Genomic DNA, 57,671 nt, shown 5'->3' on the forward strand with positions numbered 1-57,671 from the left:
TCTGCTCCGCAGACACGACGCGCCGCCGCTACGCGGCGGGCCGCGCTCCGCGCGGCAACTCGGCGACTCCGTCGCCTCGGGCTCCGCGCTCCGCCCGGAGCCGGGTCCGGCGCGCTCCGCGCTCCGGACCCGGTGCGACGCTCCGCGCCGCACCGAACCCCGCTGGCAGCCAGCGGAGTTCAGACGGGGGCGGTCCCAGACGTTCGCGTCCCCGAACGTGGCGACCCGGGTTTCACCATATTACGCATCAGATAACACTGCACAGTATAAAGCTGGGGATATTAGCAATAATCTTTCTAAGCCCATACCTTTTTTCTGACTTACTTTCAGCACCTCTTGATTGATGGAGATTTAAAATTCGGGATGCGGCTCATTTGTGTGAGAATATTTACTGCCTGACTCCTAAATTCCGCTGTGGAAACATCGGGTAGAGCTTGTATCGGCCTCCAGGAATGAGTGCGGATACCACCGTGGCCCGTGCTCCCCGCTATGTGCGGGGAGCACGGGCCACGGTGGTATCCGCTACGTGCAGAGGAAAGACGATCAGCCTGGCTCCTGCGACCATGGAGCTTTCCCTCGGGGCAGATTCTCACGATGGTGCCGACGCTGGATCTACTGGTTCCCGCTTCGCCGAGCGGCCTTCTCACCGTGCGGGGAGCTGAGGGGAAGGCTCGGTCTGATCTGGCTCGGGTTGAGCGCGACAGGCTTTCCCATTAGCACCGCGCCGGCGTTGGGAACCTCTTCGTAGTACTGAGCGTCTCTCTCACTACACTGTGAAAGGGGTTGAGATGGACCCGGAATTACGCGCTACGCGCGCCCCGCAACCGCCGCCCCATCCCCCACGGCGCCCACCCGTCCCGCCGCGACCCTACGTGCCGCTGTGGCGGGTGGTGCGTGAGGAGGAGTGGCCACGTCTGGCCGAGCTGCTCCCGGGTCCGCGCCCCGGGAGCGTGCGTCCTTCCGTCCTGGTGCTCTTGGTGCCGTGCATGTGGTGGCTCACGGTGCCGCTGATGCTCTTCTACCAAGTGGCCAGGTCCGCGCGCCGGGTTGCCCGCCGCTCATTTCCCCGTCATCCGCAAGGGCGGATCACGGACGGCGCGGTGCTGAAAGCGCAGCGGATACGTGCCTGGGTTGCCGTCGCCGCCTCGGGTGGACTGCTGGCCATCTACGGCGGAGTGTCCGACGCGTTCAACCAGTTCCTGCAACGGCTGTATCTGGCACCATGGTTGGCGCTGGCAAGTGCGGTGCTGGTAGCTGCCGCACTGTACGGGATCGCCACACGGCAGCGGCGGCTGCTGATGAGGACGCACTTCAGGAACGGGGGCCTGACCGTCCTGAAGTATGTGGGCGCCTGGCTGCTTCTCCCGGCCTTGTTCGTCGGGTCTCTGATGGCTCTGTCGTCTGTCATGCCGCAGACCGTGACCGAAGACAACCTGCTTTTCGTCTGCTTGGCAGCAATAGCCATCTGGGCGCCGTTCTGGTGGATCGTCTACTTCCTGTGCTTCGCCTCGGGACCGGCAGTCCGCAATGCTTTCAGCCTTTCCGCCCTTCATCCCGCGCTGCCGGCCCTGACGACCAGTATCGCGGTCTGGGTATTTGCGCTCGTCAGTCAATCAGCGGGCGGTTTACCGCCGTTTCCGCGGCCGGTAGCGATCAGTGCCGTCCTCGGCGGACCGGTCACAGTATCGATCCTGGCGTGGTGGGAGATTTATCGCCTTCGCCACCGCCACGGCATGCGGTGGCGCCGCTGAGTCACTGACCACACGTACCTCAGCAGCGTGCCCCGCTGCGATAAATTGGCCATTCCCGAAAGCGACTCCCATGAGTTTCATTTTCCTGGTAGCAAGCTTCATCCCCATCCTTTTCGCATTCCGTGAGGTGCGGGTGCAGCGCCATCTGAAACATCACGGTACGCACGCCAGGGGTCGCGTGGTTTCGCACAACGCGGCCCACGACACCGTCTTCGCGATCATTGGCTTCACCGACGCGTACGGCACTCGGTACACGTTCCAATCCCAGTCCTCAGGGGTCAGGAAACTCCCCCTGGGCCGGGAAGTTCCGGTGCGCTATGAGGCGCACAATCCGAATATTGCGCGAATCGACCTGCCGGGAAGGAAGATCGTCAACATCGGAATCCCCGCGCTGATCGGAGCCTGGCTCCTAGGTGCCGCAATATTTCTCGCCCTGCACCATGAGACGTACTCGGGCCCCACGCACGGCCGCTGACGCTCCCCGCCCCATCTCGATGGTGGCTGAGCACCGAAGGAGGGACCGCCCTCATAGGGACGGGAAGGCCGGTGGCGCCCGTGGGGGGACTGCCGGGCCGGGCTCTTTCAGCCCGGTGGGGGCGGTTGCCTGGAGATCGTCCAGATGCTCGTCGGCGCGGACGCCGTATGGGGCGTCACACGGTGATCACCCGCTAGACGCTCCCGTGTGGCCTCAGCAGCGGGGGACTTTGGCTCAACTCGGTTGTCGGCAGGGGGATATGCGGTGGCGCGGGCATTGACAGTTCTGGTGGGTGGCCGTCACGCTCGATTGTGCTGACAACGTTGTCCGAGAGCGATCGTCGTCGTCTCGTGGTGAGGCCGTGAGGCCAGGAAGTGGGTGGGGGCACGTGTTCGGGAGATCCGGCCGTGGACTCGCGGTGGTCCTCGCCGCGCTAATGCTGATCCCATTCGGCGGGGAGCCCGTCGCGGCCGCGACCGGCGGTCCGTCGAACGACCTGCCACGGGTGGGAGGTTACTGGTCCGCCTCGTACGAGCCCGGCACGTCGCGGCCCGCCGGTTTCCCGGCGGCAGGTGCGACGCGCAACCTGCGAGGCGAGAAGGCGATTCCCACCGCTCAGGTGGCCAAGGCGCGTTCGGACCACGCCAACGCCACCAGCGTCGACGAGAACGTCGACAGTCTCTTCGATCAGGACAGTTCGACCAAGTGGTACGCGAGCGGCAGCGGCCGGCCGACGGATGGCCAGCCGGTGCACGTGATCTATGCCCTGCGCTCGGCGCGGGCGCTCTCGGGGTACTCCCTCACCTCCGCCAACGACGCTCCGCCTCGCGATCCCGCCGCCTGGACCCTCCTGGGCAGCAACAGCGCTTCCGCCGCCGAGGACGCCGACGACAGTTCGTGGAGCGCGCTCGGCGAGGAGAAGGGCCAGCGGTTCGCCGCTCGGGGGCAGAGCAACTTCTACGCGCTGGAGGCCCCGCGTGAGTACCGCTACTACCAGCTGCGGCTGACGGACACCTGCGCCGACCGGTGCGAGGGCGCGGCAGGCGACCGTACCAAGCTCCAGCTCGCCGACTGGACCTTGCGCGGCCTGCCGGACGCCGGGACCTCGCCGCTCGGCGTCTCGGTCGAGAACGCCGACTCGGGCGGAGCGGCCGATGGTTCGTATGCGCTGCGGTACGCGGGCCGTGTCCCGAAGTCGGGCCCGGCGCGGTCCTCGGTGGTGCTGCGGTCCGGTCTCGACGTGCCTGTCGGCGAGGATGCGACTCTGAGCTGGGCGGTCCGGCCGCAGGACGCCGCCTCCTCCCACGTGAGCGTCGACCTCGTCCACACCGACGCGGCGGGACGTCATACCCGTGTCCTCCGCTCCCGCCCGGCGGGGGAGCGCAGTGGACCGGCGGCGGCCCCCGACGGGTGGCGCACCGTTTCCGTCGGCCTCGGCGCCCTCGCCGGGAGGCGGATCACCGAGGTCCGGCTGCGCTATGACGATCCCGCGGCGGAGGCCGGTGCCCGGATCTCCGGCTGGATCGACGACATCAAGCTGGGGAAAGCCCTCCTCGACGCGTCCGCCAGCTGGGACTACCTGGATGCGCCGGGCGTCGACCCGGCGGGCGGGAACGTGGACCGTACGGCCTGGACCCGGCCCGGTCCCCCGCCGGAGGGCGTCCCTTGGAAGACGGCCGCTGGTCCCTTCGGCGTCAAGAACCAGGGCACCGACCTCGGACCGGACTTTCCCGTGCGCACCCGGCTGAACCTGCACAAGGACGGTTCCACGGGCGACACCGTCGAGGCGTACTTCTTCCGCACCGACTTCACCATGGACCGGGCGACGATCGACGCGAGCGGCGGACTCGTCGGCACCGTCGTCCACGACGACACGGTGACGGTCTACCTCAACGGCCGGCGCCTGGCGGGCCGCAACGACGGGGCGATCACGAAGAACCTCCAGTACCAGACCCCGGAGGGCACCTCCGGGCAGGGCGACCCCCTGCGCACCGCCTTCGTCCTCCCGGCCTCCGCCCTGCGCGCGGGCACCAACACGCTCGCCGTGGAGGTGCACCAGTGCGATCGCACCAGCTCGGACGCCTACTTCCGCCTCGAATCGCTGGTCCCGGCCCAGGGCTCGCTGCCCTTCACCGACGCGCAGCTCAGTACCGTCCACGACTCGGACCGGCTGCCCGCCGCTCCGGACGGCGGCGACTACTTCACGTGGCTCCTGCGCTCGTTCACCGAGGCGCGCGACACCCCGACCCTCATGGGGGAGAACCAGGCCCTGCCCGCGGGCACGCGCTACGACGAGCTGACCGCGCTGAACGACCGGACGGTCGTCGACATCAACAACGCGCCAGCCGACGCCACCGACCCCGAGGTGCACGAGGCACTGATCGATGGCAGGAGCAGCCCCTACCGGACGATGGCCGACGGTCTGGGGGCCCGGCTCGGAGCGCTGTACTCACAGGCGCTGAAGAACGGTGAACTGCCGCGCACCGAAGCGCTGTTGTCCGGACGCGTCGAACACACACCGGGCTCCTCGGCGGACTGGTACCAGACGGCCAAGAACACCTACCAGTACAAACGCCCCTTCGTCCGTATGGGCTTCACCGACCAGGACGGCCTCATCAAGCCGTGGGACAGCCGGAGCGGGTACGACGGTCTTGCGAGGGACGGTTCTTTCCCCAGCGGACATACGAGCCACGGGTACGCGCAGGGCATCGTGCTGGCGACGCTGCTGCCCGAACTGGCGCCGCAGATCCTGGCCCGCGCCTCCGAGTACGGAGAGCACCGCATCCTGCTGGCCTTCCATTACCCGACCGACATCATGGGCGGCCGGATCGTGGGGGAACGGACCGCGCAGGGTCGTTGGTCCGACCCCGGGTTCCGTGCCCTGCTGGAACAGGCTCAGGACGAGCTGCGGGCCGTACTCGCGCAGAAGTGCCGCGAGTCGGGAGCGGGTGACACCCTCACGCAGTGCATCGCGCACGACCGGCCCTACCTGCCCACGGGCGAGGCGGTGGACGTCTACACCCGCCGGCTGACCTACGGCTTCCCCCGCATCGGGCCGCAGGACCAGCCGCCGGCCGTGCCCGCGGGGGCCGAGGACCTCCTGCGCACCACCCTGCCGAAGCTGTCCGCCACGCAGCGCCGCACCGTCCTGGCCGCGACCCAGCTCCCGTCGGGGTACGCCCTCGACGAGGACGGCGCCCCGGGCAGCTGGCAGCGGCTGAACCTCGCGGCGGCGATGACCGCGAAGGTGACCGCGCACCGGGACGGGACGCTCACCGTCAACGGCGTCCACGTCGACCGGGAGGGCGTGCCGGTACGCGGATGAGCGGTGGGGCGAGCGGCCGGTCCCGCGCGCGGGTGACGCCCGGGTCGGCTGCGCGCGTCTCTCGCGCGGCGGCGCCCGCGAGAGACGCGCGCAGCCAAGCGGGCGCGGCGCCCGATTCCCGGCAGGTGGTGGGAGGCGGCGCGGGTCGTCCTGCTCCGCCTTCCTGCGGGCCGCCGAGGGCCCGGGGGCGACAGCGGCGTCGGTGACGTACCGGCCGCCCCCGCCGGTGTCGGCCGCTCGTCCCCGTCCCGGCCGTTCGTCCCCGTGTCGGGAAGGCCTTACTTCCTCTTGTGGCGCGGCCGTTGACTCCCGTCCCGGGGAGTGTCAAGAATGCCCGTTGACAACGTTGTCCGAACGGAAGGCCCCGCCGTGTCGCACCACCCCGCCCAGGTCGGCCGCCGACGTTTCCTCCAACTCCTCGCAGCGAGTGGTGCGTTGGCCGCTCTGCCCGCCGGTGTCGGGGCGGCGCAGGCGGCGGCCGCCGCGCCCGTCGCGGGCGCCGCCACGGCCCCCGACGACATCGCCGCCACCTACCTCCGCGTCCTAGCTCAGCACACCCGGTGGTCGGAGACCCAGTGGGACGCGGCGCGCGGCTATTACACGGACAAGGACTTCGGCTTCGCCGTCGTCCTCGGCAATGCCGTGCTGCTCACCCAGGGCACCTACGACAGCGCTCTGACCGGCGTCGATCGCGACACGCTGCGGACACGCACCCTCGCCACCATCCGCCACTTCGCCGCCTCCAACCGCCTCACCGGCGGCGACCAGTGGGGCCGCACGCTCTTCTTCGACACCACCTTCCAGTCGTACTTCGTCATGGCCGCGAAGCTCCTGTGGTCCGAGCTGGACGCGCCGACCCGCGCGAACGTCGACGCGCTCCTGCGCGGCCAGGCGGAATACACCGACGGTCTCGGCACTGGTGACGACCCGGCCTCGGGCTCCTGGACCCCGCACGGGCTCACCGGCGGATTCGAGGGCGACACGAAGCTGGAGGAGATGGGCGTCTACACGCAGTCCCTCGCCCCTGCCCTGGCCTGGGCCCGCGACGACGACCGGCACGCCGCGTGGAGCGACCGCTTCGGCACCTGGTCGCGCAACGAGGCCGGTCTGCCGCCCGCCGACCTCGCCAATCCCGCGTTGGTGGACGGGGTGCCGGTCTCGCGCAACACCGCGCGCAACCTCTACGACACGTTCATCGTCGAGAACCACGGCTCCTTCGGCCCGCACTACCAGGAGGAGTTGTGGCGCACTTCGGGCCGCAACTCCTCGCACTTCCTCGCCGCGGGCGCTCCGCTGCCGGAGGTGCTGACGAAGCAGCCCAATGCCGATCCGTTGTGGCGGACCCTGCTCGGCGTCATGAGCGACGCGGGCGAGCCGTTGATGCCGATGGTCAACGACCGCGAGCACCTGTACGGGCGCGACGTCATCCCGCTCGCCTTCCTCGCCCGGGTGCGGGGGGACCGTGCCGCTGCCCGCGCCGAGAGCGAACTGGCTGCCCGTCTGGAGGCGTACCAGCAGTACGCGCCGCGCTACAGGCTCGCGAAGTTCTCCGGCGAGCCGAAGTACGAGCCCGAGGCGCGCGCCGAGATCGCCTTGAGCTATCTGCTGCACGTGTGGACGGCGCACACCCCGGTGAAGCCGCTCTCCCGGGAGGAGTTCTTCGCGCGGGCGTCGGGGGTGACGGACTTCGGTACCGGGCCGGGGCTCGTCTCGCACCAGTCCCCCGCGGCATGGGCGGCGGCGGTCAGCAAGCCGGGCTTCGTGAAGTTCGCCTGGCAGCCGGCGCACGACGACTGGCTGTTCAAGCTGAGCGGCGGCACGCCGATGTTCCTGCCCTCGACGGCGGGCACGGTCTCTGGCCGTGCGGTGGAGACGTGGACCACGGTGCGTGACGGCTTCGACGGCAGCGCGACGCTGCTGCGTCTGGACACCGGCTGGGCCGGGTTCACGACGCTGGGTTCCGGCGCCGTCGTGTACGCGAGCAGCGGGACGGCGGCGGGCGAGGGGCACCTGGAGGTGTACAACCTCACCATGCCGGGGATGCCCGGTCTCGGCGGAGCTCGCACCTTCCGTTTCGCGGAGGGCTCGGTCGAGGTGGCGGCGCAGGACGGGGCGAGCGCGCCGGCAGCGGGCGGGCGCGTCGATACGCTCGACGTGCCGCGCACCGCCGTGCGTCACCTGCGCGTGCAGGGCGTGCGGCCCGATCCGTCGTACGGCTACTCGCTGTTCGCCTTCGAGGCGCGCGCGGCGGCGGGCGGCGAGGACCTGGCGCGCGGCGGGAAGGCGAGTGCTTCCTCGGCGGCCGCGGGCATGGGGCCGGAGCTGGCCGTGGACGGTGACGGGGCGACCCGCTGGGCGGTGGCGACCGCGGACCGCAAGCGGGCCGACAGCTGGCTCGCGGTCGACCTCGGCGCCCTGCGGGAGGTCGGGGAGGTGACGCTGCGCTGGGAGGCCGCGGCCGGGCGCGGCTACCGTGTTCAGGGATCGGCTGACGGGGAGCGGTGGGAGGACCTCGCCGTCTATCCCGCGGCGCGTGCCCGCAGCCACGGCGGCTGGCTCGACGTGGACGGCCGTGCCGGTCTCGTGGTGCGCGGCGCGGACGGGGACCACCCCGTCTCCGTCTACGACGACGCGGTCGTTCTCAGTGACGGCCCCGCCGCCCCGGTCGTGATCGAGGGTCATCCTGCGGCCACTCCTGAGCAGTTGCGGGTGCTGGCGGCGCGGAAGGCGCCGTCGGCCGAGCACGCGCAGGTGCGGGTGGCGTACGTGGAGGGGCACCTGAGTCTCTTCAACTTCTCCGCCGAGGAGGTCCGCACGCGGGTTTCGGTGCCGCAGGAGGGCGCCGAGCGGTATGTCTTCGCGGGGACGCAGACCGTGGACCGGGACGGGATCGTTTACGAGAGCGAGCTGCCCGGCGGGCGGGCGCTGCTGCTGGCGCAGCGGTTCACGCTCGCCCCGGTGTCGGGCCGCGCGCTGCCTTCCGGGCTGCGGGTGAGTGTCGAGGACGGGGCCACGCTGCGGCTCTCGGGGGCTTCCTGCCGGGTGCGGGTGCGCGCGCAGGGGCGGACCGAGGTGGTCTCGGTGCGCTCCGGCGGCCGGCCGGCCCTGGTCCGGCTGCGTGGAGCGAGGGCGTATCCGGTGGACGATCTGGCGCTGGGCCGTACGGTCTTCCCCACCAGCCCGCTGCCCGCGGGCATGTCGGAGCCGTCCGCGGCGGTCGACGGGGACTCGGGCAGCTCGTGGCGGCCGGGGAAGGACGGCCGCCTCGTCGTGGACCTCGGCGCGGTGCTGCCGGTGCGGGAGATCGAGGCGGAGTGGACCGGCGGTGACATAGCCGGCCTGCGGGTCGAGGGCAGTGCCGATGGCATCACCTACCGGGACTGGGGGCGCGCTTCGGGGCGCGGTCGCGTCCGCGCGCTGCGCGTCCGGGCGACGGCTCGTTACGTCGCGGTGCGGGTGGAGGGCGGGGGCGGTCACCGGGCGGCGCGGCTGGTACGGCTGTCGGTGCGCTGACGGACGCAGCGCGCGTCCCGTTGCGGACGGCGCGCGGTGTTCCGGGGGCCGTGCGGAGGGGCGCGCGCTCACTTCGCGCGGGCCCCGGGCGGCCGCTGTTGTCAGTCGCTCACCGGCTGTCGGGTCCGCACAGCGTGCGCACCGCGACGGCCTCATGCGCGAGGAAGGCGCTCGGGGTCGCTCCCCGGCAGGTCAGCCGGTGGGGGGCGGTGCGGTGCGTGCGTACCTCGACCTCGCTCAGCCGCGGGTACGGCGGGGCGCCCGCCACGTGTACGCGCCAGCCGCTGTCCGTGCGCCGCGTCCCGACGATCTCGTACGCGTGCCGGGCCGCCGGGCCGTGGCGTGCCAGGAGGGCGGCGACGGCGACCTGGGCGGGAGGCGGCAGGTCGGTGTAGCCGCGCAGGTGCGGGGCGCCCACGCGTCCCGCGAGGTGCTCCGCGAGCGTCGTCACGGCCGAGGGCGCGTCGAGGTTCCCGTAGTACACCCCGTCGGGGAGGACGGCGAGGTTGGCGGCGAAGCGGTCTCCGCCCAGGTGGGTGCATTCCCAGAGGAGATCCGGGTGGCGCGCGCCGAGGGCGGCGGCTACCGGGCGCCCCCGCACGGCGCAGCACACGTCGTGTGTCCCGTGCGCGCACACCAGCACGACGGGCGGGTGTCCCGTCGTTCCCGGACCGCGCAGCGCTTCCACGACGCCGTCGAGGTCCGTGTCCTTCTCCCACGTGCCCCAGGTCTGGCGGTGCGCCCCGTGCTCGTCGTGGTGGAGCACCGCCCAGCGACGCGGTCCGGCGTCGCGGCGGCGGCCGGGACGCCGCACGAGCAGGAGGCGGGCCCTGCGCGCCCTCGCCGCCGCGAACAGGCGGGCGGAGAGGGCGGGTTCGAGGCCGATGCCTTCGAAACCGTTCGGCGGCCAGCCTCCCGGGTGCTCGATCAGCACCCACACGCGCCCGTACGGAGCCGTCCCCGCGAGCCCGTCGCCTCGCTCTCGCGCGGCCTCGGCGCAGAAGAAGCGCGCCAGGTCCCCGGCCATCAGGGATCGGCGGGGACGACGACGCCCGCGCGCAGCAGTCGGCGTACGAGAGCCGTTCCGAGGTTCCGCGCGGGGTGCGCCCCGCCGTCGAGCAGCCGCCCGACGGCATCCCGTTCGGTGGGTGCCAGGTCGAGCCAGCCGGCGCGGGTCCACAGCCGTTCGCCGCTCAGGCGCGGCTCCAGCGCCGCGCGCAGCCGTACGCGGGTGTCGTCGGTGAGCGCGTCGAGTGCCGCGAGCTGGGCGAGTGGCCCCAGGGGCGCGGGGCGGCCCTGGCCGCGGCGGGTGCGCGCGAGGAGCGGGGCCGGGTCGGCTGTGGTGAGCGCGGCGACGAGTCGTGCGCGGACCTCCTCCAGTTCCCCGCCGGTTCCCTCCGCGCCGAGCGGGAGGGACGCGCGCATCACGGGGTCCTCGCGCAGCGCGGCGAGCGCGGTCTCGGCGAGTTGGGCGGCCAGCGCGTGTCGTGTCCAGGGGTGGACGCCGAGCGTCAGGTGCACGGAGACGGCCCCCCGCGCCACGGCGGAGTGCAGCCAGCCGCGCGGGAGGTAGAGCACGTCGCCTGGTTCCAGGACGGTGTCCAGGACGGGCGGGCCGGAAGCGGCCTCGGCGACGGCGGCCCGGTGCCCGGTCCAGGGCTGCTCGCGCGTGGGCGCGGTGACGACGGGTTCGTGGATCAGCCACCGCTTGGTGCCGGTGATCTGGAGGACGAAGACGTCGTGCACGTCGTAGTGGGCGTCGAAACCCTGGTTCTGGGGCGGGGTGACGTAGGCGTTGGCCTGCACCGGGTGTCCCAGCTCCGCGGCCAGCCGCGAGGTGAACGCCCCGACCGGCTCCCAGGTGCGGTGCAGCGCCTGGAGCACGAGCGTGGCGCCGTCCGCGAAGGCGCGCCACAGCGCGGTGTCGTCGAGTTGGTCGGCGACAGTGGCGCCGACACCGCCCGGAGCGGTGAAGGACGACTCGGGGAGCGTCGCTCCGTCCTTCGCGACGCGCAGGAACGGGGTGCGCAGTCCGCGCCGGGAGACCAGCTCGTCCACGGCCGCCGACGAGAAGACGTCCGAGAAGTCGCTCGCCCCCCGGGTCAGCGAGGGCGTCCGTCCCCACACCTCGCGCGCGAACTCCTCCCGGCCGAGGCCGGTCAGACGCGACTCCAGGACGCCGGCGTCCGCACGGACACCGGCGTCCTGGGACACACCGTTCCCTTCAGGGCTCAAGAGCCCTCGGCCGCGCCATCGGCGCCGCCGTCGTGGACGCCGGGCTTGCCCGCCGCACCACCGTCGGCCGGACCCTCGGCCGCACCATCGGCACCGCCGTCGTGCACGCCGGGCGTACCCGCCGCACCACCATCCGCAGGACCCTCCGCCGCACCATCGGCACCGCCGTCGTGGACGCCGGGTTGACCGGCCGCACCGCCGTCGGCCGGACCCTCGGCCGCACCGTCCGCACCGCCGTCATGCACACCGGGCTTGCCCGCCGCCCCACCATCTGCCGGACCCTCGGCCGCACCATCGGCACCGCCGTCATGGACGCCGGGCGTACCCGCCGCACCACCGTCGGCCGGGCCCTCCTGCTCGTACTCGGGCTTGCTCATGGTGCCTCCTGAAAGTCGCGCGGACCGCGCGGACGCGGCCGTCCTCCGGGCAGGTCAATCCCCTCCCAAGCTCGCCCACCAGCCGCGGACCGGCAACCGGAGACCCGGACCGGACGGCAGATCAGCGTGAGGAACGCGGCGCGCGAACGCGAGTGACAGGGCAGTCGCGACGGTACCGAGACCTCGCTCACCACGGTGCCGCGCGGCGCCCGTACCGCGCTTACCCGACGACCAGCCGGATGCCGGCGGCGGGACAGACGGCAGCCGGTCCCCGCACCTCGCGGCAGTCGAGGGAACGGATCAGCCCCGACCAGCACGACGCCGTCAGCGCCCCAGTGGTGCCCTCCGTGCGTGTTGGCCCTCCGCACCGGGCGGCCGTGCGTGATGCTGGGCGCACGGTGTACGGGCGGAGGTGCGGTGGAGCGGGCCGAGGTGGTGATCGTGGGGGCGGGAGCCTCGGGGCTCAGTCTCGCCCTCGCACTGGCGGAGCACGCTCCCGGTGCCGTCCCCGTGGTGGTACTCGACGCGGCGGACGCGCGGCTGCGCCCCGTCACCCGGACGTGGTGCTGGTGGGAGGCCGCGGACGGTCCCTACGACGACATGCTCACCGCCTCCTGGGACCAGTTGCGGCTCGTCGGGGCGGGGGGCGAGGTCGTCGCGCGCCGGCTGTCGGGGACGCGGTACAAGATGCTGCGTTCGCCGGTGTTCGAGGCGGGTGCACGGGAGCGGCTGGCCGGTACGGAGGGGACGCGCCTCGTGCGGGGCACCGTGGTCGGCATCACCCCGCAGGCGGGCGGCTCGCTCGTGCGGGCGCGGGACGCGTGTGACCGTGAGTTCGCCGTCCGCGCGCGGTGGGTCTTCGACTCGCGGCCCGTGTCGCCGTTGCCCGCCGCGCGCACTCTGCTGTGGCAGCACTTCCGGGGGTGGTTCGTGCGTACCGCCGCGCCGGTCTTCGACGCGGGGGTGGTCGACCTGATGGACTTCCGCACGCCGCAGCCCGCCCGGGGGCTCTCCTTCTGCTACGTGCTGCCGCTCGGGCCGTGCGAGGCGCTCGTCGAGTACACCGAGTTCTCGCGGCAGCGGCTCGCGCGCGCCGCGTACGAGCGGGAGTTGCGCCGGTACGTGAGCGAGGTGCTCGGTGTCGGCGCGTACGAGGTGACGGGTAGTGAGCAGGGCGCGATCCCGATGACGGACGCGCTGTTCGGGCGGCGGGCTGGTCCCGGGGTGTTCCGGATCGGGACGGCGGGCGGGGCGACGCGCCCGGCGACGGGGTACACCTTCGCGGCGGTGCAGCGGCAGGCGCGGGCGGTGGCCGAACGGCTGGGGCACGGGGGTGAGCCGGTGCCCCCAGCGGCGTACGGGCGGCGGGCGCGGGCGATGGACGCGGTGCTGCTGCGCGCGCTGGACCGGGGGCGGGTGCGGGGGCCGGAGTTCTTCACGGGGCTGTTCGGCGGGGTTCCGGTGGAACGGGTGTTGCGCTTCCTCGACGGGCGCACCACGTGGGCGGAGGATCTGGGGATCGGGCTGCGGGTGCCTTTCGGCGCGATGACGGCGACGGCACTGGAGCTGCCGTTCGTCCGGCGGCGCTCCCGTGGATGACTCGTACGGACAGGGAGCGCGGGCATGACGGTTTCAGGGGTGCGGCGCGGGCGCGATCGGCGGGCCGTGGTGGTGCCGGGGCCGCAGGGGCGGGCGTGGGCGGGCGCGCGGCGGCCTTCAGTGGTCGTGGTGGGTGGCGGGATCGCGGGGCTCGCGGCGGCGACGGGGCTCGCGGAGCGCGGCGTACGGGTGACGGTCCTGGAGCGGGAGCCGGTGCTCGGCGGGCGGCTCGCGGGGTGGCCGACGCGGCTCGCGGACGGCTCCGAGGTGACGATGAGCCGGGGGTTCCACGCGTTCTTCCGGCAGTACTACAACCTGCGGGGCCTGCTGCGGCGGACCGATCCCGGGTTGCGGGGCCTGCGTGGACTGCCGGACTACCCGCTCCTGCACGCGCGGGGGCTGACGGACGGTTTCCGCCGGGTGCCGCGCACGCCGCCGTGGAGCGCCCTGGGGTTCGTGGCGCTGAGCCCGTCGTTCGGCGCGCGCGATCTCCTCGGGATGGCGCCGCGCGAGGCGCTGCCCTTGCTGGACGTGCGGGTGCCGGAGGTGTACGAGCGGCTGGACGGGGTCAGCGCGGCGGACTTCCTCGCCCGGGTGCGTTTTCCCGAGGACGCGCGGCACTTGGCGTTCGAGGTGTTCTCGCGGAGCTTCTTCGCCGATCCGGCGGAGCTGTCGGCGGCCGAGCTGGTGCTGATGTTCCACATCTACTTCCTCGGCTCCTCGGAGGGGCTGCTCTTCGACGTGCCCACCGAGCCGTATCCGCGGGCGCTGTGGGCACCGCTCGCGGGCTATCTGGAGAAGCTGGGTGCCGAGGTGTGTACGGGGACGGGTGCTGAGGCGGTGGAGCCTGGGCCGGAGGGGCGCAAGCGGGTGCTGACCGGTGCCGGTGCGATCGAGGCGGACGCCGTGGTCCTGGCGCTGGATGCGGGCGGGCTGCGGCGGCTTGTCGCGGCGTCGCCCGGTCTCGGGGACGCGCGGTGGCGGGCGGGCATCGGCCGTCTGCGGACGGCGCCGCCCTTCCTCGTGAGCCGGCTGTGGCTGCGGGAGCCGGTGGCGGCGGAGCGGCCCGGTTTCCTCGGGACGAGTGGTTTCGGGGGGCTCGACAACGTGAGCGTCCTGGAGCGGTGGGAGGGGGAGGCGGCGCGGTGGGCGGCGCGCACCGGCGGTTCGGTGGTCGAGTTGCACGCGTACGCGGTGGACCCGGCCGCCGACCGGGGGGCCGTCGCGGCACGGCTGCGGGAGCAGCTCGCGCGGGTGTATCCGGAGACGGCGGGGGTGGCGAGTGTGGACGAGCGGCACGAATGGCGGGCGGACTGCCCGCACTTCCCCGTCGGTTCGTACGCGGACCGGCCGGCGGTGCGCACCCCGGACCCGGCCGTGATGGTCGCGGGGGATTTGGTGCGTACGGGGCTGCCGGTGGCGCTCATGGAGCGGGCGGCGACCTCGGGGTTCCTCGCCTCGAACGCCTTGCTCTCCGGGTGGGGGCTGCGGGGGCAGACGCTGTGGACGGTACCGGTGCGGGGGCGGTCGGCGGTGCTGCGGGCGCTGGTGCGGGCGGCGGGGCGCTGAGCGGCGCGGCCTCTCCGGTCAGCCGGGGAAGCGGCCGGTGGTGCGCAGGAGCCAGCGGCGTTCCGCGTAGGCGAGGTCGTCGCGCCACAGGCGGGCGGCGGCGGCGCGCACGAGGGGGCGCAGTGCGGGGGCGGAGCGGCGGGCGAGGGCGAAGCCGGGGCGGGGCGAGGTGGCGATGACGGCTTCGGTGACGGCGGTGCGGGGCCGGCCGCGGGGGTCGGGGGCAAGGGGGGTGGCGTGGGTCTCGACGACGGAGCCGGTGCCTTCGCCGTCGGTGATGTGCATGACGACGGTGCGGGGTTCGGGTGCGGTGAAGACGGCGGTGACGGGGATGACGGCGCGTCCGGCGAGTTTGAAGGAGACGCTGACGGTGAGGGCGTCGTCGTCGGTGCCGGTGACGCGGAGGTCCACGAAGGAGTAGGGGTGGAACCAGGCTCCGTGCCAGGGGTCGAGGCGATTGGCGACGACGTCCTCGGGTTCGCAGGTGCCTTCGGTGCGGTAGACGGCGGCGAGTGCTCCGGTGGGCTCGGGGCGTACGGGCAGGACGGGGGCGGGCAGGGGCTCTTCGCCGCCGACGGCGTCGAGGCGCACCCAGGTGAGGACGCCGTCGTCGTGGGCGGGGTAGGGCTGCCAGCCAGCGGTGGGGGCGCCGTCGAGGGCGAGGCCGTGCCAGCGGCAGACAAGGGTGCCCGCGCGCAGGGGGCTGTCGCACAGGGGGGCGCCGAGGTGGGGGCAGATCCCCGAGCCTGCCGCGAGGTCTCCCGTCGGGGTGCGCCAGGCGACGACCTCGGTGCCGGCGACGGTGGCGGCGAGGGGGCGGGGCGCGCCGGGGCGGACGGCGGTGGAGGGGCCGAGGACGTACCAGTTGCCGGAGGGCCGCCGCTGGGCCCGGGCGAGGGCGTCGCGGATGAGGGCGGGTCTGGCCTCGCGCCAGGTGGGGTGCATGCGGTCCCAGGGGACGGGGTGCTTGCGCAGCCTCAGCGGGACGCGGGGGCGGGGGTTCGTTCCCGGCACGGGCTGGTCCTCTCGGGGCGGGCTGCCGGGCCGGGTGCGGCGTGCCGGGTGGTGGCGCGGGCGCGGCGGCGGGCGGCGGCGAGGCGGGCGAGGCCGTCGGCGGCGACGACGGCGCGACGGAGGGGGGAGACGGCGGCGCGGCGGTGGACGGCCGCGTAGCCGTCGGCGGCGATGGCGTCGAGGATGCCGCCGTAGAGGACGAAGGCGGTGCGGATGCAGGGGCGGGCGACGGGGTCGAGCATCGCGAGGCCGGGGGCGGCCTCGCGGTAGACGCCGCGGGTCAGTGCGGCGGCGGCGCGCAGGGCGGTGGTGATGCGGGGGTCGCGGGTGCCGCTCGCGCGGCTCCATTCGAGGAGCGGGCGGTCCACGCCGTGGGCGGCGAGGAGGTCGGCGGGCAGGTAGACACGGCCCCGGTCCAGGTCCTCGCCGACGTCGCGCAGGAAGTTGGTGAGCTGGAAGGCGCGGCCGAGGGCCGCGGCGTGGGGGGCTGCTTCGGCGCGGGGGACGACGGTGCCGAGGACGGGAAGCATCTGGAGGCCGATGACGGCGGCGGAGCCGTGCATGTAGCCGCACAGGTCCTCGTACGTGGCGTAGTCGGTGACGGCGAGGTCGGCGCGCATCGCGGTCATGAAGTCGGCGAAGTGCTGGTGGTCGATCGCGTAGCGCTCGGCGGTGTCGGCGAGGGCGCGGACGACGGGCTCGGTCGCGGTGCGGTCGCGGAGTCCGGCGAGGAGCTGGGCGCGCCAGCGGTCGAGGGCAGCGGCGCGGGCGGCGGGCGGTGCGTCGTCGCCAAGGTCGTCGACGATGTCGTCGGCCCAGCGGGCGAAGCCGTAGAGGGCGTGGACGGCGGGGCGGCGGTCGGGGGGCAGGAGGCGGGTGGCGAGGAAGTAGGTGCGGCCGTGGGTCGCGTTGAGGGCGCGGCAGGTGGTGTAGGCCGTGCGGAGGGCGGGGTCGGTGATGCGGGCGGCGTCGAGTTCGCGTGCGGTCATCGGGAGCCTCCGGCGGTTGCCGGGGTGGCAGTCGCGTGTGCGGTCATCGGAGGCCTCCCGTGATGCGGGCGGCGGCGAGTTTGCCGGAGAGCAGGACGGTGGGGACGCCGACGCCGGGGGTGGTGCCGCAGCCGGCGAGGACCGCGTTGCTGGTGCCGCGGACGAGGTTGCGGGGGCGGAAGGGGCCGGTCTGGGCGAAGGTGTGCGCGGCGGAGAAGGGGGTGCCGGCGGCGTGGCCGCGGGCGTGCCAGGTGGCGGGGGTGACGAGGGTCTCGTGTTCGATGGAGTCCGCGATGCCGGTCATGCCGCGCCGTTCCAGGACGGTGAGGAGGCTGTCGCGGTAGCGGGGTGCGAGCGACTGCCACTGGGCGGGGCCGGGGCCGAGGGCGGTGTTGGGGCAGGGCGCGAGGATGTAGTGGAGGTGTTTGCCCGGTGGGGCGAGCGAGGGGTCGGTCGCGGTGGGGCGGGTGATGAGCAGCGAGGGGTCGCTCATCAGGCGTCCGCGGCGGGTGAGTTCCTCGAAGGTGGCGGCCCAGGAGTGCCCGAAGTCGAGGGTGTGGTGGCCGAGGTGGTCCCAGGTGCGGGAGGTCCCGGTGTGCAGGACGACGGCGGAGGGGGCGAACCGCAGGGGGACCGCTCTGCGGGGGCGTGCGCCGAGCAGGTCGTAGGTGACCGGCAGGTCGGGGGTGAGGACGACGGCGTCGCAGGCGATCCGTTCGTCGGGCACATGGACGGCGGTGACGCGGCCCGCGCGGCGCTCCAGGCTCCGTACCGGTGTGGCGAAGCGCAGTTCGGCGCCGGCGGCTTCGGCGGCGGTGGCCATCGCGCGGGGTACGGCGTGGATGCCGCCGCGCGGGAACCACACCCCGGCGACGGTGTCCATGTAGGCGATCACGGCGTAGGCGGCGAGGGCGCGGGCGGGTGCGACCCCCGCGTACAGGGACTGGAAGGTGAAGACGCGGCGCAAGCGCTCGTCGCGCAGGAAGTGGCCGATCCGGGTGTCGAGGCGCCCGAAGCCGCCGAGCGCGGCGAGCCGGGCGAGGTCGGGGGTGAGCAGGCCGAGCGGCGAGTCGAAGTTGCTGTCGATGAAGCGGCGCATCTGGGCGCGGTAGAGGTGGGTGAGCCAGGTGCGCAGGCGGCGGTAGCCGAGTGCGTCGGCGGGACCGGCGAAGTCGCGTACGGCTTCCTCCATCGTCGCTGCGTCGGTGTGCACCGGCAGGGTGCTGCCGTCGGCGAACCGGGCGTGGTAGGCGGGGTGGAGGGGGATGAGGTCGAGGTGGTCGGACAGGCGCGCGCCCACCGCCGCGAAGCCCTCTTCCAGCAGCTCCGGCATGGTGAGCACGGTGGGCCCGGTGTCGTGGTGGTAGTCGCCGTGGCGGAGCAGGCCCGCACGCCCACCGGGCAACGGGTCGCGTTCGAGCACGGTGACGCGGCGGCCGGCGCCGAGGAGGTGGAGGGCGGCGGAGAGCCCGGCGAGTCCCGCGCCGACGACGACGACATGGGAGGTGGGGCCGGAGACGGTCTTCAGGATGGCTCCTCGGCCGGGAGGGGATGGGGGTGCGTGCCGGGGGGTGTGGAGGCGGCGGACCGGAGGGGCTGGTGTCCGTGCGGGTGGGCCGGGGCGGGTGAGGGCGGGAGATCGGCGGGTTGGGCGGTGCCGGCGGCGAGTTGGACGAGGGCGAGCAGTCGGGCCCGCGCCTCGGGGGCGCCGGGCAGTGCCTCCACGTGCGCGCCCGCGCGGCGCACCAGCCGGGCGATGTGCGCCTCGACGTCGCGGCGGGCGCCGGTCTCCTCCAGGACTTCGCGCACGGCGGCGAGTTCGGCGGGCCCGGCCGCCGGGTTGCCGTAGCCGCGTCGCAGGACGGCGAGCGCGGCCCCCCGGGGGCGTTCGGCGGCACGCGAGAAGCCGAGCGCGGCGAGGAGGGTGGGTTTGCCCTCCCTGATGTCCTCGCCGGTGGGTTTTCCGGTACGGGTGGCGTCGCCCCACACGGCGAGGAGGTCGTCGCGCAGTTGGAAGGCAAGCCCGGCCGCGCCGCCCGCGGCGCGCAGCCCCCGGCACACGTCGGGTGGGGCGGCCGCGAGGACGGCACCGAGTTCGAGAGGTCGCGCGACCGAGTACCGCCCGCTCTTGAGGACGGCGGTGCGCAGGGCGTGGGTCGCGGAGTGGGAGCCGTCGGCCTGGCCCGCGAGATCGAGGTACTGGCCGGCGATCATCTCGGCCCGCAGCACGCTCCACAGGCGGCGGGCCGACGCGGCGACCTCGGGTGGTGGGTGGGCGGTGGCGAACGTGTCCTCGGCCCACACCAGGGCGAGGTCGCCCGCGAGGACGGCCGCCGACTGGCCGAATCCGAGCGCGCCGGGTTCGGTCCCGGCGGGGCGCGCCGAGCCGAGGAGGACGTGCAGGGCGGGCCGGCCGCGCCGGACGGGCGAGTTGTCCATGACGTCGTCCTGCACGAGCGCGCAGGACTGGAGCAGTTCGACGGCCGCGCCCACGGTGAGGGCGACCGCGACGGTCTCCGGTGGCGGGGCGGGGCAGGACACGCGCAGGCCCCACCACACGAACGCCGAGCGCAGTCGGCGTCCACCGCCGCGCGTGGTGGCGGCGAGCCATTGCGCGACCCGGCGGCCGAAGGAGGCGTCGAGGCGGGTGGCCTCCGCCACTCGGGGAGCCAGCAGCCTTTCCAGGGCATCGGCGACGGCGGCGGACGGCTGGGTGTCCACGGCCCGCCAGTCCGGCGGCTGCTCCTGTGCTCGCACCACCCGCGCGCTCCTCCGTTCCCGGTGCGGCCCGCCGCCCCTGACCGGGAGCGGGGGCGCGGCACAGGCCCTGTCCCCCCAGCTCTTCCCGCCCTGCCTCCCCTCTCCCCCGCCGCCACCCGGATGGCGGCGGGCGGATTCCCCGACACCGTGAGCGGAACGACTCGGTGTCGGGGAAGGGCCGGGGCGGGGACGGGACGGAGACGGGACCGGTGGCGGAAAGGGGGGACGGGACGGAGACGCGGGGGTGCTACGGAAGCGGCTCGTGGTTGACCCATACGACCTTGTACGGGTGACGGGACTGCCAGCGGGCGATCAGGTCGGCCACGCCGGGGATGGCGAAGCTCGCGGCGAGGGCCTCCGTGTCGGGGAAGCCGATGCGCACGACCGCGTCGGCGACGAAGACGGGGCTGTGCTCGTCGCCGGGGACGCGGAGGTGGTGCCGGGCGGCGAAGCTCTCGACAAGGCCGGAGCCCGTCATGAGGGTCTCCAGCTCCTTCAGGTAGGTGTCCAGGTCGTCGTCGGGAATCGGGGAGTCGAAGGAAACGATCATCGTGTGGTGCGTCATGCGGCCATTGAACTGGTGGTTCGGCTCGCGCGTCCAAGACCGCTTCGTTCTCGAACGATGCCCGTGAGGAATGGATGGGTGGCCTACAGTCGGTGGGGTGGCTGAGATGGAGACGCGGGAGCTGGAGTATTTCCTCGCCGTGGCGGAGGAGCTGCACTTCGGGCGGGCCGCTGAGCGGCTGGCGATCGCGCAGCCCGCGCTGTCGAAGGCGGTGCGGCGGTTGGAGGGGCGGCTCGGGGTGCGGTTGTTCGACCGGTCCAGCAGGCAGGTGACGCTTACTCCGGCGGGTGAGGCGTTGCTCGGGGAGGGGCGGCACGCGCTGGGCGCGGTCGCTGCCGCCGCGCGGGCGGCGCGACGGGCCGGAGAGGGCGAGACCCGCCTGCGGTTGGTGATGAAACCCGGTGGGGACGCCGATCTGCTCTCCGGGATTCTGGCCGCGCACGCGCGCGTGGCCGGGGCGCACCAGGTCGGCATCCTCTTCGGCGGGGCCACCGATCGCGCCGAGCGGGTGCGTACGGGTGAGGCCGACGTCGCGCTGCTGTACCTGCCTTTCGACGACCCGGCCGGGCTCGATCACGAGACGCTGCTCGTCGAGGACCGGGTCGCGCTGCTGCCCCGGACCCATCCGCTCGCCGTGCGCGAGCGGCTCACGCTTGAGGATCTCGCCGGTGAGTCCTTGCCGCGGTGGCGGGGCGCGGGCTGGACGGGGGCACCGGCGGGGGCGCTGCCCGGGCCCGAGGTCGTCGACGGGCCGGAGATGGTGCAGTGGGTGAGGCTGGGGCGCACCCTCGCGCTGTTGCCGCGTTCCCTGGCCGAGCCGGTGCATCCGGATCTCGTGTGCCTGCCCGTGGTCGACGCGCCGCGCAGTGCGCTCGTCATCGCCTGGGCGGAGCAGGACCGGCGGCCGCTCGTGGCGGGATTCGTGCGGGCTGCCGTGGAAGCGGCGGCGGGCGTGGAGGGTGAGCGCGCCAGGGGGCGTGAAGGGTGAGCGCGCTGGTCAACTTCCCTCCGTCCGGTTCAGCCGGACGAGGGGCGGAGGGAGGACATGTGGTGCGAGGAGGCGGGGCAGGCATCGGGTGTTCTTACTCGATCTACTGAACCGAGAACACTCATGGGACTCATGCGTCTGCGCAAGACCGCCGTCGCTCTGGCTGTCGGGGTGGTCGCCTCCGGGCTCGCCGCGACGGTGCCCGCCTCGGCCGCTCCGGATGCGGGGGGCCACCACGGGGGCAAGCCCTCCGCCTGCCGGCCCGCCAACCACCGGGCGAAGATCACCGAGGCGCCGCACAGCGCGGGCCACCACCACTATCGGGTGACGCTCACCGCGCCGCGCGGGTACGAGGCCTGCGCCCTGGCCGGTTCGCCCGTCGACGTGCGGTTCTCGCGCCACGGGAAGGACAGCGGGGTCCGTGCGGGGCGGTACGGGAAGCAGGGGCACAAGGTGGTGCTCAAGTACGGGCACCCGGTGCACTTCGACGTCCAGGTGCCGGCAGACGCCCGTCAGGTCCCGGCCGACGAGGTCGGGTTCACGCTGCGGACGCCGGGCGGGAAGATCCCGGGGACCTCGTTCGCGGGCGGGAAGCTGAAGGTGGCGCGCGGGACGCTCGTCGGGCCGGTTCGGGCGGGATGAGGCAAAGGCCCCGGGGCATTGCCCCGGGGCCTTTCGCGCGGTGGGATCAGGCGACGTCGAAGCGGTCGAGGTCCATGACCTTCGACCAGGCCGCGGCGAAGTCCGTAGTGAACTTGGCGGCCGCGTCGTCGCTCGCGTAGACCTCGGCGAGGGCACGCAGCTCCGAGTTCGAGCCGAAGACGAGATCCGCGCGGGTGCCGGTCCAGACGACCTCGCCGTCGGCGCCGGTGGCCTCGTAGGAGCCGCTGCCGTCGGCGGCGGGGCGCCAGGAGGCGTCCAGGAGGTTGACGAAGAAGTCGTTCGTCAAGACCCCGGGACGGGCGGTGAGGACGCCCGCCGTCGAGCCGCCCGTGTTCGCGCCGAGGACGCGCAGGCCACCGATGAGGACCGTCATCTCGGGGGCGGAGAGCGTCAGGAGGTTGGCGCGGTCCACGAGGAGGTACTCCGCGGGGAGCCGGGCCGCCTTGCCGGTGTAGTTGCGGAAGCCGTCCGCCACCGGTTCCAGCGCCGCGAACGAGTCGGCGTCGGTGTGCTCCTCGGTCGCGTCGACGCGGCCCGGGGTGAAGGCGACCTCGACGGCGTGGCCGCCGTCGGCCGCGGCCTTCTCCACGGCCGCCGTGCCGGCCAGGACGATGAGGTCGGCCAGCGAGACGTGGCCGCCGGTCGCGGCGAAGTCGCGCTGGATCGCTTCCAGGCCGGTCAGGACGTTCGCGAGACGCTCGGGGTCGTTGGCCTCCCAGTCGCGCTGCGGGGCGAGGCGGATACGGGCGCCGTTGGCGCCGCCGCGCTTGTCGCTGCCGCGGAAGGTGGAGGCGGAGGCCCAGGCGGTGAAGACGAGGTCGGCGACGGAGAGACCGGAGGCGAGGACCTTCTCCTTGAGCGTCGCGATGGCGGCCGCGGTGAGCGGGGCGCCCTCGGCGGCGGGCAGCGGGTCCTGCCACAGAAGGGTCTCGGCGGGCACCTCGGGGCCGAGGTAGAGGGACTTGGGGCCCATGTCGCGGTGGGTGAGCTTGTACCAGGCGCGGGCGAAGGCGTCGGCGAACGCTGCCGGGTCCTCGTGGAAACGGCGGGAGATCGGCTCGTAGACCGGGTCGACGCGCAGGGCGATGTCGGTGGTGAGCATGTTCGGCGCGATCTTCTTCGCCGGGTCGTGGGCAGCGGGGACGGTGCCCTCGCCCGCGCCGTCCTTCGGCTTCCACTGGTGGGCGCCGGCGGGGCTCTTCGTCAGCTCCCACTCGTAGCCGAAGAGGTTGTCGAAGAAGCCGTTGCCCCACTGCGTGGGGGTGGTGGTCCAGGTGACTTCGAGGCCCGAGGTGATGGCGTCGGCGCCCTTGCCGCTGCGGAAGGTGTTGCGCCAGCCGAGGCCCTGGTCCTCCAGCGGGGCGGCCTCGGGGTCGTCACCCACGCTCTCGGAGGGTCCGGCGCCGTGGGTCTTGCCGAAGGTGTGGCCGCCCGCGATGAGCGCGACGGTCTCCTCGTCGTTCATCGCCATCCGGCGGAAGGTCTCGCGGATGTCGCGGGCCGCGGCGAGCGGGTCCGGATTGCCGTTGGGGCCTTCGGGGTTGACGTAGATGAGGCCCATCTGGACGGCGCCGAGGGGCTCTTCGAGCCGGCGGTCGCCGGTGTAGCGCTCGTCGCCGAGCCAGGTGGTCTCCGGGCCCCAGTAGACGTCGTCCTCGGGCTCCCAGACGTCCTCACGGCCGCCGGCGAAGCCGAAGGTCTCGAAGCCCATGGACTCCAGGGCGACGTTTCCGGCGAGGATGAGGAGGTCCGCCCAGGAGAGGCTCTGGCCGTACTTCTTCTTCACCGGCCACAGCAGGCGGCGGGCCTTGTCGAGATTGACGTTGTCCGGCCAGCTGTTGAGCGGGGCGAAGCGCTGCTGGCCCGCGCCGGCGCCGCCGCGGCCGTCGCTGATGCGGTACGTACCGGCGCTGTGCCAGGCCATGCGGATGATGAGGGGGCCGTAGTGGCCGAAGTCGGCGGGCCACCAGTCCTGCGAGGTGGTGAGGACCTCTTCGATGTCGCGCTTGACGGTGGGGAGGTCGAGGGACTGGAACGCCGCGGCGTAGTCGAATGCGTCGCCGAGCGGGTTCGCGACCGGGGGGTTCTTCGCCAGGATCTTCAGGTTGAGCCGTTCCGGCCACCACTGCCGGTTGCCGCCGCCCTGGGTGGGATGGGGTGCGCGGGCGGTGTGCACGACCGGGCAGCCGCCGGACTCCTCGGTCTTCGGGTCGGTGACGATGGCGTCGTGGTTCTCGGTCATGGACATCCTTCCGGACCTGTGCGGTTCCTTGAGCACGTGCCGGAGTGCGTGGGGGCGTGCGGGGGCAGGGTGTGGTGGGGCCCTGCCCGCGCGGCTTCCGCACCGCGTCCCGACTCGTACCGGAACCGATCCTACGATGGACTTTGTCCAAGTCAAGAAAAAACCTACCCGGTGCATGACAGGCCGGGCGCGTGTGCGGGTCGGGACGAGGCGGGTCAAGGGAGGACCGGGCGGCCCAAAACGGGACACGGATCAGGCGGCGCGGATCGGGACGAGGCACGGATCAGGACCTGGCGCGGATCAGGACGAGGCGCGGATCACGAGTTCCGGGTCGAAGACCACCGCGACGGGTTCCGCCTCACCGCTCTCGATGTGGGTGTGCAGAAGGCGGGCCATCTCGGCGGCCATCTCCTCGACGGGCTGGCGGATCGTCGTCAGGGGCGGGTGGGCGGTGACCGCGGCGGGGCTGTCGTCGAAGCCGACGACGGAGACGTCGGCGGGGACGCGTCTGCCATGTTCGCGCAGGACCTGGCAGGCGCCCTGCGCCATGAGGTCGTTGGCGGCGAAGACGCCGTCGAGGTCGGGGTGCGCGTCGAGGAGGCGGCGCATCGCCGTCTCGCCGCTGGCGAAGGTGAAGCCGCCTTCGGCGTACGGGACCCAGGCGTGGCCGTGGCGGGCCATCGCCTCGCGGAAGCCGGTGAAGCGCTCCTGCCCGGCGAGGACGTCGAGGGGCCCGGTGATGGTCGCGATGGTGCGGCGACCGCGTGCGAGGAGGTGGGCGGCGGCGAGTGCCGCGCCGTCGCGGTGGGCCAGGTCCACGTAGCTGAGCGGGACGGGCAGCGCGGGGCGGGCGAAGAGGACCGCGGGGACGCCGGTGTCGGCGATGCGGGCGGGGAGCGGATCGGCCGGGTGGGTGGTGACGACGAGGGCGCCGTCGGCGCTGCCCTGACGAAGGTAGGCGATCGCCTCGGTGCGGGCCGCCTCGGTCTCGGCGAAGAGGAGGACGGGGTGGAGCGAGTGGGGGCGCAGATAGCCGATGATGCCGCTCACCGCGCGGCCGAAGAAGGGGTCGGCGAAGACGCGGGCGGCGAAGCCGGGGTCCGTGTCCTCGCCCTCGTCACCCGCGCCCGAGACGACGAGGGCGACCGTCCCGGCCTTGCGGGTGACGAGAGAACGGGCGGCGCGGTTGGGGGTGTAGCCGGTGGCGGTGATCGCCTCGCGGACCGCGCTCTGGATGCCGGGGTCGACATTGCGCACGCCGTTGACGACGCGCGAGACGGTGGCCCGGGACACCCCGGCGACGCGGGCGACGTCCTCCAGGGTCGCGGCCCGGCCGCGAGTCTGCGGCTCTCTGCTCATGGGAAGCAGCGTAAACCCTGGGAGAGCGCTCTCTTCCCGCCTCGGCCGAACCGGCGCCAAAACCCTGCCCCGGCGGGGCGGCGGGAGGCGGCCGTGCCCCCAACTTCCCTTGCGGGGACGGCCAAAGAGGTGGCGACATCACGGAAACATGGCGTTCACCTTCTCTTGACATGCCTTCGACGACGGCGGAACACTCCCGTTGGGAGAGCGCTCTCTCACTCCCGTCGCCCTGTTCCGCCCGGCCCCTGACGACGGGGCGGAACAGGGACGGGCGGGGGCGCGCTCCTCCTCCACACCCCCACGGACAACAGGAGGTCTCCGCATGTCGAGGAGATCGCGTTTCCGCAGATCGGCCTACGGGTCGGGACTGATGATCACGGCGGGGCTGCTCGCCGCGACAGTGGGGCTGGTCCTTCCGCAGGCGTACGCCGGCGACCAGTCCTCCGCTTCGGCCCCGGCCTCGCAGGCCGCCGCCTCCACCTCGTCGCACGCCGGGATGAATCACGCGCAGGCCGCTCCCCGGGCCTTCGGTGACGACCCGGACGGTGACGGCTACATCCCGGCCAACCCCCCGGTCAACGCCGAGCCCTCGCAGGCCAATCCCCCGCACCGCTACTTCCACGAGTTCCAGGCGCACTGTTCGGTGACGCACACCGCGCCGGACGACCCGATCGTCTTCCCCGGTCAGCCGGGCGCCTCGCACGATCACACGTTCATGGGGAACGTCTCCACGGACGGCAACTCCACGAGCGCGTCGATGGACGCGGCGAACGGCACCACGTGCGTGGCGCCGGGCGACAAGTCCGGGTACTGGATGCCCTCGCTCTACAAGGGCGACAAGAAGATCCTGCCGGTGGACGTCCAGACCATCTACTACAAGGCGGGAGTGACCGACTACACCAGCGTGCGGCCCTTCCCGAAGGGGCTGCGCTTCCTGGTCGGCAGCCCGATGCAGAGCGCGGACGAGTTCCGCCACCACAAGGGCTTCGTCGAGGGCTGGGAGTGCGGGGAGAGCTACTTCAACACGGAGTTCCCCGCCTCGTGCCCGACCGGTCAGGACGTCCAGCTCAACATCCGTTTCCAGGCGCCCAGTTGCTGGGACGGGAAGTACCTGGACACGCCCAACCACACGAGTCACATGGCCTATCCGGTGGTGAAGGCGGGCACGAACGACAACGTGTGCCCGGCGGACCACCCGGTGGCGCTGCCGATGATCGAGTTCAAGATGGCGTGGCCGGTCAACGGTGACACGTCCGATCTGCGGCTCGCCAGCGGCGCGGCGCACACGTTCCACTACGACTTCTTCAACGCGTGGGACGACGCGACGCTCAAGGCGATGGTCGATCACTGCATCGTCGGTGGCCTCCAGTGCGACCCCAGGGGCTACGACCAGACGCACCCGGAGGCGGGCGCGGCACTCGACGAGAACTACGAGTTGCCGAGCTGATCCGGGGCGCGGTGCCGGGGTGGTGCACATACAGGGGGCCGCCCCGGCACCGCGCCATCGTCCGCGTACGCGCCGCTCCGGCCCGTACGCACCACCAGTACCCGGCCCCCACTCCGTGTTCCCCCCACTCCCCCACCCATGGACTCCGGAAGGAGCCTGCTCTCCCATGCGCAGAATCACCCGCACCCGCGCCCCGCTCGCGGTGGCCGCCGCCCTCGCCGGCGCGGCCCTCGCCCTGCCGGCCCCCGCCGCGCACGCGGCCGGTGACGTCGTGAAGGTCACCGGTTCCCAGGGGAACTGGCAGCTGACCGTCAACGGGCAGCCGTACACCGTCAAGGGCCTCACGTGGGGCCCCTCGCCCACCGACGCATCCCGCTACCTGCCCGACGTGGCCTCGATGGGGGTGAACACCATCAGGACCTGGGGCACGGACGCCAGCAGCAAGCCGCTCTTCGACGCGGCGGCGGCGAACGGCATCCGGGTCGTGGCCGGCTTCTGGCTCCAGCCGGGCGGCGGTCCCGGCGCCGGTGGCTGTGTCAACTACCTGACCGACACCACGTACAAGAACAACATGCTCGCCGAGTTCCCGAAGTGGGTGGACACCTACAAGAACAACCCCGGCGTGCTCATGTGGGACGTCGGCAACGAATCGGTGCTGGGGCTCCAGAACTGCTACAGCGGCGACGAGTTGGAGAAGCAGCGCGACGCGTACACGTCGTTCGTCAACGAGCTGGCCGTGAAGATCAAGGCCGTCGACCCCAACCACCCGGTCACTTCCACGGACGCGTGGACGGGCGCCTGGCCGTACTTCAAGAAGAACACCCCGGCGCTGGACCTGTACGCGGTCAACGCCTACCAGGATGTCTGCGGGGTCAAGAGCGCCTGGCAGCAGGGCGGTTACAACAAGCCGTACATCATCACCGAGACAGGCCCGGCCGGTGAGTGGGAGGTGCCGGACGACGCGAACGGCGTGCCCAAGGAACCGGACGACGCGGCGAAGGCCGCGGGATACACGCGGGCGTGGCAGTGCATCACGGACCACAAGGGGGTCGCGCTCGGTTCGACGATGTTCCACTACGGGACGGAGTACGACTTCGGCGGGATCTGGTTCAACCTGCTGCCCGCCGGGGAGAAGCGGCCCTCGTACTACGCGGTGAAGGAGGCGTACGGGAAGTCGACGGCGAACGACAACAAGCCGCCGAAGGTGGACGCGCTCCAGGTCGAGGGCGGGACCTCGGCGGTGGCGGCGGGCAAGCCGCTGACCGTCACGGTGCCGGCGAGCGACCCGGACGGTGACGCGCTGAGCTACGAGGTGCAGGTGGGGTCGAAGTACATCGACAACGCCTCCGCGCTCACCACGATCGACGCGAAGAACCTCGGTGGCGGGAAGCTGCAGGTGACCGCGCCGGACCGGACGGGCGCGTGGAAGCTGTACGTGAAGGTCAAGGACGGCAAGGGCAACGTGGGCGTCGGCACGACGTCGCTCAAGGTCGTGGCGCCGCCGGTGACGGGGACGAACCTCGCGCGCGGCAAGACCGCGACGGCGTCCTCGTTCCAGTCGGACCCGACGGGCGGATGCCCGTGCGGGCCCGACAAGGCGGTCGACGGTGACGCGTCCAGCCGCTGGGCGAGCGACTGGAGCGATCCGCAGTGGCTCCGGGTCGACCTGGGCGCGGCGAAGGCGATCCGGCACGTCCAGCTCGACTGGGAGTCGGCGTACGCGAAGGCGTACACGATCCAGGTCTCGGACAACGGGAGCGACTGGCGGACCGTGCACGAGGAGACCGCGGGCAACGGCGGGATCGACGACTTCGACGTGAGCGCGACGGCCCGCTACGTGCGGGTGAACGGGACGCAGCGCGGGACGGGATACGGGTACTCGCTGCACGAGTTCGGGGTGTACGGGGGCTGAGAGGGCCTCAGTGGGAGGTACGGGATCGTCGTCCGGTCCCGTACCGGTGAGTGAAGCGCGCCGCTGAGGCGGTGGCGTGGCACCGGGCGGGTCTCCCCGCTGCCGTCCGGTGCGTGGGCGGGTGCGAAGGGCCGGGTGACGGTCCGACGTACCCGCCTTACGCATGCGCTGCGTCCCTTCACTTCTTGGCCACAACTGGCCAGCGAGCGATCGATTCTCGCCACCTCCTGAAGTGTCACCTGGCTGGAAAATCTCCCCAAGTCGGCGTGGAGAAAGTGTTATCCAGGGTTTTTCCGCCGGTCGGTGCAGGGGATGTAACGCCCAAGTGAAGGGACCTTGTGCACAACTCTTGACGCTATCCAGGGGGTGGGAGAACGATCTCCGGAGAGCGCCGAACTTCGCGCTCTCTTCCCACCCGCACTGTTTGTGCACCACCGCGTCGGCACCCGTGTGCCCGCGGTGACTCATGCCCAGGAGACCGACATGGCTGTGTCCCTGAGTCCGGGAGCCGTTCGTGGCACCCGACCGCCTCGAAGAACCCTCGTGGGAGTTGTCGTACTGGCCCTCGCCGCCGCCCTGCTGGCTCTTGTGCCGGCGACGGCCGCGCACGCGGCGCCCGTGCTGCTCTCGCAGAACAAGAACGTCACCGCCTCCAGCCAGGAGAACTACGGGACCCCGGCGGTCAACGCCGTGGACGGTGACAACGGCACGCGCTGGTCGAGCGCGGCCTCCGATCCGCAGTGGATCACCGTGGACCTCGGTGCGACGGCCTCGGTGAGCCAGGTCGTGCTGCGCTGGGAGACGGCGTACGCGAAGTCCTACCGCGTGGAGTTCTCCCCCGACAACCAGAACTGGACCTCGAAGTACTCGACGACGAGCGGCAACGGCGGCACCGAGACGCTGAACATCAGCGGTGACGCGCGCTATGTGCGGGTCTACGGGACGCAGCGGGCCACGCAGTACGGCTACTCGCTGTGGGAGTTCCAGGTGTACGGCACCACCGGGGGCGGTTCGAACCCCGGCGGCCCGATCACCGGCGGTGGGGACCTCGGCCCGAACGTGAAGGTCTTCGATCCCTCGACGCCGAACATCCAGGGGCAGGTCGACTCGATCTTTCAGCAGCAGGAGTCGGCGCAGTTCGGCGACGGGCGCTACCAGCTGCTGTTCAAGCCGGGCACGTACAACAACCTGAACGTGCAGCTCGGGTTCTACACGTCGATCTCGGGGCTCGGCCTGAAGCCGGACGACACGAACTTCAACGGTGACGTGACGGTCGACGCGGGCTGGTTCAACGGCAACGCGACGCAGAACTTCTGGCGTTCGGCGGAGAACCTGGCGATCAAGCCGGTGAGCGGGGACGACCGCTGGGCCGTCGCGCAGGCCGCTCCGTTCCGCCGGATGCACATCAAGGGCGGGCTGAACCTGGCGCCGGCCGGCTACGGCTGGGCGAGCGGCGGGTACATCGCGGACAGCAAGATCGACGGGACCGTCGGCCCGTACTCGCAGCAGCAGTGGTACACGCGTGACAGCACGGTCGGCGGCTGGAGCAACGCCGTGTGGAACATGGTGTTCTCCGGGGTGGAGGGCGCGCCCGCGCAGTCCTTCCCGAACCCGCCGTACACGACGCTGAACAACACGCCCGTCTCGCGTGAGAAGCCGTTCCTCTACCTCGACGGGAACGACTACAAGGTGTTCGTCCCCGCGAAGCGGGAGAACGCGCGCGGTGTCTCCTGGAACGGCACGCCGCAGGGGCAGTCGGTGCCGCTGAACCAGTTCTACGTGGCGAAGCCGGGGGTGTCGGCCGACACCCTGAACCAGGCGCTCGACCAGGGCCTCAACCTGCTGTTCACGCCGGGCATCTACCACCTGAACAAGACGGTGAACGTCAACCGGGCGAACACGGTGGTGCTCGGTCTCGGGTACGCGACGCTGATCCCGGACAACGGGGTCACGGCGCTGAAGGTCGCCGACGTGGACGGCGTGAAGCTCGCGGGTCTCCTCCTTGACGCGGGCGCGGTCAACTCGCCCTCGCTCCTGGAGGTCGGCACGGCGGGCTCGCACGTGGACCACGCGGCGAACCCGACCTCGGTCCAGGACGTGTTCGCGCGGGTCGGTGGCGCGGGTCCGGGGAAGGTCACGACGGCGTTCGTCGTCAACAGCGATGACACGATCATCGACCACACGTGGATCTGGCGGGCCGACCACGGGGCCGGTGTGGGCTGGGAGACCAACCGCGCCGACTACGGGCTGACCGTCAACGGCAACGACGTGCTCGCGACGGGTCTGTTCGTCGAGCACTTCAACAAGTACGACGTGCAGTGGAACGGTGAGCGCGGGCGCACGATCTTCTTCCAGAACGAGAAGGCGTACGACGCGCCGAACCAGGCGGCGATCCAGAACGGTTCGACCAAGGGGTACGCGGCGTACAAGGTCGCGGACTCGGTGACGACGCACGAGGGCTGGGGGCTCGGCAGTTACTGCAACTACACCGCCGATCCGGGCATCAAGCAGGATCACGGCTTCCAGGCCCCGGTGAAGCCGGGCGTGAAGTTCCACGACCTGCTGGTGGTCTCGCTCGGCGGGATGGGTCAGTACAACCACGTCATCAACAACACGGGTGGCGCGACGAGCGGGACCTCGACGGTTCCGTCGACGGTCACGTCGTTCCCGTAGCGGGGCCGGCCCCGCTGTCGGGGGCTCGGTGAGTGAAGGTGAGTGAGGCGGCCGGTCCCTTCGGGGGCCGGCCGCTTCGTCGCGTGCGCGGCCCGGCCGTCCGGCCGCCTCGTCGCGTACGCGGTCAGGCGACGGGGAGGGTGTCGTCCTGCCAGCTGGTGACGCCGTCGGCGAGGTGGAGGACGCGGTCGGCGAGGGCGAGGAGCTGGGTGTCGTGGGTGGCGACGAGGGCGGTGACGTGTTCGCTGCGGACGACGGCGCGCAGGAGTTCCATGACGGCCAGTCCGGTGTCGGCGTCCAGCTGGCCGGTGGGTTCGTCTGCGATGAGGAGGGAGGGGCGGTTGGCGAGGGCGCGGGCGATGGAGACGCGCTGGCGCTGGCCGCCGGAGAGTTCGCCGGGGCGCTGGCCCGCGTGGTCGCCGAGGCCGACGAGGGAGAGGAGTATCGAGACGCGTTCCTCCCGTTCGGCGCGGGAGACCTTGCGCAGGCGCAGGGGGACCTCGATGTTCTCGGCGGCGGAGAGGATCGGGACGAGGCCGAAGGTCTGGAAGACGAAGCCGACGCGTTCGCGGCGCAGGGCGAGCAGGCCGTTCTCGTCGAGGGCGGAGAGGTCGGTGTCGTCGATGAGGACGCGGCCCGAGCCGGGGGTGTCGAGTCCGCCGACGAGGTTGAGGAGGGTCGTCTTGCCGGAGCCCGAGCGGCCTCGCAGGGCGATGAGTTCGCCGCGCGGAAGGTCGAAGCTCACGCCGCGCAGGGCGTGGACGGTGTTCTCGCCGCTGCCGTAGGAGCGGTGGAGGTTCTCGACGCGGACCATCGGGGTGGTGGGGGCGGTGGTCTCGTTCTCCGGCATGGTGTCCCCCTGCGGCGGTGGTGCGCGAGTGGTGATGGTGCGGGTGCTCTTGAGGTGCGGGTGCTCGTGGTGTGCGCGGGCGGCGGTGGTGTCGTACCCGCCGGGCGGGGCGATGGTAGCAGCGGGGGTTTTCGGAGGTGGGTCGGTACGGGCGGTGGGGAGCGAGGGAAGGCCGGGGCGGTCACAATCGCGTGAAGCTTTGCCCCGAGGCCCTTCAGTGCGGGTGAGGTGACCGGATAGTTTGCGGGTCGCGGTCCCCGTTCGGTGGCCATTTTTCTCTTTTCACCCCGGGGGCGGGAAAAGGTTGACGCTCTTCGTACTGCTGCGCCTGCGCGCGCACCGGGTCCTCATGGGTGCCTCGCTCGTCGTGGTGCTGCTCGCGACGACGCTGCTCGCGACGCTCGCGCTCTTCGCCCAGTCGGTCGGTGACGCGGCACTGCGTCACGCGCTCGGTGACCAGGGGGATGCGGGGACGACTCTCGTGGTGAGCGCGGAGGTCCCCGCCGGACAGCGGGAGGCCGCGGACCGCGTGGTGCGCCGGGAGGCCGCGGCGGGTTTCGACGGGCTCCCCGTGACCGTGCGGGCTTTCACGCAGTCCGGTACGTACGCGCTGCCCACGGGGCTCGGCGGGCGCGCCGCACCGGGCGGCAAGCCGGACCTGACGCAGTTCGCGGCGCTCGACGCCTCGCGGGTGCGGGTGGTGGCGGGGACGCTGCCGCGCGGTACCGCGACGTCGGGGCCACTTCCCGTGGCGCTGCCGCAACGGGTCGCGCGGCAGTGGGACGTCGTGCCCGGCGCCGAGTTCGACGTGACCGACCGGGCGGCGGGGAAGAAGCTCGCGGTGCGGGTGACCGGGGTGTACCGCCCGGCGGACACCACGGACCCGTACTGGCAGGCCGATCCGCTGCGCGGGCGCGGGGCGCGCACGGTCTCGTTCACGACGTACGGGCCGCTCGCGGTGAGTGCGGAGGTGGCGGCCTCGGGGCGGCTCGCGGCGGGGACGTCGTCGTGGGTGGCGGTCGCGGACACGCGGGGGGTGCGGACCGGGGACACGGGGGCGCTGCGGCGCGCGTCCGTCGCGGGCGCCGAGCGGTTGCGTACCGAGGCGGCGCTCGGCGGGAGCGCGCAGGTGCGCGACGGGGTACCGGCGTTGCTCGACAGCTTCGCGACGACGCTCGGCGTCTACCGCTCGACGCTGCTGATCGTCGCGGTCCAGCTCGTGCTGCTCGCGCTGTGTGCCCTGGCCCTCGTCGCGCAGTTGCTGTCCGCCGAGCGGGCGGGGCACACCGCTCTGTTGCGGCACCGGGGCGCTTCGCGGGCGCGGGTGGCGGGCCTCGCCGGTGCGGAGGCGCTGGCTGTCGTGGTGCCCGCGCTCGTGGTGGCGCCGTTGCTCGCGGGGCCCCTGGCGCGGGTGCTCGTCGAGCGGTCCTCGCTCGCGGACAGCGGGCTGCGGCTCGCGTACGGGGCGACGCCGCTGGTGTGGCTGGTGTCGGTGGGTTTCGCCGTGGTGTGCGGGGTGGTGCTGACGGGCGCGCTCGCCGCCGGGAACGGGGCCGGGCGGGTACGGGCCGGGGCGTTGCCGGGGTTCTTGCGGGCGGGCGCCGATCTGGGGCTGCTGGTGGCGGCCGGGCTGGCGTTCTGGCAGCTCGCGGGGCAGGGGCCGCGCGAGGACGGCGGGGCGGGCCCCGACTGGCTGCTCGTGGTGGCTCCGGCGCTCGCGCTGCTCGCGGGCACGGTGCTCGTGCTGCGCCTGGTGCCGCTCGCCGCGCGGCTCGGGGAGCGGCTCGCCGCGCGCGGCCGGGGTCTGCCGGGGGCGCTCGTGGCCTGGCAGTTCAGCCGGCGTCCGCAGCGGGGCGCCGGTCCCGTGCTGCTGCTGGTCCTGGCGGTCGCGATGACGCTCCTGACGGTGGCGCAGAGCGCTTCGTGGGCCAGGGCGCAGGACGATCAGGCGGACTTCCGTTCGGGGGCCGGGGTGCGGGTGCTCGACCCGACGTCGGGGCTCGCGGGTGACGCGGGTACGTACGGGGCGTTGCCGGGCGTGCGGGCGGTGGCCCCGGGGCACCGGGCGTCCGTGGACCTGCCGCAGGGGGGCACGGCGACGGTGCTCGCGCTGGACACGGCGCGCGCGAGGGACGACCTGCTGTTCCGCGCCGACCTCGCGCCCGGCGAGGGCGCGCTGCGGGGACTGCGCGCTGCCTCGGACGGGGCGCGGACAGGTCTCGAACTGCCCGCCGGGACGCGGAAGCTCGCGCTGCGGGTGCGCTGGGAGGACTCCCGTACGGGCAGGGCGCCGAAGGAGTTCGCCCCGGCGCTCACCGTGACGGTCAGGGACGCGCAGGGGCAGCCGTACGTCCTGTCGGCGGGGCGGCTCGGTGGGGGTGGCGCGGTGCGCACGCAGACGGTGGATCTGGCGCCGGAGGGTCGGGAGGTGCCGCGCGGGCGGGTGTGGCTGAGCGGGCTGCGGGTGTCGGGTGAGCTGCCGCCGGGGCTCGACGCGCGGGTGCGGCTGGGTGTCGAGCGGGTCGGCGCGCTGACGGGTACGGGCGGCGGGGCCGGGCGCGCGGTGGCGGTGCCGGAGGGCTTGCGATGGCACGGCACGAGTACACCGGTGGTGGAGCTGACGCCCGGGCGTGCGGTGCCCTTGCGCCCCGAGGCGGCGGCGGACGAGCCGCTCTCCGTGACGGCGCACCTGACCTCGCCGGGCGGGTCGTCGTGGGTGTCGTCCTCGGGTACGGGCGTGAATCTGGACGTGTGGGCGGGCACCGCGAAGGCCCCCGCGGCGGTACCCGCGCTCGCCTCGGACGCCTTCCTGAGGACGGCGCACGCGAAGCGGGGGCAGACGCTGACGGTGCCCGTGGAGGGTACGGAGGTGCGGGTCGAGGTCGTGGGCACGGTCGCTCATGTGCCGACGACCGGGGAGGAGGCCGCGGCGGCGGCCGACGCGTCCGGTCAGGACTCCGGTTCCGGTGCGGGCGAGGAGGACGATGGTGCGGGTGGGGACGACGCGGACGCCGCCCTGCTCATGGATCTGCCGACGCTGAACGCGGTGCTCACAGGGGCGGGCGCGGGGCCGCTCGCGCCGACCGAGTGGTGGCTGAGCACGGCGAAGGGGCGTTCCGCCGCGGTGGCCGCGCGGTTGCGGGAGCGTCCCGACAGTGATCCCGCGGACGTGCTCGTACGGGACGAGGTGCGGCGGACGCTGGTCGGTGACCCCTTGGGCGCGGCGCCGCGTACGGCGTTGTTCGCCGCGGCGCTCGCGGCCGCGGCGATCGCGGCCGTGGGGTTCACGGCGGGGGCGATGGGGTCGCTGCGGGAACGGCGCTCGGAGCACGCGGTGTTGCGCGCGCTCGGGATCTCGGGCCGGAGGCTGACCCGGCAGACCTTCTGGGAGCAGGTGCTGCTCGTGGGGGTCGGGCTGGGCGCGGGTCTGGCGCTGGGGGTCGTGCTGAGCCGGTGGCTGGTGCCGTTGACGGTGCTGACGGCGCGCGCGGCGCGGCCGGTGCCCGGGGTGCTCGTGGAGATGCCGTGGGGGCGGGCGCTGCTGCTGCTCGTGGGGGTCGCGGCGCTGCCCCTGCTCGCGGTCGCGGTGTTGTCGAGGCGCCGTACCCGGATCGCGGACGCGCTCCGCCGGCTGGAGGACTGACGTGACATCGGCTGTGGAGCGTGCCGGGCGGGCCCGAGGGGTGCCCGCCCCGTGGACGCGGACCCGCTTGCGTACGGCGCGGGGGGCCTGGTCGGCCTTCGCGGCGCTCGTGCTGCTGACGGCGTTCCTGGCGGCGTACTTCCCGCGCGCGGTGCAGGCGAATGAGGACCGGGCGGCGCGGCGCGCGGTGGCGGAGGCATCCGCCCGGCGTGCGGTGGTGGACGTCGGGCTGATACGGCCGGACCTGGCGCCCGGCGAGCGGGCGAAGACGCTCGCCCCGGACCGGGTGGCGGCGGGCTACCGGGCGTTGCTGAAGACGGTGCCCGCGCCGGTGCGGGTGGATACGGGGCAGTCCTCGTACGGGGTGCGGACGAGCAAGGATCTTCAGGCGGCGGACAAGGACCTGCCGAGCCCCGACGCGGTGCTGCCGCGGTTCACCGCGGCGGCGCAGGCGGGTCTGGAGGAGCACGCGCGGCTGGCGTCGGGGCGGTGGCCGCGCGCGAAGACCGCGGTGTCGCCGGACGCGGGCCGGGTCGAGGTCGCGGTGACCGGCGCGACGGCGAAGGCGCTGGAGCTCAAGGTGGGGCGGGTGGTGCCTGTCGAGGGCGCCGAGGTCGCCTTCGTGGTCGTGGGGATCGTGGAGCCGCGCGATCCGCGGGGCGCGTGGTGGTCGGCGGAGCCGCAGTTGCGTACGCCGACGCTGACGGCCACGTCGGCGCGGCCGCCGCAGAAGTACTGGCGGGCCGGGTTGTTGCTGCCGCCCGCCGCGGGGGCCGCGCTGCTGGGCACGCTGGGGCAACCGGAGGCGTACTGGCGGCTGGCACCGCGGACGGACGGGCTGACGGCCGGGGTGCTGCCGCGCTACACGGCGGCGCTCGGTTCGCTGAAGGGCGGCCCCGATCTGCTGCGGGTGAAGAAGGCGGTGGAATCCCACGCGGTCGTCTCGACGGATCTGGACGAGGTGATCGAGGCGCATCGCGGGCTGTCGCGGGCGCTGTCGCCCGTGGTGAAGGTGGCGGCGGTCGGCGCGGGGGCGGTCGCCGCGGTGACGGTGGCGATGGCGGCGGGCCTGTCGGCGGGGCGGCGGCGCGAGGAGTTCGCTTTGTTGCGGGCGCGGGGGGCTTCTCTCGCCGGGCTCGGGGGGCGGCTGCTGGCGGAGTCGGCGGCGGCGGCCGTGCCGGCGGCGGGGCTCGGGCTGCTCGGCGCGTGGGCGCTGGAGCCGGCGGCGCCGCTGGGGTCCTCGGTGCTGCTCGCCGGGGGTGTCGCGCTGCTCGGTTGCCTCGCGCTGCCGTTGCGGGCGCTGGCCTCGCACCGTGCGGCGGGGGTGCATCAGGAGCGGGAGGATCTTGTCGCGGCGCGGGCAGGGCGGGGGCGTACGGTCGCGGAGTTGACGGTCGTGGCGGTGGCGTTGCTCGTGCTGTTCGCGTCGCGGCGCGGTGGTGGCGGGGCGGGGGCGGTGCCCGTGCTGCTCGCTCTGGTCGCCGCTCTCGTGCTGGTGCGGTGCTATCCCTTGCCGTTGCGGTGGGCCGCCCGGGGTGCGGGCCGGTCGCGGGGGCTGACGGGTTTCCTGTTCTTCGCGCGGGCGGGGAGGGCGGCGCCGAGTGGGACGCTGCCGCTGTTCGTGCTGCTGATCGCGGTGACGACAGCGGGGGTCGGCGGGGCGGTGCTCACGGACGTCGCGGGGGCGCGGGACCGGGCCGCGCTCGTGACGGCGGGGGCCGACGCGCGGGTCTCGGCGACGGGGGCGCTGGCCGCGTTGCCGCGTGGTGTCGAGCAGGGGGTGCGGAAGGTCGCGGGGGTGGAGGATGTGGCGCCCGTGCTGATCGACCAGACGGTGGCGTTGCCCGTGGAGACGGGAGCGCAGAGTACGCGGCCGCTCGCGCTGATGGCGGTCGATCCCTCCTCGTACGGGTCCTTCCTGCGGGCGCAGGGGCTCGGTTCCGGGCCGGTGCCGCCGCGTGCGGAGCGGGGCGGGGTCGTGGACGTGGTCGCCTCGGCGCGGGTCGCGCAGGTCTTCGGGTCGAAGCCGCGCGAGGTCTCCTCGCTCGCGGGCCGGGTGCGGGTGCGGGTGACGCGGGTGGCCGAGGCGCCGCCCGCGCTCGGCGGTGCCGATTTCCTCCTCATGGACCGGGCTGCGCTGGAGCGGCGGCCCACGACGGATCTCCTGGTGGCGGGCGAGCCGGACGCGAAGGCTTTGCGGAAGCTCGTGGACGGGGCGGAGCCGCGGCCTCGTGTGCGCTTGCGTGCGGACGCGCGGGCCGCGTACGCGGACTCGCCGTTGCAGGAGGGCGTCACGCGGTTGTTCGCCGCGGCGGTGGGTGCCGCCGCCGGGTACGCGCTGCTCGCTCTGCTGCTGCACGCGCAGGCGGGGGCGGCGGAGCGGACGGCGTTGCTCGTGCGGTTGCGGGTGCTGGGGCTGTCGCGCCGGGGGACGCGGACGCTCACGCTGCTGGACGCCTTGCCGCAGACGGTGCTCGCCGCCGGTGGCGGGGCGCTGGTCGGCTGGGGGGCGATCAGCTTGCTCGCTCCGGTGCTCGACCTGGAGCGGCTCGCGTTCGCGAGTACCGACGGGCGGGGCCCGGAGGGGGTGACGGCTTCCCTGCACGCCGATGCGGGGGTGCTGGCGCTGCCGGCGGTGGGGATCGCGGTTCTCGCGGCGCTGGTCTCGCTGGGGCAGGCGTGGTGGCTGCGGCGTACGAAGATGATCACTGAACTCAGGGCAGGAGACGCATGATGGGCGAGCCCACCGGGGCCGGGGCCGGTGCGGTCCCGAGTCTGAGCGAGCTGGAGCGGCGGGCCGCGGCGCGGCGCGACACGCGCGCCTACGGGCACGACGCGCTCGTGGCCTGTGACCGCCTGGTGCGGGTCTTCAGTGCCGACGGGGTCGAGGTGCAGGCGCTCCAGGGCCTTGATCTCCTTGTGTACGAGGGCGAGTTGATGGCGCTCGTGGGGGCTTCGGGCAGCGGCAAGTCGACCCTCATGAACATTCTGGCGGGGCTGGACAAGCCGACGGCGGGCTCGGCGACGGTGGGGGGTTTCCCGCTCCTCCAGATGGGCCGCAAGGACCGGCTGCGCTACCGGCGCGAGGTGGTGGGCTTCGTGTGGCAGCAGACCGCGCGGAACCTGTTGCCGTTCCTGACGGCGGCGCAGAACGTGGCGCTGCCGATGCAGTTGAGCGGAGGCGGCCGGGGGGCCGCGACGCGGGGGAAGCGGGCCCGGCGGGCGGAGGAGTTGCTGCGGATGCTGGAGGTGGGGGACTGCGCGGACCGGCTGCCCGCGCAGTTGTCCGGTGGGCAGCAGCAGCGGGTGGCCATCGCCGTGGCGCTGGCGAACGAGCCGTCGCTGCTCCTTGCCGACGAGCCGACCGGGGAGCTGGACTCGGCGACGGGTGCGCAGGTCTTCGCGGCGTTCCGCAGGGCGAACGAGGAACTCGGCATGACGGTCATGATCGTCACGCACGACGCGGAGGTCGCGAACGAGGTGAACCGTACGGTCGCCATCCGCGACGGGCGGACGTCCACGGAGGTGCTGCGCCACACGGAGATCGGCGCGGACGGGCAGGAGTCGGTATCCGCGCACGAGTACGTGACGCTCGACCGGGCGGGGCGGCTTCAGCTGCCGCCCGACTACACCTCGGCGCTGGGGTTGCGTGATCGGGCGATGCTGGAGCTGGAGCCCGATCACCTCCGGGTGTGGCCGGACCGGCGCGGGGAGAACCGCGAGGGCGGGCAGGGCCCGAAGGGCGAGGGCGGCCAGGAGGGCTGAGCGGGCGGGTCGGGGCCGCGCGAAAGGGGCGGGGCCGGGGGAAGTTCCCCCGGCCCCGCCCCTTTCGCGCGTCGAACCCTCCCACTTGCCCGCGCTTGCCTTTATAGCGCGTGCGCAAGTATTGTCTGTGCATGTAAGCGGCTACCGCGCACAACAGATCAGCGCGGATATCAAGCTCCTGAAGGGTTCTCTCCTCATGCCTCTGGCGCTCCTGGCCCTCGCCATCGGGGCCTTCGGTATCGGCACGACCGAATTCGTGATCATGGGGCTGCTGCCCGAGGTCGCGGACGGCTTCGGGGTCTCCGTGCCGACCGCCGGGCTCCTGGTGACGGGCTACGCACTCGGCGTGGTGATCGGCGCCCCGATCATGACGCTGCTCGGTACCAGGGTGCCGCGCAAGCGGATGCTCATGCTGCTCTTGGGCCTGTTCGTCATCGGCAACGTGATCTCCGCCGCGGCCCCGGTCTTCGGCGTGATGCTCGCGGGCCGGGTCGTCGCCTCCTTCGCGCACGGCGCCTTCTTCGGCATCGGCTCGGTCGTCGCCGCGGGGCTCGTCCCGCCGGCGAAGCGGGCCGGGGCCATCGCGCTCATGTTCACCGGGCTCACCGTCGCCAACCTCGTCGGTGTGCCGCTCGGCACGTACGTCGGGCAGGCCGCGGGCTGGCGCGTCACCTTCCTGATCGTCGCCGCGCTCGGCGTCTTGGGGATGCTCGGCATCCTCAAGCTCGTGCCCGAGCTCCCGCGCCCCGAGGGCGTGCGCCTGCGCCACGAGCTGTCGGCCCTGCGCGACGTGCAGGTCGTCCTCGCGATGGCGATGACCGTACTCGGCTTCGGCGGGGTCTTCGCCGCCGTCACCTACATCGCCCCCATGCTCACCGAGGTCGCCGGTTTCGCCGATTCCTCGGTCACCTGGCTCCTCGTCGTCTTCGGCGCGGGCATGGTCGCGGGCAACCTCGTCGGCGGCAGGTACGCGGACCGCAGGCTCATGCCGATGCTCTTCACCGTGCTCGGCGCCCTCGCCCTCGTCCTCGCCCTGTTCACCGTCACCGCCCGCTCGGAGGCGGGAGCGGCGCTCACCCTCTTCCTCATCGGCGCGCTCGGATTCGCGACCGTCCCGCCGCTCCAGAAGCGGGTGCTCGACAAGGCCTCGGGCGCGCCGACGCTCGCCTCCGCCGTCAACATCGGGGCCTTCAACCTGGGCAACGCCCTCGCCGCCTGGCTGGGCGGCCTCGTCATCGACGCGGGCTTCGGCTACACCTCGCCCAACTGGGTGGGCGCGGCGCTCGCCTTCTCCGCGCTGCTCCTCGCCTTCGTCTCCGCCGGGCTCGACCGCGAGCGGCCCGCCCCCGGCGACACGAGGGAGCCGACGGCCCACCCGGCCGCCGCCACGGAGCGGGCCTCCGCCGCACGCACCGCCCTCTGACCACCTTCCCCCGCCCGGGCGGGCGGCCCCCGGCAGTGCGCCGCCCCGGCCGCGTACAGCCGCCCGGGTCCCGTACAGCCGCCCCCATCCCGCACCAGAGAGAAAGCACCACTATGCGCACCCCCTCCCCCACCGTCACCCTCAACAACGGGGTGCTGATGCCCCAGCTCGGCTTCGGCGTCTTCCAGGTCCCCGACGAGGAGACGACCGCCGCCGTCACGAGCGCCCTGGAGGCCGGTTACCGGTCCGTCGACACGGCCGCCGTCTACGGGAACGAGCGCGGTGTCGGGCGCGCGCTCGCCTCCTCCGGCGTCCCGCGCGGGGAACTGTTCGTCACCACGAAGCTGTGGAACGACGACCAGGGCTACGACGCGACGCTGCGCGCCTTCGACGCCTCGCTCGACAAGCTCGGCCTGGAGTACACCGACCTGTACCTCATCCACTGGCCGACGCCCGCCCGCGACCGGTACGTCGACACCTACCGCGCGCTGGAGCGGCTCCTCGCCGACGGGCGCACCCGCGCGATCGGCGTCTCCAACTTCCAGCCCGCGCACCTGGAGCGGCTCGTCGCGGAGACCGGCGTCGTGCCCGTCGTCAACCAGGTCGAGCTGCACCCCGGACTCCAGCAGCGCGAACTGCGCGCCGCGCACGCCCGGTTCGGCATCGCGACCGAGGCGTGGAGCCCCCTCGCGCAGGGCGCGCTGCTGAGGGACGACGCCCTGACCGCGCTCGCGGCGAAGCACGACCGCAGCCCCGCGCAGATCGTGCTGCGCTGGCACCTCCAGAGCGGGAACATCGTCATCCCCAAGTCGGTGACACCTGCCCGTATCCGGGAGAACCTCGACGTCTTCGGCTTCACGCTCGACGAGGACGACATCGCGGCCGTCGACGCGCTCGACCGCGGGCTGCGGACGGGGCCGCACCCGGACGAGCTGAACTGACGTACCGGCGGAAGGGGCGGGGCGGGGCGCGGTGCCGCGCCCCGCCCCTCGCCGTGCGCTCGCCCGTACCGCTCCTTCCCGTTCGGGTCAGTTCTCGCTGATCCGCAGGACCTGCTTGCCCCGCACCCCGCCCTGCTCGCCGCGCGCATACGCCTCCGCCGCCTTCTCCAGCGGATGCACCGCGTCCACGTGGACGCGCAGCGCGCCCTCGTCGACGAGCGCCGTGATCCGGCGCAGCGCCGCCCCGTCCGGCTCGACCAGGATGCCCGTGAAGCGCACCCCGGCCGCCGTCGCGCGCTCCTCGATGTCTCCCCCGCCGCTCGACGGCACCGTGATGAGCAGACCCCCCGGCCGCAGGACCGCCAGCGAGCGCGCGCTCGTGTCGTCCTTCGCGCCCACGAGGTCGAGGACCGTGTCGACACCCGAGACGTGCTCCTCGAAGCGCTCGGTGCGGTAGTCGACGACCTCATCCGCGCCGAGCGTGCGCAGCCACGCGTGGCGGGAGGCGCTCGCCGTCGCGATGACGTGCGCGCCGATGTGGTGCGCGAGCTGCACCGCCAGGTGGCCCACGCCGCCCGACGCCGCGTGGATGAGGATCCGCTCGCCCCGGCGCAGCCGCGCGGTGTCGACGAGCGCCTGCCAGGCGGTGAGCGACGCGAGCGGCAGCGCCGCGGCCTCGTCGAAGTCGAGGCCCTTCGGGATCGGCGCGAACTGACGCGCCGGCGCGGTGACGTACTCGGCGCAGGCGCCCGCCGTACGCGGGAACCACGGCATACCGAGTACCGCGTCGCCCGGCTTGTACAGCGTCACCCCCGTGCCCACCTCCTCGACCGTGCCCGCGACGTCCCAGCCGGGCACGAGCGGCGGGCTCGCGAGGCTCGCGGCGGCCCCCAGGCCCTCGCGCGTCTTCCAGTCCACCGGGTTCACCCCGGCGGCCCGCACGCGCACGAGGATCTCGGTCGGCACGGGTGCCGGGCGCGGCACCCGGTCCAGGCGCAGGACCTCGGGGCCGCCGAAGCCGGTCTGGACGAGGGCGCGCATGGTGCGGTCGGGGCGGTCCTTGGGGGTGCTGTCCGTCATGGGGCGGGTTCCTTCCGGGGGTCTCATGGGTCCGGCGCGGTGGTACGCGGCCGAGCGGTGGCCTCGCGTACGCGCCCGGCGATCTTCTCGCGTCCATGCAACACCCTCGTGCGGGTCCGGCGTGGGCGGGGCACGATGGGGTGATGCTCCTGGTGACGCTCGTGGACGTGTCGGGCGCCGTGGCCGCGACGCGGTCCCGCTCGCGCAAGACGGAACTGCTCGCGGAACTCTTCCTGGCCGCCGGGCCAAAGGACGTGCCGCTCGCCATCGCCTACCTCTCGGGGCGCGTCCCCCAGGGCCGGATCGGTGTGGGCTGGAGCACTCTGCGCGAGGCGCCCGCGCCCGCGGCCGCTCCCTCGCTGAGCCTGCACGACGTGGATGCCGCGCTCGACGGGCTCGCGGCCGTCGCGGGCAAGGGCGCGCAGGCGGAGCGGAGGCGGCGGGCGGCGGCGCTGCTCGGTGCGGCCACCGAGGCGGAGCAGCGCTTCCTCGTCGGGCTGCTCACCGGGGAGGTGCGGCAGGGCGCGCTGGACGCGATGGCGGCGGAGGGGCTCGCGGCGGCCGCCGGGGTACCCGCCGCGGAGGTGCGGCGGGCGGTGATGCTGCGCGGGGCGCTCGTACCGGTGGCGCGGGCGCTGCTCGCCGAGGGGCGCGCGGCACTCGGGGAGTTCCGGCTGACGGTGGGTCGCCCGGTGCGGCCCATGCTGGCCGGCACCGCGGCCTCGGTCGCGGAGGCGCTGGCGGCGCTGGGGTCCTGCGCGGTGGAGGAGAAGCTCGACGGGATCAGGGTGCAGGTGCACCGGGACGGCGAGCGGGTCTCGGTGTGGACGCGGACGCTGGAGGACATCACGGAGCGGCTGCCGGAGGTCGTGGAGGTGGCGCGGGCGCTGCCGGTCGCGCGGTGCGTCCTGGACGGCGAGGTCATCGCGTACGACGAGGCGGGGCGGCCCCGCAGCTTCCAGGAGATCGCGGGGCGGACGGGCTCGCGCACCGATGTCGCGAAGGCGCGGGCGCTGGTGCCGGTCGTGCCGGTCTTCTTCGATGTGCTGCTCGTCGGCGAACGGGAGCTGCTGGACGTGCCGTTCGCGGGGCGGCACCGCGAGCTGGCCGGGCTCGTGGCGCAGGAGAACCGGGTGCGGCGGTACGTGGCGCAGGCACCCGAGGCGGGGCCGGACGCGCTCGCGGGGGCCGAGGACTTCCTCGCCGAGACGCTCGGGCGCGGGCACGAGGGGGTCGTGATCAAGGACCTGGGCTCGCCGTACAGCGCGGGGCGGCGCGGGGCGGCGTGGCGCAAGGTCAAGCCCGTGCACACGCTCGATCTCGTGGTGCTCGCGGCGGAGTGGGGGCACGGGCGGCGCACGGGGAAGCTGTCGAACCTCCACCTGGGGGCGCGGGGAGCGGACGGCGAGCTGATCATGCTGGGCAAGACGTTCAAGGGTCTGACCGACGCGATGCTCGCCGAACAGACGGAGACGTTGCTGGAGCTGGCGGTGTCCGACGACGGTCACACGGTGCGGGTGCGGCCCGGGCTCGTCGTGGAGGTCGCTTTCGACGGGGTGCAGCGTTCCTCGCGGTACCCGGCCGGGCTGACGCTGCGTTTCGCCCGTGTGGTGCGGTACCGGCCGGACAAGACGCCGGAGGAGGCGGACACGGTGGAGGCGGTGCGGGACGCGGGGGCCGGGGTCGCGTAAGGGCGGAGCGGACCGGCGTTCGGGTCAGGGGGGCGACGGCATCGCACGGGAAGCCGCCCGGAGACGGTGGCATATGCCGACGGCACCATCGGCGCGGGTGTTGCCAAACGGCTTACGCGGCGGGCGAGGCTGTGTCAGAGTCTTCACGTCGCCGCTCCGGCGGCCGGTCGCGCGTTGTCGCCTCCCGGCCCCGGAAGGCGTGCTCGTCCGTCCAGTCCGCGGGGTCGGCGTTGCCGGCCCGTGTGTACGCCGTATCGGAGCCGCCATGCCCCCGCCCGCCTCCACGGACCGTCCCGCGCCGCGCCTGTGGCAGGACGGCCCGGTCCCTGGTGGCGCGCCCTCCGTGCTGCGGCCCCCGGGGCCCCTCACGGAGCCGGGTGCCGGCACCGGGCCGCGCGCGGGCACGGAAGCCCGTCGGGGCGCGGAGCCGCGTTCCGGGATGGACCGAAGTGAACTCGACTCCCTGCTGGAGGAGTTGCGCGCGCGGCGCGGTTCGGGTGCGCTGCCGCCGCACGTCGGCAGCGCCGAGTGGGACCTGCTGACGGACGGCGCCCGCTGCTCCGCCGAATTCGCGGCGATCCTCGGTCGCGATCCCGCGCTGCCCGCGCCCGGACTCGACGAGCTCCCTTCCTACGTCCACCCGGAGGACCGCGCCGCGCTCACCCGGCTCATGACCGGCTGCCTCGTGGACGGCAGGGCGCTCGACGGGACCTTGCGGCTGCTGCGCGCGGACGGCAGCGAGCGCACGGTACGCCTGCTGGGCGAACCGGTGCTCGACGCCGAGGGCTGCGCGGCTTCCCTGTGGCTCGTCGTGCGCGAGACGGAGCCGGGGGCCGCGCGGCGCACGGCACCGGCGGCCCCGGCGGCAGCGCGTGCGGAACACCGCGTCGCCGTGGCCCTGCGGGACAGTGTCCTGCCGCCGTGGCAGGGCCCGGTGCGATTCCCCCCGGGGAGCGCGCCGCAGGCCCCGGCCGATACGGCGCGCACGGGGGGAACTCCCCCCGGCGGGACCGCCTCACCGGTACGTGGCCCGGAGCCCGCGCCCCCGCGGAGCGTCGCTCCGCCGAGACGACGGTCCCGCCGTCGCACCCCGCCACCCGCCGCTCCGGCCGCGCGCGAGCGGCAGCTCGACCTGACGGTGCTCAGACCGGGCGGCCCGCCGGGTAGGGGCGGCGGTCACTGGTACGAGGCCGCCGAACTCCCCGATGGTTCGACCCTGTTGGCCGCCGGTGAGGTGGCCGGGCACGGTCTCGCGCGGACGACGGACACGGCGACTCTGCTCGGCGCGCTGCGCGGTATCGCGCTCACCGGGGCGGGCCCCGGCGCGCTGCTCGACGTGCTCGGCCAGGTCGTGGGCGCGGGAGCGCCCCGTACCCCCCTCGCGTCCGCGCTGTGCTGCCGCGTCGAGCCCGCTTCCCGGTCCGTGGTCTGGGCACAGGCGGGGCACCCGGCACCGTTGCTCTTCCGCGCGGGCTGCGGGCGGTCCCTGGAGCGGCCCGCGGGGCATCTCCTGGGCGCGCCGCGGCAGATCGGGCACGCCGAACACCGCGCCGAGCTGGCCCCTGGCGACCTGCTCGTCCTGCGCAGCGGGGGCCCCGTACCCGCGTCCGGGCGTGACGAGGCCGACGCGCTGCTCGCGCTCGGCCCGCGGCTCGCCGGGGTCGCGGAGGCGCGGGGCGCCGCGCGGGTGATCGGGGACGCGCTGCGTACCGGTACGGGAACGGGTGTGCCCGGTGGTGGAGAGGAGTGCCTGTTGCTCGCTCTCGTACGGGAGTAGCGGACCGGCGCCCTCGTACGAAAGCCCGGCGGCCCGCCGTGCTCAGGCTCCCGCGACGCGTCCCGTGCCACGGTTCCTCCCCGACGGCTTCGGCATGACGCGTTCGATGTCGCCGCGCAGGACGTCGATCTGGGCGTGGCCCGCGAACTGGCCGGTGAGGCGGTACATCTGGCGCAGCCGGTCCCAGGTGCGCATCGAGGAGGTCTCACCGATCGACTGGAGCGCCAGCCGGGCGTAGAAATCGGCCTGTTCGGGGTCGTTGCCCAAAAAGCAGGCCGAGGCCATCGAGAGGTTGTCGAAGATCTGCGAGCGCTGGCGTTCGGCGTTGCGCAGGGCGAGGGCACGCTTGGCGTGGGCCTGGGCGACGGAGGCCACGCTGGGGTCGTGCTCGGCGAGGGTGCGGTAGGCGAGGGCCTGCATCCCGTAGAGATCGGCCTCGTCGAACATCTGCATCCAGCTCGGCCGCTCCCCCGCGCCCTTGTCGGAGACGAAGAGTTCCTCGGCCTCGCCGAGCGTGCGTCGCATGGCCTGGCCGTGGCCCATTGAGGCGTGCGCCCACGCCTCGATGGTGCGGAACATCGCGCGGGTACGGGGCAGGGCGCCCTCGCCCGCGCCGGAGCCCGCGAGCTTCATGAGGTCGAGGGCCTCGCCCGGGTCGCCGAGGTGGATCTTCTGGCGGGCGGCGCGGGAGAGCGCCTCGCTCGCGCGGGGCCGGTCGCCGCCCTCGCGGGCCGCGTGCGCGGCGATGAGGAAATACTTCTGCGCGGTGGGTTCGAGGCCGACGTCGTGGGACATCCAGCCGGCGAGGACCGCGAGGTTGGCGGCGACGCCCCACAGCCTGCGCTGGAGGTGCGCGGGATGGTGGTAGGCGAGCATGCCGCCGACCTCGTTGAGCTGGCCGACGACGGCCTTGCGCTGGAGGCCGCCGCCTCGGGAGGCGTCCCAGGCGCGGAAGACCTCGACGGAGTTCTCGAGTTCGTCGATCTCCTGGGAGCCGACGGGAGCCGCTTCGTAGCGGTCCCAGCCCGCGGGTTCGGAGTGGAGGGGGTCGCCCTCGCGCGGCCGGTCGGCCGCGAGGACGGGGTCGGTGTGGAGCCAGTCGTGCATGGCGGTGCTGAGGGCGGAGCCCGCGGCGAGCGCGGCACCCGCGCCCACCAAGCCGCGTCGGTTGAGCATGAGGTCCATTCCCGTGAATTCGGTGAGGAACGCGGCCGTCTTCTCGGGCGCCCACGGCACACCGTCGGGGTTGTCGACGCTCCCTGCGGTGTGCGCGCTCCCCGCGCGCCCGCGCCTGACCAGGCCGAGATCCTCGATGGTCACGACACGGCCGAGACGCTCGGTGAACAAGGCGGCCATCACCCGCGGCACCGGGTCGCGGGGGATCTCGCCCACGTCGATCCAGCGCCGTACGCGCGAGGTGTCGGTGGCCAGCTGGGGGTGGCCCATGGCCGCCGCCCGCCGGTTCACCAGTCGCGCGAGTTCGCCCTTGGACCAGCCGGTCATGCCGAACAGGTCGCCAAGGCGGGTGTTGGGTTGTCCGCTCACGTCAAGCCCCCAGGTTCTCGGCTGATTTGACACTAACGGCCGGTCACGTGCGGAGCGAGTATTCGCCAGGGTTCGCCAGGGTTCGCCAGATGGTCTGCCACGGCGCGCCGGGTGTCGGGTAGGAAGCGCGCCAACCCGGCCCGGCGCCTGTCGGCACTCCCCAGGGTGTCGCGGGTCACCGGGCCGGGCGGGCGCCTCCGATGCGCGGGCCCATGAAGGGCTCGCGGGCCCAGGAAGGGATACGCCCGCCCCATGTACACCGCTCAGTCCCCCCTCTCCGCACCACCCCGTGCGCCACGTGCGCGCCAGCCCGGCGCCCCTTTCCTCGATCCCGCGCGGGCGGCCGCCGTGCCGTTCGCCGCCGCTCAGCCCCGTGCCCGGCGGACGCAGGGGGCGCCGGGCACGCAGCGGCTGAGCGGCCGGCTCGACCTGTCGGGGCCGCAGGGCGAGCGCTTGCGTGCCGCCGTTGTCGCGGTGCACCGCATCTGCCCCGACTTCCACCCGGTCCAACTACTGCGTCGCAACGGGCACTCGGTGCTCCTCGCGGGTACGACGGGGCGGGCGACCGTGGTCGCGAAGTGTTTACTGGACCGCTCGCCGGTGTGGTCGGGCCGCATCCGGCAGGAGATAGCCGCGTACCGCTCCTTCGTGCGGCAGCGCCCGCCGGTGCGGGTGCCGCGTCTGGTGGCGGCCGACCCGGACCAGGGGGTCCTGGTCGTCGAGCGGATGCCAGGGCGCCCGACCGCGCTCCAGCGCCACCCGGCGCACGCTCCGGCCCGCGCGGATCTGCGGGCCGCGCTCGCGGCGTTCACTCGGGTCAACTCCTGGCGTCCCGCGGCCGGGACGTTCGACACACCCCTGGACTACGGGACGCGCCTTGCCCGCTTCCACGAGCTGGGGATGCTGACGGACCGTGACCTCGACGACTTGCAGAAGCTGTTGCACGGCGTCGCGGGCGGCGCGGGCCGGGGCGGGATGTGGCAGTTCAACCACGGGGACGCGCTCCTGTCGAACGTGCTGCTCTCGCCCGCGGGGCCGGTGCTCCTCGACTGGGACCGGGCGGGCTGGTACCTGCCGGGGTACGACCTGGCGACGCTGTGGTCGGTGATCGGGGACGCGCCGGAGGTGCGGCGGCAGATCGCCCAGCTCGCGCAGGCGGCGGGCCCGGCGGCGCGGGACGCCTTCCTGGTGAACCTGATGCTCGTCCTGACGCGTGAGATCCGAACGTACGAGAGCGCGGTGCAGCGCACGATGCACGAGGCCGCCCCGGTCACCGCTCCCGGGGTACCGGCCTTCGGCGAGGAGCAGCGGCTGCTCCTGCGGCGGCTGCACGACGACTGCGCCACGGCGCGGCGGGCGGTGCGCGCGGCGGTCGGTACCCGCTGAACGGCCCCGCCCGGCACGGGTGGCCCGCGGCACGGTCCGGCCGCGGGCCCCGGGGACCGGATACGGGACGGAACGCGCCACACCGGCGGCGAAACGTTTCCTCACCGTCCGCGGGCGAAGGGGTGGATTTCCCGGGCCGGTGGGGGCGCCCCGTAGGGCGTACTGCCGGGGCTGGTCAAAAGGGCGCGGTGTGTCGCCGCTGGCAGCGGAGCGGTCGGCCCCGCGCCCTCCATTGGTCCACTCCTGTGGTGGTGCCGCAACCGGGGCCTGACATGGGGATTCCCTCGCGAGGAGCATGATTGACGGATCGTCGGGGAGCGGGTACCACTGGCACGTCCGGTCACGAGACTCCAGCGCGTCCACTCCCCCAGGAGGCTGCTTTGCGAGGAATTTCCCCCGTCCGTTCCAGACGCCGGACGGCGGCGGTCGCTTTCGCCTCGTCCGCCCTGCTCCTGCCGCTCCTCGCCGCGACGCCCGCCGGGGCCGCGCAGACTCCCGCCGCGCGGACCCCCTCCGGCCAGGGCGCCGGGCGGCTCCAGGACGCCTTCGCCTCCGCCTCGGCCACGTACCACGTCCCGAGCGAGGTCCTCCTCGGCGTCTCCTACCTCCAGTCGCGGTGGGACGAGCACGGTGGCGCGCCGAGTGTCAGCGGCGGGTACGGGCCGATGCACCTGACGGACGCGCGGACAGCGCTCTCCGGGGTCGTGACCCACCCGCACGGCGAGGGCGCCGAGGACCCGCGCGGCGACACGAGCCGCCCCCTCGGCCTGACCGCGCGCCGTTCCAGGACGAGCACGGGCACGCTCCCCGCGCGCCTGGAGACGCTGCCGAGGGCGGCGTCCCTCACGGGCATCTCCGCCGACAGGCTGCGCGACGACGCGGCGGCGAACGTCGCGGGCGGCGCGGCGCTCCTCGCGGCGGCGCAGCGCGCGCAGGGCCGAGCGCTGAGCCAGGACCCGGCCGACTGGTTCGGCGCGGTCGCCGCGTTCTCGGGCGCCGAGGACAGCGCGGGCGCGGCCTCGTACGCCGAGGACGTCTTCGCGGTGATCCGCGACGGGCAGCGGCGCACGACGGACGCGGGGCAGTCGGTCGCGCTCCGCGCGGACGCCCGGGCGAAGGCCCAGCCGAAGCAGTTGCGCGCCATGGGCCTGAGGAAGACGGACGCGGGGCGGACGGAGTGCCCGCCGACGGTGGCCTGCGAGTGGGTGCCCGCGCCGTACGAGGAGTACGGGGACGGCGACTACGGCAACCACGACCTCGCCGACCGGCCGAACGACCAGTCCGTCGACTCGATCGTCATCCACGACACCGAGGAGACCTGGGACAAGACGCTCGACCTCGTCCAGGACCCCACGTACCTGGCGTGGCACTACACGATCCGTTCCACGGACGGGCTCATCGCGCAGCACTTCCCGACGAAGGACGTCGGCTGGCACGCGGGCAACTGGTACGTGAACGCGAAGTCGATCGGCATCGAGCACGAGGGTTTCCTCACCGCGCCCGACGCCTGGTTCTCGGAGTCGATGTACCGGTCCTCGGCGCGGCTCGTGAAGTACCTCGCGAAGAAGTACGACATCCCGCTCGACCGGCAGCACATCCTCGGCCACGACAACGTGCCCGCGACGACGACGTCGGGCATCCCCGCGATGCACACCGACCCGGGCCCGTACTGGGACTGGTCGCACTACTTCGCGCTGCTCGGCAAGCCGGTGCGCGCCACGGCGCTGCCGTGGTCGGACGTCGTGACGATCGCGCCGAGGTACGAGGCCAACAAGCCCGCGTACACGGGTTGTTCGGCGGACGATCCGGCGGCGGCGTGCCCGAGCCACGGGTCGAGCGAGCTGTGGCTGCGGCAGTCGCCCTCGGACGACGCGCCGCTCGTGAAGGACATCGGCCTGTACCCGAAGGGCGAGGAGACGACGACCGGGGTCAACGACGTCGGCGCGCGCGTCTCCAGCGGCCAGCAGTACGTCGTCGCCGAGCGGCGCGGCTCCTGGGTGGCGCTCTGGCACAACGGGCAGAAGGGGTGGCTCAAGAACTCGCTGCTCAAGCCGGTCGCCGTACCCTCGCGGGGCATCGTGGTGACGCCGAAGAAGGGGCGCGCGGACGTGCCGGTGTACGGGCGGGCCTACCCGGAGGCCTCGGCCTACCCGGCGAACATCACGCCGCAGGCGCTCTCCCCGTTCTCGTACAAGCTCCTCGCGGGGCAGCGGTACGTGGCGGGCGGGAAGGTGCACGGCGAGTACTTCTACTCGCCGACGTTCGACACGACGGACCACAAGGTGGTGCGCGGGGAGAACGAGTACTACGAGATCCAGTTCGGGCACCGGGTGGCGTACGTGAACGCCGATGACGTGACGGTGTCGCGGGTGCGCTGAGGTCTGGGGTGAGCGGGGCCGGTCCTTTCGCGGGGCCGGTCCCGTTCGCGTGTTCCAGGGCCGTTCACTCCCCGGCGCGGCCTCCCCCGCAAGCGTCGTGCGGGTGTGGTGGTGCCGGCGGTGGCCCCTGCGAAGAGGAGGCCGGCGGAGGGAGGCGGTCGCTCCGGCCGGTGGGCAGCGCATTCCGGACAGCGGGAGAGGGGCCGTCCGGGTGAGCGGCGGGGGCGGGCGGGAGGTGCGGGGGCCCGGTCAGCCCTGCTGGAACATGGCGGCGGGCAGGGGCTTGAGGAGCGCGTAGAGGTCGTCGGTGATGGGCCGGTCCCAGGCGGCGATGGTGACGAGCACGTTGTCGCTGCGGTCGAACTGCACGCAGGAGACGCGGCTCTCGGAGAGCTTGAGGCGGCGCACGATGAGGAGGTTGTCGCCCTGCATGACCGGCATGTCCTCGACGTCGACGACCTCGACGTCCTCGTCGTTCTCCAGTGCGAGCAGGAGCTGCGCGACCTCGAAGGGGACCTGTTTGTCGGCGAGTTCACGAGCGGGCGAGCCGGCCGGGAGGTTGCCGATGATCATGGCGGGTCCACGGCCGCCGAACAGGTCGTACTGGAGGAAGACTCCCTGACAGCTGCCGTCCTGGGCGGGCAGCAGCCCCGCGACGAGGTTCCCGGGCCAGTCCCCCGGGTCCATGGCCAGGACGTCGAAGTCGGGGCCCGCGGGCGTGGCGGGAGTACGGCGGCGGAGGAACGACATGCGGCCCATGGTACGTGTCCCGCTCCGGTCACGAGCGGCCACCCCTGCGTAACCGGGCCCCCTGGAGAGGGGATGCGGGGGTGGCGGAAAAGGGGTGGTGGGACGGGGGCCGCGCGGGGTGGCCCGTGGGGGCGCGGGGTGCCGCGAGAGGGGTACGGGGACGGGGCGAGCGGTGGCTGCCGCTCGCCCCGTCCCCGTACCGTCCCGGGCGGGACGGGCTCCGTACCGCCCGGTGGCGTTCCGCGTTCCCGTACCGCGTCTCAGGCGGCCACGCCCTCGCCGCTCTCCGCCTCGTCCTCGGCGGTGAGCGGGACGACCGCCACGGGGGCCGCGGCGTGGAGGAGGACGGCCTGGGTGACGGAGCCGAGGATGCGGGCGGGCTGGAGAAGGCGCCGGCGGTGGCGGCCCACGACGACGAGTTCCGCACCGCTCGAAGCGGCGACGAGGTGCCCGGCGGCGTCACCCGCGGCGACGGAGACGAAGGCCTCGACACCGGGGTGGGCGGCGCGGTGCGGGTCGAGGTGGTCCTTGGCCAGGGTGAGGCACTCGGCCTCCGCGGCCTCCTGGTCCTCGACTGTGGGCGTGTAGTCGCCCACGGCCGTCCAGGCGAGCGCGGGCCAGGGGTAGGCGACGACGATGTGGACCGCGGCGCCGCGCCGTTCCGCCTCGGTGAAGGCGAAGGCGAGCGTCGAGTCGTCCTTGAGGTCCACGGGCAGGCCCACGACGACGCGCGGCCCCTCGGGCACCTCGGTCGTCACGTCCTCGGGCACGGCGCGCCCCGGTCGCGGCACGACGACGACCGGGCAGGAGGCGTCCCGCGCGGCGGCCATCCCGTTGGAGCCGAGCAGGAGGCTGGCGAAGCCGCCGCGACCGCGCGAGCCGAGGACGAGGAGCTGGGCGTCGGCGCCCATCTCGGGCAGGACCGCGTCGGGCGCGCCCTCGACCGTGACGAACTCCAGGACCGGCAGCTTGACGTCGCGCCCCTCCAGGTCCGTGCGCAGCCGGTCGAGCACCGGGTCGCCGACCTGTTCGGGCCCGGCGGCGAGCACCTCGGGCTGGGTCCAGGCCGCGTACTGGCGCACGTGCACGATCCGCAGCACGGTCTCGCGGAGCCGGGCGGCCTCGATCGCCCAGTCAAGCGCACGGAGGCTGTCCTCCGAGCCGTCCACGGCCGCTACCACCGGCAGCTCACTCATGATGTCCTCGTTCCCGGCGCCCCGCTTTCACCTGGCGCCTCTTGAGCCCCTGCACCTCCAGCCTTCCCCGGTGGAGCGGGGTGTGCCAGGGCCGAAAGACCCCATCGCTGGCATCATCTGTCAGCCTTTCCGCCGCCGCATCCGCGCGGTACGCGCACCGGTGCGGCATGTGCCGGGGTCAGTCGCTCACGGGTCCGTGCGCCGGTCCGTCGGCGGGGCCGGGGACACGTCGGTTCGCGGGGCCGTTCGCCGGCTCGTCACCGGGTTCGTCGGCCAGGAGGAACGGCAGGACGTGGGCGAGGAAGGCACCGGGGTCCGTGGCGTGGATGTGGTGCCCGGCGGGGACCGTGACGAGGCGGGCCCGCGGCAGGCGTCCGGCGAGCGCGGCGACGGTGGACTGGTCGACGACGCTCGTGGGACCGCCGGCGAGGACGAGTGCGGGGACGTCCGCGCGGTCCATGCGCTCCCACCAGGCGGGGTCGGGGTGGTTGCGGGGGTGTTCGGTGGCGAGGACCATCCGCCAGTCGAAGCCGAGCGGTTTGGTGGGCCGTTCGGGCGCGGGCCTGGGGGTGGCGAGGGGCAGGGGCGCGGGGACGTCCTCCAGGACGAGTCGGCGGATCAGCTCCGGGTGCTCCTGGGCCAGGAGGCAGGCGATGACGCCGCCCAGCGAGTGCGCGACGAGGTCGACGCGCGGGAGCGAGAGGGCGGCGAGGAAGGCGCGTACGTCCTCGCGCAGGAGCGGGAAGGAGTACGTCCCGGGGTACTCGCTCGCACCGTGGCCGCGCGGGTCGAGCGCGAGGACGCGCCGGTGTGCCGCGAGGGGCCCGATGACGGGTGCCCAGTCGGCGGAGGACTCGCCGCGCGCGGGCAGGAGGAGGAGCGGGGGCGCGTCGGCGGGACCGGTCTCGCGGTAGGCGAGGGTGAGGCCGTTCGCACGGACGGCGCGCGGCGGGGGCAGGGGGGCGGGGCTCGGGGGCATGGGGGCAGCCTGCGCCACGGGACCGTGGGGTGGGGCGTGTTTCGCGGGGAGCGGAGCCGGGGAGGGCGGTACGGGCGCCGCGGACCGCGCGGGGCTCAGCTGGGGATGCGGCGGCTCGGGCGGGCCTCGGGTCCGAGGCGGGTGACGGCGCCGTGGATGTACTTCGGGGGCATCTGCCAGCGCAGCTCGCCGGGGACGGCGCGCAGCAGGCGTGCGGTGGAGCGCAGGCGGCGGGTGACGACGGCGGGGGGCGGGGCCTCGCGTCCGTAGAGCTGGTGGGCCCAGGGCGGCAGGGAGCCGTAGGCGAGGGCGGAGACGCGGCGCCAGAGCAGGGCGCGGGCGGGCAGGAGCGGGAGGGGGACGGGCGGGCGGCGCAGGAAGTCGTCGACGACGCGGGCGTCGGCGCCGACCGCGAGTTCGTCCTTCACACTGCGGAAGTAGCTGTCGAGTTCGCCGACGGTGGCGGGGACCTGGGACGGGTCGAGGCCGACGAGACGGGCTCCGGTGCGTTGTTCGGCGACGTAGCGGTCGGCGGCGGTGTCGTCGAGGGGGAAGCCGGAGCGGCGCAGGGTGTGGAGGTAGGAGGAGACCTCGGCGCAGTGCACCCAGAGCAGGAGCGCGGGTTCGTCGACGCCGTAGCGTTCGCCGGTGGCGGGGTCGGTCGCACCGAGCCTGCGGTGGATGCCGCGTACGTGGGCGGCGGCGCGTTCGGCGGTGGGGGCGTCGGCGTACGTGGTGGCGGCGACGTACCGGGCGGTGCGGATCAGGCGCCCCCAGGCGTCCTGGCGGAAGTCGGAGTTCGCCATGACGCCGCGCAGGGTGCGCGGGTGGAGGGCCTGGAGCCACAGGGCGCGTACACCGGCGATCCACATGGCGGGGTCGGCGTGGAGCTGCCAGGTGACGGTGCCGGGCCCGTAGAGGCCGGGGGCGGGGTGGGGCGACTGCTCGGCCACGGCGGGACCTCCGGGAGAGTGGTTCGTGCCTGGGGTGATTGTCTCTCGAAGGGGGTGGTCCGGGCTGGTGGGGGCCGGGGCCGTTCAGCGGGTGGCGAGGGCGGCGAGGAAGCGGGTGCAGGAGGCGGCGCAGGCACGGCAAGCGGCGACGGCTTCCTCGGCGCCGGGCAGGCGCGCGCAGTGGGCCGCGCAGTCGAGGCACGCGGTGCGGCACCAGTCGAGGCGGAAGCGGAGTTCGTCGTCCTCGGGGTCGAGAAGGGGTTCGGCACCGAGGAGCCTCGCGGTGCTGTCGCAGACCTCGACGCAGCGCAGGGCGCGCAGCACCGAGGGTTCGGCGGCGGGCGTGCCGCAGTGGCGGGCGGTGAGGGTCGCCGCGGTGCGGCAGGAGGCGGCGCAGGCGAAGCGGTCCTCCAGGTAGCGCACGAGGCGGTCGCGGTCCCAGGGGTCCTCGGGAGTGGTCGGTGTGCGGGGCGCGGCGGACGCCTGTGTCATGGCGGTCTCCTCTCGGGCGGCCCCGGTCCCGGGGTGGGGGCGTACGTTCGAGGGGCGGGTTGCCGCATAGGGCGTGGGCAAACGCGGGTACGGCTCCGGGGCGCGGGTGGGACGCGGCGTGGAGCGGGGTGGCCCGGGCGCGAAGGTGTGGCGACCCGCCCCCCGGGAAAGGTCGTGTCCATGACACACACGTCCCCCGGTTCCACCGCCGCTCCCGGCTCCGCCGCGCCGCACTCCCCCGCCCGCCGCCCGGTGCGTCAGCTCGCCGCGGCCTCCGTCGGCAACGCCGTCGAGTGGTACGACTGGTACGCGTACACCTTCCTCGCGACGTACCTCGCCGACCAGGTCTTCCCCCACGGCGCGGACAACTCGCTCGTCCCGCTGCTGTCCACGTTCGCGGTGTTCGCCGTGGGGTTCTTCATGCGCCCGGTGGGCGGGCTGCTCATGGGCGCGGTCGCAGACCGGCGGGGGCGGCGGGCCGCGCTGACGGTGACGATCCTGCTCATGGGCGGGTCGAGTCTGCTCGTGGCGCTGACCCCGACGTACGCGGCGGCCGGGCTGTTCGGCCCTCTCGTGCTGGTGCTCGCGCGGCTGCTGCAAGGTCTGTCCGTGGGCGGGGAGTTCGCCGCCTCGACGACGTTCCTCGTGGAGTCGGCCGGTCCGGGCAGGCGCGGGCTCTTCTCCAGTTTCCAGTACGTGTCGACGACGCTCGGGCAGCTCATCGCCTCCGGGGTGGCCGCGCTGCTCGTGCGGGTGCTGAGCGAGGGGCGGATGGAGTCCTGGGGATGGCGGCTGCCGTTCGCGCTCGGCGCCGTGCTGAGCCTGGCCGGGTTCTGGATCAGGCGGGGCGCCGAGGAGACGCGGGACGCGGCGCGCACGGCCGAGCGCCCGCCGCTCTTCGAGGCGCTGCGCCGCCACCCGCGCGCCTCGCTCCTGATCGGCGGGATCACCGCGGGCGGCACGCTCGCGTACTACACGTGGACGTCGTACCTGCCGACGTACGCGGAGCTGAACGCCGACGTCGCGAAGGGCGACGCGCTGCTCGCCTCGACGCTCGCGCTCGCGTTCTTCGCGCTGCTCCAGCCGCTGGCGGGCCTGCTCTCGGACCGCTTCGGGCGGCGTCCTCTCCTGCTCTTCTTCGGGCTCGGTTTCGCGCTCCTGTGCGTGCCGCTGCTGCGGCTGCTCACCGGCTCCTTCGTCTCGTTGCTGCTCGTGAGCTGCGCGGGGATGGTGCTCCTGACGGGTTTCACGTCGATCTCGGCGGCGGTGAACGCGGAGGTGTTCCCGGCGCGGGTGAGGGCGGCGGGGATCGGCTTCCCGTACTCGCTGACGGTCGCGCTCTTCGGCGGCACGGCGCCGTACGTCG

Annotated in this window: 39 protein-coding genes (1 of these 39 running past the window's edge); 22 read left to right on the forward strand and 17 right to left on the reverse strand. The window is 73.6% G+C overall.

Translation table 11 applies throughout. The features are described 5' to 3' along the window. The first annotated feature begins 968 nt into the window (after positions 1-968). The 4 genes from ACIP4O_RS29855 (at position 969) to ACIP4O_RS29870 (ending at position 9,064) form a co-directional block, all read left to right on the forward strand. Positions 969-1,751, forward strand: coding sequence for a hypothetical protein (locus ACIP4O_RS29855; RefSeq protein WP_401579397.1), 783 nt, complete (start codon positions 969-971; stop codon positions 1,749-1,751). 70 nt (positions 1,752-1,821) lie between these two features. Further along, a complete protein-coding gene (locus tag ACIP4O_RS29860) occupies positions 1,822-2,226 on the forward strand; it encodes a DUF3592 domain-containing protein (protein ID WP_401579234.1) in 405 nt (134 codons plus the stop codon). A gap of 436 nt (positions 2,227-2,662) precedes the next feature. Continuing rightward, positions 2,663-5,551: a phosphatase PAP2 family protein gene (locus ACIP4O_RS29865; protein ID WP_401579236.1), complete on the forward strand. Its 2,889-nt coding sequence runs from the start codon at positions 2,663-2,665 to the stop codon at positions 5,549-5,551. 330 nt (positions 5,552-5,881) lie between these two features. Next, complete coding sequence (locus ACIP4O_RS29870) at positions 5,882-9,064, forward strand: discoidin domain-containing protein (RefSeq protein ID WP_401579238.1); 3,183 nt, start codon at positions 5,882-5,884, stop codon at positions 9,062-9,064. A gap of 109 nt (positions 9,065-9,173) precedes the next feature. Here the strand turns inward: ACIP4O_RS29870 and ACIP4O_RS29875 are convergent, their stop codons facing one another. Both ACIP4O_RS29875 and ACIP4O_RS29880 read right to left on the reverse strand, forming a co-directional pair. Beyond that, entirely contained in the window at positions 9,174-10,091 is a 918-nt protein-coding gene (locus ACIP4O_RS29875; RefSeq protein WP_401579240.1) for a sucrase ferredoxin, read from the reverse strand. Continuing rightward, positions 10,091-11,278, reverse strand: a complete 1,188-nt coding sequence (locus ACIP4O_RS29880; protein WP_401579242.1) for a cupin domain-containing protein — start codon at positions 11,276-11,278, stop codon at positions 10,091-10,093. Before ACIP4O_RS29880 ends, ACIP4O_RS29875 begins: the two co-directional genes overlap by 1 nt. 53 nt (positions 11,279-11,331) lie before the next feature. On the opposite strand from ACIP4O_RS29880, the gene ACIP4O_RS29885 reads away from it, so the two are divergent. The 3 genes from ACIP4O_RS29885 (at position 11,332) to ACIP4O_RS29895 (ending at position 14,844) form a co-directional block, all read left to right on the forward strand. Further along, positions 11,332-11,688 (forward strand): hypothetical protein, encoded by a 357-nt coding sequence (locus ACIP4O_RS29885; protein WP_401579243.1) that lies wholly within the window; start codon positions 11,332-11,334, stop codon positions 11,686-11,688. A gap of 405 nt (positions 11,689-12,093) precedes the next feature. Next, the gene (locus tag ACIP4O_RS29890; protein WP_401579245.1) at positions 12,094-13,275 is read left to right on the forward strand and encodes a lycopene cyclase family protein; all 1,182 of its coding nucleotides are present in this window, start codon (positions 12,094-12,096) and stop codon (positions 13,273-13,275) included. Between the two features lie 24 nt (positions 13,276-13,299). Continuing rightward, entirely contained in the window at positions 13,300-14,844 is a 1,545-nt protein-coding gene (locus ACIP4O_RS29895; protein WP_401579247.1) for an FAD-dependent oxidoreductase, read from the forward strand. A gap of 18 nt (positions 14,845-14,862) precedes the next feature. Here the strand turns inward: ACIP4O_RS29895 and ACIP4O_RS29900 are convergent, their stop codons facing one another. From ACIP4O_RS29900 to ACIP4O_RS29920, 5 genes are all read right to left on the reverse strand, one after another. Beyond that, entirely contained in the window at positions 14,863-15,789 is a 927-nt protein-coding gene (locus ACIP4O_RS29900; protein WP_401579398.1) for a DUF5914 domain-containing protein, read from the reverse strand. 32 nt (positions 15,790-15,821) lie between these two features. Further along, the gene (locus tag ACIP4O_RS29905) at positions 15,822-16,847 is read right to left on the reverse strand and encodes a phytoene/squalene synthase family protein (RefSeq protein WP_401579249.1); all 1,026 of its coding nucleotides are present in this window, start codon (positions 16,845-16,847) and stop codon (positions 15,822-15,824) included. Positions 16,848-16,890: 43 nt separating this feature from the next. Beyond that, the gene (gene crtI / locus ACIP4O_RS29910; RefSeq protein ID WP_401579400.1) at positions 16,891-18,378 is read right to left on the reverse strand and encodes a phytoene desaturase family protein; all 1,488 of its coding nucleotides are present in this window, start codon (positions 18,376-18,378) and stop codon (positions 16,891-16,893) included. After that, on the reverse strand, positions 18,372-19,607 hold the full coding sequence (locus ACIP4O_RS29915) for a polyprenyl synthetase family protein (RefSeq protein ID WP_401579251.1): 1,236 nt from the start codon (positions 19,605-19,607) through the stop codon (positions 18,372-18,374). Before ACIP4O_RS29915 ends, crtI begins: the two co-directional genes overlap by 7 nt. Before the next feature lie 247 nt (positions 19,608-19,854). Beyond that, a complete protein-coding gene (locus ACIP4O_RS29920; RefSeq protein WP_401579253.1) occupies positions 19,855-20,172 on the reverse strand; it encodes a hypothetical protein in 318 nt (105 codons plus the stop codon). A 97-nt stretch (positions 20,173-20,269) separates the two neighbouring features. Here ACIP4O_RS29920 and ACIP4O_RS29925 point away from each other — a divergent pair, with 97 nt between their 5' ends. Together ACIP4O_RS29925 and ACIP4O_RS29930 are read left to right on the forward strand one after the other, a co-directional pair. Next, positions 20,270-21,160 carry a LysR family transcriptional regulator gene (locus tag ACIP4O_RS29925; protein ID WP_401579255.1) on the forward strand — a complete coding sequence of 297 codons (891 nt, stop codon included), beginning with the start codon at positions 20,270-20,272 and terminating at the stop codon, positions 21,158-21,160. Between the two features lie 123 nt (positions 21,161-21,283). Beyond that, the gene (locus ACIP4O_RS29930; RefSeq protein WP_401579257.1) at positions 21,284-21,802 is read left to right on the forward strand and encodes a DUF4232 domain-containing protein; all 519 of its coding nucleotides are present in this window, start codon (positions 21,284-21,286) and stop codon (positions 21,800-21,802) included. Positions 21,803-21,848: 46 nt separating this feature from the next. Here ACIP4O_RS29930 and katG read toward each other — a convergent pair whose 3' ends face one another. Next, positions 21,849-24,065: a catalase/peroxidase HPI gene (gene katG / locus ACIP4O_RS29935; RefSeq protein WP_401579259.1), complete on the reverse strand. Its 2,217-nt coding sequence runs from the start codon at positions 24,063-24,065 to the stop codon at positions 21,849-21,851. A 300-nt stretch (positions 24,066-24,365) separates the two neighbouring features. After that, positions 24,366-25,424, reverse strand: coding sequence for a LacI family DNA-binding transcriptional regulator (locus ACIP4O_RS29940; protein ID WP_401579261.1), 1,059 nt, complete (start codon positions 25,422-25,424; stop codon positions 24,366-24,368). 370 nt (positions 25,425-25,794) lie between these two features. Here ACIP4O_RS29940 and ACIP4O_RS29945 point away from each other — a divergent pair, with 370 nt between their 5' ends. The 3 genes from ACIP4O_RS29945 (at position 25,795) to ACIP4O_RS29955 (ending at position 31,456) form a co-directional block, all read left to right on the forward strand. Further along, positions 25,795-26,871 carry a DUF1996 domain-containing protein gene (locus ACIP4O_RS29945; RefSeq protein WP_361335032.1) on the forward strand — a complete coding sequence of 359 codons (1,077 nt, stop codon included), beginning with the start codon at positions 25,795-25,797 and terminating at the stop codon, positions 26,869-26,871. Positions 26,872-27,037: 166 nt separating this feature from the next. Next, the gene (locus tag ACIP4O_RS29950; protein WP_401579263.1) at positions 27,038-28,783 is read left to right on the forward strand and encodes a discoidin domain-containing protein; all 1,746 of its coding nucleotides are present in this window, start codon (positions 27,038-27,040) and stop codon (positions 28,781-28,783) included. A 483-nt stretch (positions 28,784-29,266) separates the two neighbouring features. Beyond that, positions 29,267-31,456 carry a discoidin domain-containing protein gene (locus ACIP4O_RS29955; RefSeq protein WP_401579265.1) on the forward strand — a complete coding sequence of 730 codons (2,190 nt, stop codon included), beginning with the start codon at positions 29,267-29,269 and terminating at the stop codon, positions 31,454-31,456. 124 nt (positions 31,457-31,580) lie between these two features. On the opposite strand, the gene ACIP4O_RS29960 is transcribed toward ACIP4O_RS29955, so the two are convergent. Further along, positions 31,581-32,306, reverse strand: coding sequence for an ABC transporter ATP-binding protein (locus ACIP4O_RS29960; RefSeq protein ID WP_401579267.1), 726 nt, complete (start codon positions 32,304-32,306; stop codon positions 31,581-31,583). A 304-nt stretch (positions 32,307-32,610) separates the two neighbouring features. On the opposite strand from ACIP4O_RS29960, the gene ACIP4O_RS29965 reads away from it, so the two are divergent. The 5 genes from ACIP4O_RS29965 (at position 32,611) to ACIP4O_RS29985 (ending at position 42,078) form a co-directional block, all read left to right on the forward strand. After that, positions 32,611-35,949 carry an FtsX-like permease family protein gene (locus tag ACIP4O_RS29965; protein WP_401579269.1) on the forward strand — a complete coding sequence of 1,113 codons (3,339 nt, stop codon included), beginning with the start codon at positions 32,611-32,613 and terminating at the stop codon, positions 35,947-35,949. A gap of 1 nt (position 35,950) precedes the next feature. Next, entirely contained in the window at positions 35,951-38,683 is a 2,733-nt protein-coding gene (locus ACIP4O_RS29970; RefSeq protein ID WP_401579270.1) for an ABC transporter permease, read from the forward strand. Next, positions 38,683-39,714, forward strand: coding sequence for an ABC transporter ATP-binding protein (locus ACIP4O_RS29975; protein WP_401579402.1), 1,032 nt, complete (start codon positions 38,683-38,685; stop codon positions 39,712-39,714). The genes ACIP4O_RS29970 and ACIP4O_RS29975 overlap by 1 nt, the downstream gene beginning before the upstream one ends. Before the next feature lie 196 nt (positions 39,715-39,910). Further along, positions 39,911-41,137: an MFS transporter gene (locus tag ACIP4O_RS29980; protein ID WP_401579272.1), complete on the forward strand. Its 1,227-nt coding sequence runs from the start codon at positions 39,911-39,913 to the stop codon at positions 41,135-41,137. 113 nt (positions 41,138-41,250) lie between these two features. Then, positions 41,251-42,078, forward strand: a complete 828-nt coding sequence (locus ACIP4O_RS29985; protein ID WP_401579274.1) for an aldo/keto reductase — start codon at positions 41,251-41,253, stop codon at positions 42,076-42,078. Positions 42,079-42,165: 87 nt separating this feature from the next. On the opposite strand, the gene ACIP4O_RS29990 is transcribed toward ACIP4O_RS29985, so the two are convergent. Then, the gene (locus ACIP4O_RS29990) at positions 42,166-43,158 is read right to left on the reverse strand and encodes an NADP-dependent oxidoreductase (protein WP_401579276.1); all 993 of its coding nucleotides are present in this window, start codon (positions 43,156-43,158) and stop codon (positions 42,166-42,168) included. 143 nt (positions 43,159-43,301) lie between these two features. Between ACIP4O_RS29990 and ACIP4O_RS29995 the strand changes: the two genes are divergently transcribed. Next, the gene (locus tag ACIP4O_RS29995; RefSeq protein WP_401579278.1) at positions 43,302-44,849 is read left to right on the forward strand and encodes an ATP-dependent DNA ligase; all 1,548 of its coding nucleotides are present in this window, start codon (positions 43,302-43,304) and stop codon (positions 44,847-44,849) included. A gap of 439 nt (positions 44,850-45,288) precedes the next feature. Then, a complete protein-coding gene (locus ACIP4O_RS30000; protein WP_401579280.1) occupies positions 45,289-46,626 on the forward strand; it encodes a SpoIIE family protein phosphatase in 1,338 nt (445 codons plus the stop codon). Positions 46,627-46,668: 42 nt separating this feature from the next. Here the strand turns inward: ACIP4O_RS30000 and ACIP4O_RS30005 are convergent, their stop codons facing one another. After that, entirely contained in the window at positions 46,669-48,171 is a 1,503-nt protein-coding gene (locus ACIP4O_RS30005; protein ID WP_361333014.1) for a hypothetical protein, read from the reverse strand. 252 nt (positions 48,172-48,423) lie between these two features. On the opposite strand from ACIP4O_RS30005, the gene ACIP4O_RS30010 reads away from it, so the two are divergent. Together ACIP4O_RS30010 and ACIP4O_RS30015 are read left to right on the forward strand one after the other, a co-directional pair. Further along, on the forward strand, positions 48,424-49,557 hold the full coding sequence (locus tag ACIP4O_RS30010) for an aminoglycoside phosphotransferase family protein (protein WP_401579282.1): 1,134 nt from the start codon (positions 48,424-48,426) through the stop codon (positions 49,555-49,557). Positions 49,558-49,937: 380 nt separating this feature from the next. After that, positions 49,938-51,935 (forward strand): N-acetylmuramoyl-L-alanine amidase, encoded by a 1,998-nt coding sequence (locus tag ACIP4O_RS30015; RefSeq protein WP_401579284.1) that lies wholly within the window; start codon positions 49,938-49,940, stop codon positions 51,933-51,935. A gap of 249 nt (positions 51,936-52,184) precedes the next feature. Here ACIP4O_RS30015 and ACIP4O_RS30020 read toward each other — a convergent pair whose 3' ends face one another. The 5 genes from ACIP4O_RS30020 to ACIP4O_RS30040 all read right to left on the reverse strand — a co-directional run bounded on the left by ACIP4O_RS30020 (position 52,185) and on the right by ACIP4O_RS30040 (position 56,305). Then, entirely contained in the window at positions 52,185-52,685 is a 501-nt protein-coding gene (locus ACIP4O_RS30020; RefSeq protein WP_361333023.1) for a hypothetical protein, read from the reverse strand. 260 nt (positions 52,686-52,945) lie between these two features. After that, positions 52,946-53,881 carry a universal stress protein gene (locus ACIP4O_RS30025; protein WP_361333026.1) on the reverse strand — a complete coding sequence of 312 codons (936 nt, stop codon included), beginning with the start codon at positions 53,879-53,881 and terminating at the stop codon, positions 52,946-52,948. Between the two features lie 178 nt (positions 53,882-54,059). Continuing rightward, a complete protein-coding gene (locus ACIP4O_RS30030; protein ID WP_401579286.1) occupies positions 54,060-54,860 on the reverse strand; it encodes an alpha/beta fold hydrolase in 801 nt (266 codons plus the stop codon). A gap of 95 nt (positions 54,861-54,955) precedes the next feature. Beyond that, complete coding sequence (locus ACIP4O_RS30035; RefSeq protein ID WP_401579288.1) at positions 54,956-55,813, reverse strand: oxygenase MpaB family protein; 858 nt, start codon at positions 55,811-55,813, stop codon at positions 54,956-54,958. A gap of 84 nt (positions 55,814-55,897) precedes the next feature. Next, positions 55,898-56,305 carry a ferredoxin gene (locus ACIP4O_RS30040; protein WP_401579290.1) on the reverse strand — a complete coding sequence of 136 codons (408 nt, stop codon included), beginning with the start codon at positions 56,303-56,305 and terminating at the stop codon, positions 55,898-55,900. Between the two features lie 180 nt (positions 56,306-56,485). On the opposite strand from ACIP4O_RS30040, the gene ACIP4O_RS30045 reads away from it, so the two are divergent. Continuing rightward, positions 56,486-57,671 carry the 5' portion of an MFS transporter gene (locus ACIP4O_RS30045; protein WP_401579292.1) on the forward strand. It continues 125 nt past the right edge of the window, so 1,186 of the gene's 1,311 nt are visible here — the first part of the coding sequence; the start codon lies at positions 56,486-56,488; its stop codon lies beyond the right edge, outside the window.

Origin of the sequence: Streptomyces sp. NPDC088923 (assembly GCF_044749745.1) — a bacterium.
GTDB lineage: Bacteria > Actinomycetota > Actinomycetes > Streptomycetales > Streptomycetaceae > Streptomyces.

Excerpts from the sequence above, each read along its gene's own strand:
- ACIP4O_RS29995 (WP_401579278.1), top strand. The coding sequence starts at position 43,302 with ATGCTCCTGGTGACGCTCGTGGACGTGTCGGGCGCCGTGGCCGCGACG.
- ACIP4O_RS29875 (WP_401579240.1), bottom strand. The coding sequence starts at position 10,091 with ATGGCCGGGGACCTGGCGCGCTTCTTCTGCGCCGAGGCCGCGCGAGAG.
- ACIP4O_RS29920 (WP_401579253.1), bottom strand. The coding sequence starts at position 20,172 with ATGACGCACCACACGATGATCGTTTCCTTCGACTCCCCGATTCCCGAC.
- ACIP4O_RS29930 (WP_401579257.1), top strand. The coding sequence starts at position 21,284 with ATGGGACTCATGCGTCTGCGCAAGACCGCCGTCGCTCTGGCTGTCGGG.
- ACIP4O_RS29870 (WP_401579238.1), top strand. The coding sequence starts at position 5,882 with ATGCCCGTTGACAACGTTGTCCGAACGGAAGGCCCCGCCGTGTCGCAC.
- ACIP4O_RS29960 (WP_401579267.1), bottom strand. The coding sequence starts at position 32,306 with ATGCCGGAGAACGAGACCACCGCCCCCACCACCCCGATGGTCCGCGTC.
- ACIP4O_RS30000 (WP_401579280.1), top strand. The coding sequence starts at position 45,289 with ATGGACCGAAGTGAACTCGACTCCCTGCTGGAGGAGTTGCGCGCGCGG.
- ACIP4O_RS29895 (WP_401579247.1), top strand. The coding sequence starts at position 13,300 with ATGACGGTTTCAGGGGTGCGGCGCGGGCGCGATCGGCGGGCCGTGGTG.
- ACIP4O_RS30040 (WP_401579290.1), bottom strand. The coding sequence starts at position 56,305 with ATGACACAGGCGTCCGCCGCGCCCCGCACACCGACCACTCCCGAGGAC.
- ACIP4O_RS29865 (WP_401579236.1), top strand. The coding sequence starts at position 2,663 with ATGCTGATCCCATTCGGCGGGGAGCCCGTCGCGGCCGCGACCGGCGGT.
- ACIP4O_RS29975 (WP_401579402.1), top strand. The coding sequence starts at position 38,683 with ATGGGCGAGCCCACCGGGGCCGGGGCCGGTGCGGTCCCGAGTCTGAGC.
- ACIP4O_RS29940 (WP_401579261.1), bottom strand. The coding sequence starts at position 25,424 with ATGAGCAGAGAGCCGCAGACTCGCGGCCGGGCCGCGACCCTGGAGGAC.
- ACIP4O_RS29955 (WP_401579265.1), top strand. The coding sequence starts at position 29,267 with ATGGCTGTGTCCCTGAGTCCGGGAGCCGTTCGTGGCACCCGACCGCCT.
- katG (WP_401579259.1), bottom strand. The coding sequence starts at position 24,065 with ATGACCGAGAACCACGACGCCATCGTCACCGACCCGAAGACCGAGGAG.
- ACIP4O_RS30020 (WP_361333023.1), bottom strand. The coding sequence starts at position 52,685 with ATGTCGTTCCTCCGCCGCCGTACTCCCGCCACGCCCGCGGGCCCCGAC.
- ACIP4O_RS30010 (WP_401579282.1), top strand. The coding sequence starts at position 48,424 with ATGTACACCGCTCAGTCCCCCCTCTCCGCACCACCCCGTGCGCCACGT.
- ACIP4O_RS29900 (WP_401579398.1), bottom strand. The coding sequence starts at position 15,789 with ATGCACCCCACCTGGCGCGAGGCCAGACCCGCCCTCATCCGCGACGCC.
- ACIP4O_RS29950 (WP_401579263.1), top strand. The coding sequence starts at position 27,038 with ATGCGCAGAATCACCCGCACCCGCGCCCCGCTCGCGGTGGCCGCCGCC.
- ACIP4O_RS29945 (WP_361335032.1), top strand. The coding sequence starts at position 25,795 with ATGATCACGGCGGGGCTGCTCGCCGCGACAGTGGGGCTGGTCCTTCCG.
- ACIP4O_RS29980 (WP_401579272.1), top strand. The coding sequence starts at position 39,911 with ATGCCTCTGGCGCTCCTGGCCCTCGCCATCGGGGCCTTCGGTATCGGC.
- ACIP4O_RS29860 (WP_401579234.1), top strand. The coding sequence starts at position 1,822 with ATGAGTTTCATTTTCCTGGTAGCAAGCTTCATCCCCATCCTTTTCGCA.
- ACIP4O_RS29990 (WP_401579276.1), bottom strand. The coding sequence starts at position 43,158 with ATGACGGACAGCACCCCCAAGGACCGCCCCGACCGCACCATGCGCGCC.
- ACIP4O_RS30025 (WP_361333026.1), bottom strand. The coding sequence starts at position 53,881 with ATGAGTGAGCTGCCGGTGGTAGCGGCCGTGGACGGCTCGGAGGACAGC.
- ACIP4O_RS29985 (WP_401579274.1), top strand. The coding sequence starts at position 41,251 with ATGCGCACCCCCTCCCCCACCGTCACCCTCAACAACGGGGTGCTGATG.
- ACIP4O_RS30030 (WP_401579286.1), bottom strand. The coding sequence starts at position 54,860 with ATGCCCCCGAGCCCCGCCCCCCTGCCCCCGCCGCGCGCCGTCCGTGCG.
- ACIP4O_RS29905 (WP_401579249.1), bottom strand. The coding sequence starts at position 16,847 with ATGACCGCACGCGAACTCGACGCCGCCCGCATCACCGACCCCGCCCTC.